General features: G+C 67.4%; 56 protein-coding genes, 1 tRNA gene and 1 riboswitch. Of the genes, 48 read left to right on the forward strand and 9 right to left on the reverse strand.

The window, feature by feature from the left end; genetic code table 11:
* Positions 1–200 precede the first annotated feature (200 nt).
* Positions 201–1541 carry a chromosomal replication initiator protein DnaA gene (dnaA, locus tag QN152_06015; protein MDR7539075.1) on the reverse strand — a complete coding sequence of 447 codons (1341 nt, stop codon included), beginning with the start codon at positions 1539–1541 and terminating at the stop codon, positions 201–203.
* A gap of 80 nt (positions 1542–1621) precedes the next feature.
* Entirely contained in the window at positions 1622–2407 is a 786-nt protein-coding gene (locus QN152_06020; GenBank protein ID MDR7539076.1) for an ATP-binding protein, read from the reverse strand.
* A gap of 518 nt (positions 2408–2925) precedes the next feature.
* On the opposite strand from QN152_06020, the gene rpmH reads away from it, so the two are divergent.
* From rpmH to trxA, 17 genes are all read left to right on the forward strand, one after another.
* Positions 2926–3060 carry a 50S ribosomal protein L34 gene (rpmH, locus tag QN152_06025; protein ID MDR7539077.1) on the forward strand — a complete coding sequence of 45 codons (135 nt, stop codon included), beginning with the start codon at positions 2926–2928 and terminating at the stop codon, positions 3058–3060.
* Between the two features lie 401 nt (positions 3061–3461).
* The gene (gene yidD / locus QN152_06030) at positions 3462–3689 is read left to right on the forward strand and encodes a membrane protein insertion efficiency factor YidD (GenBank protein ID MDR7539078.1); all 228 of its coding nucleotides are present in this window, start codon (positions 3462–3464) and stop codon (positions 3687–3689) included.
* A 12-nt stretch (positions 3690–3701) separates the two neighbouring features.
* The gene (locus tag QN152_06035) at positions 3702–4409 is read left to right on the forward strand and encodes a YidC/Oxa1 family membrane protein insertase (GenBank protein MDR7539079.1); all 708 of its coding nucleotides are present in this window, start codon (positions 3702–3704) and stop codon (positions 4407–4409) included.
* A gap of 3 nt (positions 4410–4412) precedes the next feature.
* The gene (gene jag, locus QN152_06040) at positions 4413–5600 is read left to right on the forward strand and encodes an RNA-binding cell elongation regulator Jag/EloR (protein ID MDR7539080.1); all 1188 of its coding nucleotides are present in this window, start codon (positions 4413–4415) and stop codon (positions 5598–5600) included.
* A gap of 101 nt (positions 5601–5701) precedes the next feature.
* Positions 5702–6325, forward strand: coding sequence for a 16S rRNA (guanine(527)-N(7))-methyltransferase RsmG (gene rsmG, locus QN152_06045; protein MDR7539081.1), 624 nt, complete (start codon positions 5702–5704; stop codon positions 6323–6325).
* A gap of 295 nt (positions 6326–6620) precedes the next feature.
* Positions 6621–7415: a ParA family protein gene (locus QN152_06050; protein ID MDR7539082.1), complete on the forward strand. Its 795-nt coding sequence runs from the start codon at positions 6621–6623 to the stop codon at positions 7413–7415.
* Entirely contained in the window at positions 7375–8298 is a 924-nt protein-coding gene (locus QN152_06055; protein ID MDR7539083.1) for a ParB/RepB/Spo0J family partition protein, read from the forward strand. The genes QN152_06050 and QN152_06055 overlap by 41 nt, the downstream gene beginning before the upstream one ends.
* A gap of 9 nt (positions 8299–8307) precedes the next feature.
* Positions 8308–8886: an HDIG domain-containing protein gene (locus tag QN152_06060; protein ID MDR7539084.1), complete on the forward strand. Its 579-nt coding sequence runs from the start codon at positions 8308–8310 to the stop codon at positions 8884–8886.
* Between the two features lie 108 nt (positions 8887–8994).
* Positions 8995–9477, forward strand: a complete 483-nt coding sequence (locus QN152_06065; protein ID MDR7539085.1) for a DUF4446 family protein — start codon at positions 8995–8997, stop codon at positions 9475–9477.
* 31 nt (positions 9478–9508) lie between these two features.
* Entirely contained in the window at positions 9509–10192 is a 684-nt protein-coding gene (locus tag QN152_06070; GenBank protein ID MDR7539086.1) for a phosphoribosyltransferase family protein, read from the forward strand.
* Between the two features lie 89 nt (positions 10193–10281).
* Positions 10282–11379, forward strand: a complete 1098-nt coding sequence (gcvT, locus tag QN152_06075; protein ID MDR7539087.1) for a glycine cleavage system aminomethyltransferase GcvT — start codon at positions 10282–10284, stop codon at positions 11377–11379.
* A gap of 56 nt (positions 11380–11435) precedes the next feature.
* A complete protein-coding gene (gcvH, locus tag QN152_06080) occupies positions 11436–11825 on the forward strand; it encodes a glycine cleavage system protein GcvH (protein MDR7539088.1) in 390 nt (129 codons plus the stop codon).
* 56 nt (positions 11826–11881) lie between these two features.
* The gene (gene gcvPA, locus QN152_06085) at positions 11882–13231 is read left to right on the forward strand and encodes an aminomethyl-transferring glycine dehydrogenase subunit GcvPA (protein MDR7539089.1); all 1350 of its coding nucleotides are present in this window, start codon (positions 11882–11884) and stop codon (positions 13229–13231) included.
* The gene (gene gcvPB, locus QN152_06090) at positions 13231–14709 is read left to right on the forward strand and encodes an aminomethyl-transferring glycine dehydrogenase subunit GcvPB (GenBank protein MDR7539090.1); all 1479 of its coding nucleotides are present in this window, start codon (positions 13231–13233) and stop codon (positions 14707–14709) included. The genes gcvPA and gcvPB overlap by 1 nt, the downstream gene beginning before the upstream one ends.
* 130 nt (positions 14710–14839) lie before the next feature.
* Complete coding sequence (gene lexA / locus QN152_06095) at positions 14840–15466, forward strand: transcriptional repressor LexA (protein ID MDR7539091.1); 627 nt, start codon at positions 14840–14842, stop codon at positions 15464–15466.
* 276 nt (positions 15467–15742) lie between these two features.
* Positions 15743–16345: a tetratricopeptide repeat protein gene (locus QN152_06100; protein MDR7539092.1), complete on the forward strand. Its 603-nt coding sequence runs from the start codon at positions 15743–15745 to the stop codon at positions 16343–16345.
* Positions 16346–16481: 136 nt separating this feature from the next.
* Positions 16482–16820: a thioredoxin gene (gene trxA, locus QN152_06105; GenBank protein MDR7539093.1), complete on the forward strand. Its 339-nt coding sequence runs from the start codon at positions 16482–16484 to the stop codon at positions 16818–16820.
* On the opposite strand, the gene trxB is transcribed toward trxA, so the two are convergent.
* Entirely contained in the window at positions 16817–17854 is a 1038-nt protein-coding gene (gene trxB / locus QN152_06110) for a thioredoxin-disulfide reductase (GenBank protein ID MDR7539094.1), read from the reverse strand. The two genes, trxA and trxB, sit on opposite strands and share 4 nt — an antisense overlap.
* A gap of 190 nt (positions 17855–18044) precedes the next feature.
* Between trxB and QN152_06115 the strand changes: the two genes are divergently transcribed.
* From QN152_06115 to ychF, 9 genes are all read left to right on the forward strand, one after another.
* Entirely contained in the window at positions 18045–18386 is a 342-nt protein-coding gene (locus QN152_06115; protein ID MDR7539095.1) for a MerR family transcriptional regulator, read from the forward strand.
* Positions 18387–18388: 2 nt separating this feature from the next.
* A complete protein-coding gene (locus QN152_06120; protein MDR7539096.1) occupies positions 18389–18832 on the forward strand; it encodes an Hsp20/alpha crystallin family protein in 444 nt (147 codons plus the stop codon).
* Between the two features lie 2 nt (positions 18833–18834).
* Positions 18835–20739 carry a molecular chaperone DnaK gene (gene dnaK / locus QN152_06125; protein ID MDR7539097.1) on the forward strand — a complete coding sequence of 635 codons (1905 nt, stop codon included), beginning with the start codon at positions 18835–18837 and terminating at the stop codon, positions 20737–20739.
* Positions 20740–20762: 23 nt separating this feature from the next.
* On the forward strand, positions 20763–21383 hold the full coding sequence (locus QN152_06130; GenBank protein MDR7539098.1) for a nucleotide exchange factor GrpE: 621 nt from the start codon (positions 20763–20765) through the stop codon (positions 21381–21383).
* A 24-nt stretch (positions 21384–21407) separates the two neighbouring features.
* Positions 21408–22388, forward strand: a complete 981-nt coding sequence (locus tag QN152_06135; protein MDR7539099.1) for a DnaJ C-terminal domain-containing protein — start codon at positions 21408–21410, stop codon at positions 22386–22388.
* 34 nt (positions 22389–22422) lie between these two features.
* On the forward strand, positions 22423–25044 hold the full coding sequence (clpB, locus tag QN152_06140; protein ID MDR7539100.1) for an ATP-dependent chaperone ClpB: 2622 nt from the start codon (positions 22423–22425) through the stop codon (positions 25042–25044).
* A gap of 71 nt (positions 25045–25115) precedes the next feature.
* Entirely contained in the window at positions 25116–26618 is a 1503-nt protein-coding gene (locus QN152_06145; GenBank protein MDR7539101.1) for a fused MFS/spermidine synthase, read from the forward strand.
* Between the two features lie 72 nt (positions 26619–26690).
* Complete coding sequence (locus QN152_06150; protein MDR7539102.1) at positions 26691–26930, forward strand: DUF951 domain-containing protein; 240 nt, start codon at positions 26691–26693, stop codon at positions 26928–26930.
* 4 nt (positions 26931–26934) lie between these two features.
* Positions 26935–28023 (forward strand): redox-regulated ATPase YchF, encoded by a 1089-nt coding sequence (ychF, locus tag QN152_06155; protein MDR7539103.1) that lies wholly within the window; start codon positions 26935–26937, stop codon positions 28021–28023.
* 27 nt (positions 28024–28050) lie between these two features.
* Here the strand turns inward: ychF and QN152_06160 are convergent, their stop codons facing one another.
* From QN152_06160 to cooS, 3 genes are read right to left on the reverse strand one after another with little or no spacing between them, the layout of a single operon-like run.
* Positions 28051–29310, reverse strand: a complete 1260-nt coding sequence (locus tag QN152_06160; protein MDR7539104.1) for an FAD-dependent oxidoreductase — start codon at positions 29308–29310, stop codon at positions 28051–28053.
* Between the two features lie 3 nt (positions 29311–29313).
* Positions 29314–29817, reverse strand: a complete 504-nt coding sequence (locus QN152_06165) for a 4Fe-4S dicluster domain-containing protein (protein ID MDR7539105.1) — start codon at positions 29815–29817, stop codon at positions 29314–29316.
* Positions 29818–29827: 10 nt separating this feature from the next.
* Complete coding sequence (gene cooS, locus QN152_06170; GenBank protein MDR7539106.1) at positions 29828–31723, reverse strand: anaerobic carbon-monoxide dehydrogenase catalytic subunit; 1896 nt, start codon at positions 31721–31723, stop codon at positions 29828–29830.
* 62 nt (positions 31724–31785) lie between these two features.
* Positions 31786–31894: riboswitch (molybdenum cofactor riboswitch) on the reverse strand.
* Positions 31895–32187: 293 nt separating this feature from the next.
* Between cooS and rpsF the strand changes: the two genes are divergently transcribed.
* The 11 genes from rpsF to QN152_06225 all read left to right on the forward strand — a co-directional run bounded on the left by rpsF (position 32188) and on the right by QN152_06225 (position 44502).
* Positions 32188–32583 (forward strand): 30S ribosomal protein S6, encoded by a 396-nt coding sequence (gene rpsF, locus QN152_06175; protein MDR7539107.1) that lies wholly within the window; start codon positions 32188–32190, stop codon positions 32581–32583.
* Between the two features lie 9 nt (positions 32584–32592).
* On the forward strand, positions 32593–32988 hold the full coding sequence (gene ssb / locus QN152_06180; GenBank protein ID MDR7539108.1) for a single-stranded DNA-binding protein: 396 nt from the start codon (positions 32593–32595) through the stop codon (positions 32986–32988).
* A gap of 42 nt (positions 32989–33030) precedes the next feature.
* Positions 33031–33288, forward strand: a complete 258-nt coding sequence (gene rpsR / locus QN152_06185) for a 30S ribosomal protein S18 (protein MDR7539109.1) — start codon at positions 33031–33033, stop codon at positions 33286–33288.
* A 176-nt stretch (positions 33289–33464) separates the two neighbouring features.
* Complete coding sequence (locus tag QN152_06190; protein ID MDR7539110.1) at positions 33465–34505, forward strand: DUF2232 domain-containing protein; 1041 nt, start codon at positions 33465–33467, stop codon at positions 34503–34505.
* Positions 34502–34948: a 50S ribosomal protein L9 gene (gene rplI / locus QN152_06195; GenBank protein ID MDR7539111.1), complete on the forward strand. Its 447-nt coding sequence runs from the start codon at positions 34502–34504 to the stop codon at positions 34946–34948. The genes QN152_06190 and rplI overlap by 4 nt, the downstream gene beginning before the upstream one ends.
* Before the next feature lie 9 nt (positions 34949–34957).
* Positions 34958–36640 (forward strand): Lon family ATP-dependent protease, encoded by a 1683-nt coding sequence (lonC, locus tag QN152_06200; GenBank protein MDR7539112.1) that lies wholly within the window; start codon positions 34958–34960, stop codon positions 36638–36640.
* Between the two features lie 214 nt (positions 36641–36854).
* Entirely contained in the window at positions 36855–39188 is a 2334-nt protein-coding gene (dnaB, locus tag QN152_06205) for a replicative DNA helicase (protein MDR7539113.1), read from the forward strand.
* A 108-nt stretch (positions 39189–39296) separates the two neighbouring features.
* Positions 39297–40637: a family 10 glycosylhydrolase gene (locus QN152_06210; protein MDR7539114.1), complete on the forward strand. Its 1341-nt coding sequence runs from the start codon at positions 39297–39299 to the stop codon at positions 40635–40637.
* A 29-nt stretch (positions 40638–40666) separates the two neighbouring features.
* The gene (locus tag QN152_06215; GenBank protein MDR7539115.1) at positions 40667–42211 is read left to right on the forward strand and encodes a carboxypeptidase M32; all 1545 of its coding nucleotides are present in this window, start codon (positions 40667–40669) and stop codon (positions 42209–42211) included.
* 194 nt (positions 42212–42405) lie between these two features.
* On the forward strand, positions 42406–43233 hold the full coding sequence (locus QN152_06220; GenBank protein ID MDR7539116.1) for a radical SAM protein: 828 nt from the start codon (positions 42406–42408) through the stop codon (positions 43231–43233).
* A 144-nt stretch (positions 43234–43377) separates the two neighbouring features.
* Positions 43378–44502, forward strand: coding sequence for a citrate synthase (locus QN152_06225; protein ID MDR7539117.1), 1125 nt, complete (start codon positions 43378–43380; stop codon positions 44500–44502).
* A gap of 20 nt (positions 44503–44522) precedes the next feature.
* Here the strand turns inward: QN152_06225 and QN152_06230 are convergent, their stop codons facing one another.
* Positions 44523–45311, reverse strand: coding sequence for an alpha/beta fold hydrolase (locus tag QN152_06230; protein MDR7539118.1), 789 nt, complete (start codon positions 45309–45311; stop codon positions 44523–44525).
* A gap of 45 nt (positions 45312–45356) precedes the next feature.
* On the opposite strand from QN152_06230, the gene QN152_06235 reads away from it, so the two are divergent.
* The 11 genes from QN152_06235 (at position 45357) to QN152_06285 (ending at position 54501) form a co-directional block, all read left to right on the forward strand.
* On the forward strand, positions 45357–45920 hold the full coding sequence (locus QN152_06235) for a metallophosphoesterase (protein ID MDR7539119.1): 564 nt from the start codon (positions 45357–45359) through the stop codon (positions 45918–45920).
* 201 nt (positions 45921–46121) lie between these two features.
* The gene (locus tag QN152_06240; GenBank protein MDR7539120.1) at positions 46122–46847 is read left to right on the forward strand and encodes a sigma-70 family RNA polymerase sigma factor; all 726 of its coding nucleotides are present in this window, start codon (positions 46122–46124) and stop codon (positions 46845–46847) included.
* A 43-nt stretch (positions 46848–46890) separates the two neighbouring features.
* Complete coding sequence (locus QN152_06245; GenBank protein MDR7539121.1) at positions 46891–47562, forward strand: histidine kinase; 672 nt, start codon at positions 46891–46893, stop codon at positions 47560–47562.
* On the forward strand, positions 47540–48238 hold the full coding sequence (locus QN152_06250) for a LytTR family DNA-binding domain-containing protein (GenBank protein MDR7539122.1): 699 nt from the start codon (positions 47540–47542) through the stop codon (positions 48236–48238). Before QN152_06245 ends, QN152_06250 begins: the two co-directional genes overlap by 23 nt.
* 3 nt (positions 48239–48241) lie before the next feature.
* Positions 48242–49033 (forward strand): SDR family oxidoreductase, encoded by a 792-nt coding sequence (locus tag QN152_06255; GenBank protein MDR7539123.1) that lies wholly within the window; start codon positions 48242–48244, stop codon positions 49031–49033.
* 64 nt (positions 49034–49097) lie between these two features.
* On the forward strand, positions 49098–49787 hold the full coding sequence (locus tag QN152_06260) for an alpha/beta hydrolase (GenBank protein MDR7539124.1): 690 nt from the start codon (positions 49098–49100) through the stop codon (positions 49785–49787).
* Between the two features lie 33 nt (positions 49788–49820).
* Positions 49821–49898: transfer RNA gene (locus tag QN152_06265), tRNA-Glu, on the forward strand.
* 131 nt (positions 49899–50029) lie between these two features.
* A complete protein-coding gene (locus QN152_06270) occupies positions 50030–51502 on the forward strand; it encodes an extracellular solute-binding protein (protein ID MDR7539125.1) in 1473 nt (490 codons plus the stop codon).
* Between the two features lie 84 nt (positions 51503–51586).
* The gene (locus QN152_06275) at positions 51587–52657 is read left to right on the forward strand and encodes an ABC transporter ATP-binding protein (protein MDR7539126.1); all 1071 of its coding nucleotides are present in this window, start codon (positions 51587–51589) and stop codon (positions 52655–52657) included.
* Positions 52658–52702: 45 nt separating this feature from the next.
* Positions 52703–53644 carry a sugar ABC transporter permease gene (locus tag QN152_06280; protein ID MDR7539127.1) on the forward strand — a complete coding sequence of 314 codons (942 nt, stop codon included), beginning with the start codon at positions 52703–52705 and terminating at the stop codon, positions 53642–53644.
* Complete coding sequence (locus QN152_06285; GenBank protein ID MDR7539128.1) at positions 53641–54501, forward strand: carbohydrate ABC transporter permease; 861 nt, start codon at positions 53641–53643, stop codon at positions 54499–54501. Before QN152_06280 ends, QN152_06285 begins: the two co-directional genes overlap by 4 nt.
* 77 nt (positions 54502–54578) lie before the next feature.
* Here the strand turns inward: QN152_06285 and QN152_06290 are convergent, their stop codons facing one another.
* Both QN152_06290 and QN152_06295 read right to left on the reverse strand, forming a co-directional pair.
* On the reverse strand, positions 54579–55328 hold the full coding sequence (locus QN152_06290; GenBank protein MDR7539129.1) for an OB-fold domain-containing protein: 750 nt from the start codon (positions 55326–55328) through the stop codon (positions 54579–54581).
* 240 nt (positions 55329–55568) lie between these two features.
* The coding region (locus tag QN152_06295) for a thiolase family protein (GenBank protein MDR7539130.1) at positions 55569–55983 on the reverse strand (415 nt) is incomplete at its 5' end.

The following is a 55983-nucleotide window of genomic DNA, read 5'->3' on the forward strand; positions in this document are numbered from 1 at the left end:
TGATGAACATTCCACCCTCTACTACGTTACTAGATATAAATTCATACTAATCATAGCTTGTGTGTACTTCTGTATAAAGTACCAAAAGCTACGTAGACCAAAGGGAGACAACGGCAAAGCAATGTGGATAATGTAGGGATAAGCTGAGAGGTTCTCAGTTGATTGCATATAGCGAGTCGTACCCCACCGAAAGAGTAGCCTTACGCACGCCGCAGCCGGTCGACAATCTCTTTAATCCTAACAGCTAGATGAGGGTCTTGTTGCAGGGCTTGGCGTACGCGGTCACAGGCGTGCATAACTGTGGTGTGATCACGCCCGCCAAACTCGCTTCCGATGTGGGGGAGAGAGGCATCGGTGAGCTCGCGTGCCAGATACATCGCTACTTGTCGCGGGAACGCTACGGCTTTGGTGCGACGCTTAGCGCGCATCTCCTCTATACGAATGTCGAAATGCTCGGCAACGATTTGCTGGATAGCGTGAATGGTGACGTACCTGCTTGCAGCCGGTGGAAGGAGTTCGCGGAGGACCTCTTCTGCCAGGGGCCTGGTGATGGCGGTGCGGGTAAGCGTGGCGTAGGCAACCACGCGGACCAGTGCCCCTTCGAGCTCGCGGATGTTAGTTTGGATCCGCTCCGCGATGAACTCAGCTACTTCGTCAGGAATATGGATCCCCTCGAGTTCGGCTTTCTTTCGCAGGATGGCGATGCGCGTTTCCAGGTCGGGGGGCTGGATGTCGGTGATGAGCCCCCAGCTGAAGCGCGAGCGGAGTCGCTCTTCCAGCGTAGGGATTTCCCTTGGGGGCTTGTCGCTGGTAATGATGATCTGCCGGCCAGACTCGTGGAGGGTGTTAAAGGTGTGGAAGAACTCCTCCTGCGTTCGCTCCTTCCCAGCCAGGAACTGGATATCGTCGATCAGCAGGACATCCACGGTGCGATACTTGTTTCGGAATTCTGGCATCCTGTCGTCCCGGATGGAGTTGATAAGCTCATTGGTGAACTTCTCGCCGCTCACGTAGACCACGTGGTACGGGGCCTCCAGCCCCAGCACGTGGTGCCCGATGGCCTGTAAGAGGTGAGTCTTGCCCAGGCCCACGCCGCCGTAGATGAAGAGCGGATTGTAGGCCCGGGCAGGCGCTTCGGCCACGGCGCGCGCGGCGGCGTGGGCGAAGCGGTTGCCGGTGCCTACGACGAACGTCTCGAAGCTGAACTTGGGGGAGAGGGTGAGGCCGTCTATGGTTCGCGGCGCGGTGGGCGGTCGCGAGATGGGCTGCTGGGCGTGGGGTGGGTCGGTAATAGAGAGGGCGATGGCCAGTTCGCGCCCCGCGATGGCCCGCAGTGCTCCGCGGATCAGATCCAGGTAGCGAGACTCCACCCACTCCTTGGCGAAGCGACTGGGCACAGCGAAGGTCAGGGTGTCGTCTCGCAGACTGACGGGCCGCATGACCTTGACGAAGGATTCCAGGCTGGGCTTGCTCAGCTGTCCCTCGATCCTCCGCACGGCTACCTGCCAGAGCTCGTGGGCTGAAGTGGTGTCGACCGACATGAGATCCTCCCGAGAGAAAGGTGCTGACCGTAGTTGCGCAGGAGTTTCCACTCCTTCCCGGGTGTGGGGTGGCATCTGCTTCAAGGGGCGAAAACCTCATCGAGATAGATGATGCCTTCCTCCGTCAGCGTGCGCTTGCCGCTTCCCTTGTCCTGCACCAGCTTCAGGTGTTCGAGGACCCGCAGGTCCCTATAGGCGGTGCTGTGGCTGATATCCAGCTCCTTGGCGATAGTTGTGGGCCCGGCTGCTCCCAGCTCTCCAATGAGGAGGAGGACCTTCTTCTGGCGAGGCGTGAGCTGCGGGCGCGGGTCGCGCCGGGGCGGAGAGTCTGCGCCTGGGGCAGGCGGGCGCGACAGGGAGAGGGTAATAACGGTCCCCCGGTCGAGATTGTCTTCGATGCCCAGTGTACCGCCGAGAAAGGCGAGCTGCTCTTTGGCCACCGGGAGGCCGGAGCCGACGCCGCGAATGTAGCGGCGCATTTCCCGCGTGGCGGTGGTGAAGCCCGGTTGCAGCGCGCGCTGCTTGTCGCGGATTCCCGGACCCTGATCGGAGATACGGATGGTGTTGCCGTCGTCGAGGATGGTGATCACGGCGTTGTGGAAGTAGGCGTGAATCAGGTTCTCCACGACTTCCCGAATGACGACGAAGGGGATGCGTCCTCCTCGCTCGTGGGAGTAGTTGTACGTCTGGGCGGCTAGCTCCCCGATCAGCGTCTCGAAGTCGTCTCCGCTGAGGGAGACGATGCGCGGAGCCGTGAGGGGAGAATCGTAAATGGCCAGACGGACCTCCGGCTCCTCAACAGCTGCGGGTGCGCCCTCCGCCTGGCGTTCCTCGATCAGCTTGCGGATGATCTCCCGGATCGGCATGGGGCTAGCCGCACAGTGTGCGTGATTTCATGCTCCGGCCAGAATTCCTACCCCACGGTGCCTGAGAGCCATCTTTCCATGACTGTCCCGCGCTGCGCAGGAGCCTTTCGCGTCTGTGGAAAAGGTGCGTTGAAGCATAGAAGGGGTTCTCCACTCACGTGAGGCGTTCCTGTTGCCCATCCATGCCAAATTTTCCGGCGAAGTCACCGGAATCGCTATCCACATCTGTGGATGGGGGTGTGGACAGCGGGGCCTGGAGCGACTTCCCGTGCCCTCCGGCATACGAATTGAGTTCTCTGGGAGTCGGTGTTTATGGCCTTCAGTGATAGAACCGGCCGGATCTGTGGAAATGTCCGCGGCTTATAAACACGTTGTCCACAGCGAGGAGCCTGGGCTCGCTTCGGCAGGGGACTGACCGGCGCGGGATTTCGGAGCGGTTGAATGCTTTTGGCGTCCTGTGCTATAGTCTAATGGCGCTTCGGGCCCGGTTTTTCTGGCAATGACTTGAGAGCGGTCCAATGAAGAGGACCTACCAGCCGAAAGTCCGACGTCGTCAGAGGACACACGGATTCCTGGCCCGGATGTGGTCCAGCGGGGGGCGCCGCGTGCTCAAGCGTCGAAGGGCGAAGGGGCGCCGGAGGGTGGCCGTCTAGCCGGATGGTACCGTGAGGGAATTCCGCCCCGGCGGAAGGCGAGCAGGCAGGAGTCTCACCAGAGGCGAGGAGTTCCGGACCGTTTACGCCGCCGGGAGGCGTCTGGCTTTCTCCGTGGCTACTATTTACGTCCTGCCCAGGCCGTCATCTGAGGCTCGTCTGGGCGTCTCTGTGGGGCGGAAGATCGGGGGAGCCGTGCAGCGGAATCGCCTTCGCCGGAGAATCCGGGAGGCTTTTGGTCGCGTAAGACCTCGTCTCTGGCAGGGGGTTGATATCGTTATTGTACCTCGGCCCTCGGCCGCCGACGTCCCCTTTAGCCGGCTGGTGTCCTCCATTTCGGCGGCGCTGGAAACGGCGGGGGTCTTGAGGGATCCGGTCGCAGGTGTCGATATCGTCTGCAGATGACTGGCGCCAGGGTTGCAAGGGCCATCCTACTTGCTGTGATCAGGGTCTACCAGGTGGCTGTATCGCCGTTCTTGGGACCAAGGTGCAGGTTCTACCCATCCTGCTCCGCATATGCCTTTGAGGCGATTCAGCGGTACGGGGCGGGCCGCGGAGCCGTCCTGGCGGTCCGCCGCATTCTTCGCTGTCATCCGTTGAACCCAGGCGGCTACGATCCCGTTCCCTAGGGAGAGCTCTCAATGCTCGGTCCGCTAAAGAACGTCCTTGGTGCCGTTTTGTTGATCCTGACTTCTTGGACCGGCAACATCGGTATCGGTGTGGTTCTCCTCACCGTGCTCATTCGGGTTGTCCTTCACCCCCTTACTCGGTGGAGTCTCAAGTCGATGAAGCGTATGCAGGCGCTGGCACCGCAGATCGAGGTTCTCCGGCGGAAGCACAAGGACAATCCTCAGCAGGCCAACATTGAGATTATGAACCTATACCGGAGCAGCGGGGTCAATCCATTTGGAGGGTGTCTTCCCACCATCGTCCAAATTCCTGTGCTAATTGCACTTTTCCAGGTGCTGAATGAGAAGGACAGATTTGCCGGGCAGGCCCTGTTCGGCCTTCCGCTGGATGCCAGGCCGAACAGCTTTGCGATCATCTCTCAGAATCCGCTTCTCATCCTGATCCCTGTTCTGGTGGGCGTGACGACCTACCTCCAGCAGAGGATGAGCGTGAGTGACCCCCAGCAGGCCAAGCTGTTTATATTCATGCCATTTCTCATCGCCTGGTTCAGCCTGAACTTTCCCGTAGGGCTTTCAGTGTACTGGATTGTGTCGACCGTCGTGTACCTTGTCGAGTACCTCCTTGTCGTGGGTCGCCCCGTTCGGCCATCCGCGGCGCCGGCAGGGTTGGAGGCATCGCGGAGAGCGAGAGTGCAGAGGTCGAGGAGGAGGAGTTCGTAGGCCATGAATGCCGGGTTGCGCGGCAGTGGCGCGGATCCAGCGCGCCTCAAGGTGAGCGTGGAGAAGGCCGGGAGGACTGTCGAAGAGGCTGTGGCGGCGGCGCTGGTCGAGATGGGTCTTCCACGCCAAGAGGTCGAAGTGGAGGTCCTGGACGAGGGGAGCCGAGGGATCTTGGGCATGGGGGCCCGTGAGGCCAGGGTTCGGGTTCGACGGCGCGGGGCAGGAGACGGCCCGGGCCCGGCAGTTCGCGAAGTCGCAGTGGAGATTATCCGCCTGATGGGGTTCGAGGCCGTCGTGACTACTTCGGCCGAGTCAGGAGTCGTGCGGGTAGCAGTCGACGGCGACGAACTTGCCGGCCTGATCGGCAAGCACGGGCAGACCCTGGCAGCCGTGGAGATCCTGGTCGCTGCAGTGGCGGCTCGCCGGCTTGGGATGCCGGTCCGGATTGAGATGGACGTCCTGGGCTACCGAGAACGTCGGATAGCCTCGCTTGAAGCCCTGGCGCGCAGGACGGCCGAGCGCGTGGCACGGATGCGCCGGGAGGTGTCGCTCAGCCCGATGAATTCCAGGGACAGGCGCGTCATTCACCTCGCCCTGCAGGACCATCCAGCTGTAATCACTGCCAGCCGCGGGGAAGGCGGGCTCCGGAGAGTCGTGGTGATGCCGCGAGGATCCGGGGATTCCCTGCAGGGCGGAAATGCCCGTGAAGAAGGTCGGCAGGCCGACGGGGCCGCCCGTCGGGGCAGAGAAGAGAGCTCGAGTCAGCGCCCCCAGGGGGTAGGCCCTGTGCCGGGCCGCGGGAATGAGCTGGCCTCGCGAGGGAACAATTTGAGAGTAAAGGGCTACTTCCGGCGCCGAACCCCAGGTGCCCGTCGGGGAAGGTCCCAGCTGGCCGAAGGCAACTCGATGAAGGTGTGGAGGTCCCCAGGAAAGAAGCCGTTCGGCCAGAGATCGGGTGGGACCCCTGCTCGGCCGGAGGGGCTCCCGGTGGACGAAGAACTTGAGGCTGAGATCCAAGCACACCTGGAGAGGATCGAACGGAGTCGGTCGGCTCACAGAGATTCCAGGACCGCGCCCTTGGATCGAGATGCCGATCTCGGAGAGCGACCGGACTCGACCACTCTCGAGGGGTCGGCAACCCCGGCCGATCCCAGGGAGCCCGGGGACTCCAGGCGACCGGCGGCCGAGTAGACACTGACGGTAAGACGGGGACTCACGCGCTTCCTCCCGCACTCCGATCCCTTCTTGCCGATGGCGCGGCCTCCATCGGGATCGAGCTCACCCCAGCCCAGATTGATGCCTTCGAGGCATATACCTCTGCGATTCGTCTTTGGGGTCGGCGCCTTGGCTTGACCCGGATCTTGTCGCCCGAGGATATTGTCAGGCTACACTTCCTGGATTCACTGTCCTGCCTGACGGTCATTCCCGACACCCCGGGGCTGGGAGTTGTTGACGTAGGCTCCGGTGCAGGGTTTCCAGGAGTGCCGATCGCCATTGCCAGGCCAGACATTCGTCTGACCCTCATCGAGGCTTCAGAAAAGCGGGTGGCATTTCTCGAGCTTCTGACCATGGAGCTGGGCCTGGACGCGGATGTTCTGCACGGACGGGCAGAGGAGATTTGCCGGCAGGCCGGTCACTATGAAGCCTACGATGTAGTCACCTCCAGGGCTGCCGCACCAATGAAGCGCCTGGCGGGGCTGTGCCTCCCCTTTCTCAGGGTCGGGGGTACTGCAGTCTTGCCGAAAGGTGCCAGGGGGGAGGGCGAGCTCCGGGAAGCTGTAGGCGCGATTTCTGCCTTCGGTGGGGAGGTTGCCGGCATTGAGCACGTGAGAATCCGGGGTTTGGAGGGCACAAGGAGAGTCATCGTAGTTCTCAGGAAAGTGCGATCTGCCCCTCTTTCTTACCCTCATAGGTAGGATGTGGCGGGCAACGAGGTGTGGCCGGTTCGGCCAGCTTGGCTGGGCTGGTGTCGCTGGGTGGCCCAGCCTGCCAATATTTCACGTGGAATAGGGCGGAGCGTTTCCTGCACAGCCGGCTGCCTAAGGGCATGGGCTCTCCGGTCCCAGATGTCCTCCTCGGGCTCGGCTGTCTGTGCTCTCGCCCCACAAAAGTCGCCCTCCGATGCCGAAAATGTGAAGGAGAGAGGGCATTGCCGACGAAGTCAGCAAGGAAAGCCCGGCTACCAGCCCGGTTCGTCGGCAGTATCGCGCCGTGCATCGGACCATCGCTATTGTCAATCAGAAGGGCGGCGTCGGGAAGTCAACCACAGCCGTCAACCTGGGGGCTAGCCTTGCTGTCCTCGGGACCTCTGTCCTCGTTTGCGACCTGGATCCCCAGGCTAACGCTACGAGTGGACTTGGCACTCCCAAGCCTTCAGCTGCGACATCCACATACGGCGTGATCATCGAGGGGAGGCCCCTCCAGGCCTGCGTGGTGTCAACTGCGATTCCCGGGCTCTCGCTTTTGCCCTCCAGCTCGCATCTCTCTGGGGCTGAGGTGGAATTGGTCTCAATGGTGTCCAGGGAGTCGAGGCTCCGGCAGGCCCTCCAGGATGGTGCGGCAAGCTACGAGGTCGTGCTGCTGGATTGCCCGCCGTCTCTGGGGCTTCTGACCGTAAATGCCCTGACGGCGGCAACTGAGGTGCTTATTCCGATACAATGTGAGTACTACGCTCTCGAGGGATTGAGCCAGCTTCTCGAGTCGATAACGCTCGTGCAGCGGTATCTCAACCCTGCGCTCGAGGTCGGCGGCGTCCTGCTGACCATGTTCGATGCCCGTACCCGTCTCTCTGAGCAAGTTGCCGCCGAGGTCCGGCGTTTCTTCAAGGACAAGGTGTACAAAACTGTCATTCCGCGGAGCATCCGACTGGCGGAAGCGCCAAGTTACGGAATGCCCATGATCCTATTCGATCCGTCCTCGCGCGGAGCGGACGCGTACGTGAACCTTGCGAAGGAGGTCGTGACGCGTGGAAGAGACGCGGCCACACTGGCCGGCCATGTCGGCTGATGCCCGCAGGCGCGGGCTGGGGCGTGGTCTGGGAGCCTTGCTTGGCCGAGAGGCTTTCGACGAGGGTCTTGTACGGGACCTTTCAGTCCACGAGATTCGCCCCAGCCGGCTGCAGCCCCGTAGTCAGGTGTCTCCCGAGGATGTTGAGGAACTGGCGGCATCCATCGTGGATCGCGGCGTACTGCAGCCGATCGTCGTCCGCCCTGCCGATGACGGCTACGAACTGGTGGCTGGCGAGCGCAGGTGGCGCGCGGCGATGGCGGCGGGCCTCCAGGTTGTGCCTGCAATCGTCAGGAACCTATCCGATCAGGATGCGCTCGAGGTAGCCCTTCTCGAGAACATTCAACGGGAAGACCTGCGTCCCATGGAGAAAGCGAGGGCCTACCGTCGGCTTCAGCAGGAATTCGGCATGACCCAGGACCAGATCGCCGCTCGTCTGCGGAAGAGCCAGGCCGCGATCGCGAATACCTTGCGACTCCTGCAGCTCCCTGAAGAGGTGCAGAAAAGTCTCGACGAAGGGCGGATCACGGAGGGGCACGCACGGGCGCTGCTGGCCTTGGCGGCTCCCCAGGCGGTGAAGGACGTGTGCCTAGAGGTCGAGCGGCGGAAACTCTCTGTCCGGCAGACCGAGCAACTCGTGCGCCGTTGGAATATTTCACGTGGAATCCGGCGACACCCCCGCGTGGTGGATCCCAATGTTGCCGCGGTCGAAGCCGAACTCTCCGCAGGTCTCCAGACAAAAGTGGCCATCCGACAGGGGAGGCGTCGCGGCCACGTCCTCATCGAGTTCTATTCCCCGGCCGATCTCGACAGGATCGTCTCGATACTGCTGGCTGTCACCAGAGGCGCGGATGTGCGGGAGCGAACGCCCGAAGACAGTTGACTAGTACTCATGGACCGAGCTCAGGCGTGGAACCTGGTGTGTGAGTGGATTAGCAACCCTAACCTCCGCAAGCACCTCTTGTCTGTGGAGGCGGCGATGCGGGCCTACGCACAGCGGTTCGGGGAGGACCCGGAGTTGTGGGGAGTCGTCGCCCTCTTGCACGACTTGGACTACGAGCGGTTTCCCTCCGCCGAGGCTGGCCATCCATTCCGTGGGGTGGAGGCTCTTGAAGCAATGGGGGTTTCCCCGGTGATTACGCGGGCCATCCTCTCCCATGCTGACTACTCAGGCGTAGCCAGGAGTTCGAGATTGGAGAAGGCGCTCTTTGCCTGCGACGAGCTTACGGGCTTCATCATAGCGGTGGCGCTGGTAAAGCCCGGACGCTCGCTCGCGGAGGTCGATGTCCGGTCCGTGCAGCGGAAGATGAAGGACAAGGCTTTCGCGAGGGCGGTCAGCCGCGACGACATTATCCGGGGCGCGGAGGAGCTGGGCGTACCGTTGGCGGAGCACATCGAGACTGTCCTGAGGGCGATGCAGCGGATCGCGGGCGACCTTGGCCTTGGCGGGGAGCTGCGACCTGGACACTGATAGCGTGGGGGAAACACGCGCAAGCCGCAGGGAGTTGTCGCGGCGCAGGATGTCGGTCCCTGGTTGTGGAAGACGGTAGTGAGTACCGCAGTGGTTCACAGAGGGTAGATGCCGGCCTTCAGCAGCGTCGACACGCTGGGCGTGCTTGTGGTGGCCGGGTATCTAATACTGTCGGCCGGTGTGGTCATCCTGGGCGTCTGCGTCGCACGTCTGTCGCGGGTGGTCCGCTCGGTTGGCGCCTCGCAGAGCGCAGCGGAGGGCGCGGCACTCCGCGGTAGTGTGCGCGCGATCTCCGGCCAGGTCAAGCGCCTTGAGTCCCAACTGTCGGAAGTCCAGAAGCTCCTCCAGTCCTGCGTCCGCCATGTAGGTGTCGTCCGGTACGATGCCTTCCGGGACATGGGCGGGCACATGAGCTTCAGCCTGGCATTACTTGACGACGATCGGAATGGGATTGTTCTCACTGTTCTTAACGGGCGGGACGGGAGCCGCGGGTACGCCAAGGCCGTCCAGCGCGGGAAGTCGAGTTCCCCGCTGTCGGAGGAGGAGCAGGAGGCCATGGCGCAGGCCCTCAATCTTGCATGCGCCGGGTAGTGGTACCGGAGCGACCCCGCAGAGGGGGCCGATGATCTTTCGAAACCGGGTGGAGGCAGGGCGGCAGCTCGGCAATGCCTTGCTGCCGTTCCGGGGAGAGCGTACCTACGTGCTCGCTATCCCCAGGGGTGGCGTGGTTGTTGGGGCTATTGTAGCGAAGATGCTGGACGCCCCTCTGGACGTTATCGTGCCACGCAAGCTGCGGTCTCCATACAATCCGGAGCTGGCGATCGGCGCCGTCGCGCATGACGGGACAGTCTATCTGGACGTAGGCCTGGGCGAGAGCCTTGGCGTCGATGATGCTTACCTGCAGGAAGAGGTGCAGTACCAGCGCCAAGAGATAGCCCGGAGGCTGACGATATACCGCGGGGGCGACGAATACCCTCCAATGCAGCAGTGGACAGCACTGGTCGTGGACGATGGAATCGCCACTGGGTCGACGATGATCGCTGCTCTGCGTGCTGTACGGCGGATGGCATACCGGCAGGTGGTCGCCGCCATTCCAGTGGCGCCGGCGGAGGGGCTGCAGCGGCTGCGCGCAGAGGCGGATCACGTGGTCTGCCTCCATGCGCCAGCGATCTTCTACGCGGTGGGCCAGTTCTACGAGGACTTCTCGCAGACCACTGACGAGGAGGTTGTAGCGCTACTTCGGGAAGCCCGGGAGCGGATGCGGCGGGCATCCGCGCCAGGACCCTCCGAAAGTGCATCGCGTTAAGGCATGCGGGCCCGGGTGGGTGCGGTTCCGGGCCCCGGGATCCTGTGACAGCAGCATTGGCACCCGCGGAGAGCCATAGCGTGACGAGAATCCATCCTGAGGGTCTCAAGCGTACACCACTGTATCCGGCCCACCTTCGGCTCGGAGCGCGGATGGTCCCATTTGCAGGATGGGAGATGCCTGTGCAGTACTCCGGGATAATTCAGGAGCACCGGGCAGTGCGTTCCCGCGTTGGGCTCTTTGACGTCTCCCACATGGGGGAGATCCTTGTGGAGGGTCCGGGCGCACTGCCGTTGCTGCAGCGGTTGGTCACCAACGATGTCGCGCAGCTTGCGGTAGGCCGCGGCCTTTACACGCCCATGTGCTATCCCCACGGGGGCATCGTGGATGACCTGACCGTTTTCCGGGTGGCCCCGATCCGTTACCTGCTGGTGGTGAACGCGGCGACAACGGCGAAGGATCTGGCGTGGCTTGAAGAACACCGGGGGGAGGTAACGGTGCGTGATATTTCGCGGGAAATGGCGCTGTTGGCGCTGCAGGGGCCGGCAGCGGCGCGGGTGCTGGGTGCGCTGACAACCGCACCGGTCGCAGAGATGCACCCGTTTGATGTCCTTCCTCAAGCCGAAGTAGCGGGGCGACGGGTCTTTCTCTCTCGCACAGGGTACACCGGCGAGGACGGCTTCGAGATCGGCCCTGCCTGGGATGATGCGTCCCACGTTTGGCACGCGTTGCTCGATGCAGGCGGCGTCGCCGGCTTGGTGCCTGTTGGCTTGGGTGCGCGCGATACCTTGCGGCTTGAAGCCGGATACATGCTGTATGGCAGCGACATCGACGAGACCACCTCGCCGCTGGAGGCCCCGCTGGGGTGGACGGTGAAGTGGGATAAGGGGGACTTCATTGGTCGGGAGGCGCTCATCTCCCAGCGGGAGAGAGGACCCGAGCGCAGGCTGGTGGGCCTGACGGTCGAGGGCCGGGCGGTGGCGCGGCCGGGGTGTGTGATCCTTCACGATGGGCAGCCGGTGGGCAGGGTGACGAGCGGGACATTCAGTCCGACGCTGCGGGTGAGCATTGCTCTGGGATACATCCTACGGCCCCTGGCGGCTCGGGGAACGGTAGTGTCGGTGGAGATCCGCGGGCGCAGGGTGCCGGCGCGCGTGACGCGGCTACCGTTCTACCGGGCTGGATAGGGGTGCAGTGGGGCAAGGGATATTCCGGCTGCGGCCTGCGAGGTAGGGGGAGGCGGATGTACCCTGAACAGCTGCGCTATACACGTGAGCACGAATGGGCGAAAATTGAGGACGGGAAGGTCCGCGTGGGTATCACCCAGTTTGCTGCGGAGAGGTTGAGCGACGTGGTCTTCGTTGAGCTGCCGAAGCCAGGTACGGTGCTCAGGCAGTTCCAGCCCTTTGGCGTGATCGAATCGGTGAAGGCCGTGTCCGATCTGTACGCGCCGGTTTCCGGTACCGTTGTCGAGGTGAACGCGGCCCTGGCAGACCGGCCGGAGCTGGTGAATCAGGACCCGTACGGGGAGGGCTGGATGTTGATCGTAGAGCCGGCCGACCTCACTGAGCTAGATCGGCTGTTGACCGCGCACGACTACCGGCAACTGATCGGCGACGGCCGGGATAGCTAGCGGAAGTACAGGATTACAGGAGTCCTTTAGTGGAGCGACCAGCGCCGAGGGAGTGGATTCCTCACCGGTACATTCCTCTCACCCCCGGGGATCGTGCGCACATGCTGCAGGCTATCGGCGTTGAGGGTGTGGATGACCTCTTCCGCGATATCCCACAGAGCGTCCGGCTCCTCCGTGACCTGAACCTGCCGCCGGCTCCCAGCGACGCCGAGTTGCTGCGGGAGCTGCGTACCATGAGCCAGGGCAATGCCGACGCCGACCGGTACCCTTGCTTTCTGGGTGCCGGAGCCTACGATCACTTCATTCCCAGCGTGGTCTGGCACCTGGCGGGGCGGGCGGAATTCTACACCGCCTATACGCCTTATCAGGCGGAGATGATGCAGGGGGAGCTTCAGGCGACCTACGAGTACCAGAGCATGCTCTGCGCGCTGACTGGCATGGAGGTGGCCAACGCCTCCATGTATGACGGGGCGAGCGCCACGGCCGAGGCGACGGTTATGGCCCGGGACCTGACGCGGCGGGACCAAGTCCTGGTCTCCGCGGCCGTACACCCGGAGTATCGTCAGGTCATCCGGACTTACACACGGCATCTCGGCATGCGGGTTGTGGACCTCCCTTACCGGCATGGGATAACTCCCCTGGATGCCGTGAGCGATGCGCTCTCAGGCCAGACGGCGGCGCTGGTCGTCCAGCATCCCAACTTCTTCGGTGCGTTGGAGCACGTCCAGGACCTGGCCCAAGTGGCACACGGGGCGGGGGCTCTGCTCATCGTGTCGGTAGCTGACCCGGTTGCCTACGGGCTGCTCAAGCCCCCGGGTGCGCAGGGCGCTGATATTGTGGCCGGGGAGGGGCAACCGCTGGGTAACCCGCTGAATTTCGGCGGGCCGTACCTCGGGATGCTCGCTACGCGCCAGGCCTTTGTCCGGCGCATGCCCGGGCGGTTGGTTGGGCAGACTGTCGACACGCAGGGGCGGCGCGGATTCGTGCTTACGCTGCAGACCCGTGAACAGCACATCCGCCGCGAGCGGGCCACCAGCAACATCTGCACCAACGAGGCGCTCAACGCCCTGGCCGCGGCGATCTACATGGCGGCCCTCGGCAAGACGGGCATGCGTCAGGTGGCCGAGGTCTGCGTGCGCAAGGCTGACTACGCGCGCAGGTGCATCAGCCGGATCCCCGGATTCGACGTGGCCTTCCCTGTTCCCACCTTTCACGAGTTCGTCGTCCGTTGCCCGCTGCCGCCGGAGGAGATCAATCACCGGCTGCTGGCCAAGGGGATCCTCGGGGGGCTTCCCCTCCGCCGCTTCTACCCGGAGCTTGGCGACAGCTGGCTGGTCTGCGTGACCGAGAGCCGGACCCGTGAAGACATCGACCGTCTGGCGGCCGTCCTGGAGGAGATGGTCTAGTGGCTAAGGGTGATTTTCCCTTGCTCGTAGAGCGGGGAGCGCCGGGGCGGGTGGGCGCGGCAATTCCGCGGAGTGACGTCCCGGAGGTGCCGCTGGAAGAGGTCCTTCCCCCGGAGCAGCTGCGTGCTGCGGGCCCTCCTCTGCCTGAGGTGAGCGAGCCGGATCTGGTACGCCACTACACCCAACTCTCCCGGCGCAACTACGCCGTGGACGTCGGCTTCTACCCGCTGGGCTCCTGCACGATGAAGTACAACCCGAAAGTAAATGAGGACGCGGCCCGCCTTCCCGGATTTGCCCGGCTGCACCCCTATGTGCCAGATGAGCTCGCCCAGGGCGCGCTGCGGCTGCTCAGCGAGCTGGAGGAGATGCTGGTGGAAATCTGCGGCATGGATGCGGTGACGTTTCAGCCTGCCGCAGGTGCGCATGGGGAGCTCACCGCCTTGTTGATGGTCCGCGCCCACTTCGCCGACCGGGGCGAGTCGCGCACGCGGGTAATCGTGCCGGACTCCGCCCACGGGACCAACCCCGCCTCGGCCGCCATGTGCGGCTATGAGGTCGTGCAGGTGAGAAGTGATGCCCGCGGCAACATGGATGTGGAGGAGCTCCGGCAGGTGGCAGATGAGCGGGTCGCGGCTCTGATGCTGACCAACCCCAACACCCTGGGTCTGTTTGAGGAGCACATCACCGAGGTTGAGGAGATCATCCACGGCTGTGGAGCGCAGATGTATCTGGATGGGGCCAACTTCAATGCGGTCCTGGGTATCTCCCGCCCCGGCGACCAGGGTTTTGATGTCATGCACCTGAACCTGCACAAGACCTTCAGCACGCCGCACGGCGGTGGCGGCCCTGGGGCTGGACCGGTGGCGGTGAAGGCCCACCTGGCGCCCTACCTGCCGGTGCCAGTGGTAGTTCGGGAGGGAGACCGCTTCCGCCTGGATTACGACCGTCCCCGGTCCATCGGTAAGGTCCGCAGCTTCTACGGCAACTTCGGCGTGCTGGTCCGCGCATACACCTACATTCGCACCTTTGGACCCCTCTTGCGCCAGATCGCCGAGGCTGCCGTGCTCAATGCCAACTACCTGCTTTCACTGCTGCGGCCCGCCTTTGACATCCCCTACGACCGGCCCTGCATGCATGAATTCGTTCTGGCGGGGACCCGCCAGAGGCGGGAGTTTGGCGTGACCACCAGGGACATCGCCAAGCGGTTGATGGACTACGGCTACCACGCCCCCACCATCTACTTCCCCCTGATCGTGGACGAGGCAATGATGATCGAGCCCACCGAGACGGAGAGCCGGGAAACCATTGAAGCCTTTGCCCGCGCCCTGCTGGCGATCGCGGAGGAGTGCCGCACCGCCCCCGAGGTGGTTCGGTCGGCCCCGCACACCACGGTGGTCTCCCGGCTGGACGAAGTGAGGGCCGCTCGCAGGCCCGATCTGCACTGGCCTCTAGAGGGCGCAGAGGCTGCGCCTTTCTGAGAGAACCTGCGAAAGCACGAGATCACCCGCGTCCCGTCCCCTCCAGCCTCGGGTATCGTACATATGTTCGCCCATTCTGAGCTTGCAAGCCGAACTTATGTTCGCTATAAAGAGCGCGATGAAGGAACGCATGGCCCGGCCACTCACCCCCCGGCAACGGCAGATCCTGGAGTGCCTGGCGGTCGCCATCCGCCGCTTCGGGATCGTCCCCTCGGTGCGTGAGATCGGGCAGGCCGTTGGGCTGCGTTCGCCGTCTACGGTGCACCAGCATCTGGATGCGCTGGAGCGCAAGGGCTACATCAAGCGTCACGGCGAACGTATGCGCGTGCTGCAGATCACTGAGCGCAGCGTCCTGCCGGACGGCGAGGAGGTCGTGTCGCTCCCTCTGGTCGGCAGGGTTTCGGCCGGCCTGCCCATCCTCGCCGAGGAACACGTCGAGGACATGATCCCCGTGCCCCGGCGCATGGTGGGCTGGCAGGACGAGTGCTTCCTTCTCACGGTGCGCGGCGACAGCATGGTCGGTGCGGGCATCATGCACGGGGATCTGGTGGTGGTGCGTTGCCAGCCTGCAGCGGAGCCCGGCGACATTGTGGTCGCCCTCTACGGGGAGGAGGCCACAGTCAAGCGTCTGCGCCTGGATAACGGCAGACCCGTGCTGGCACCGGAGAACCCGGCCTTCCCGGTCCTCCGTGGCGAGTTCGAGGTCATCGGCAAGGTCGTGGGGCTCTTGCGCAGCTACAGGCAGGTGCATGGATGATCGCACCCTGGCCTTCTGCCCCGCACTTGATCCTGCCGCCTCCACGACGGGGAGTCGTCCGGCGGTCGTCGCGCCCGCGGTGCGCAGAGGAGTGGAGGAAAACGGCCTCTCTCGCCTGGGCGCTCTTTGTGGATGACCGTAGGGCTATCAGCCTCAAATGGGGCCTGTTGCTCCTCCTGCTGGTTGCCGGGGCGCTGGCAGAGATGCCGTTCTAAGCTCCCTGCCGGCGGTGTCCGGTCCCCCCTATGTCCCCAAGGGGCGCTGCGGGGCGGAGCTGTGCCCGTCTCTCTCCGCTGCCCGCATCGGGCCCCCCAGGAGGCCCGGGGGCGGCCGGCGAAACCTGCGGCCGTGGACGAGGCGCAGGCACGTCTCCACCTGGAGCGCGGCGAGGAGCTCCTGCAGCGAGGGGAGTGGAAGGCTGCAGAGCAGGCCCTCCGGGAGGCTGTCGCCCTGCACCCGGCATCCGCCCTCGCCTGGAGCAAGCTGGGCGTGGCGCTGGCCAGGCAGGGACGGTACGCGGAGGCAGAGGAGGTCCTGCTGCGCGCCGTCCAGCTCGATCCCCGCTGTGCTCCGGCCCACAACAACCTGGGTAACGTCTACCGCGAACAGGGACGGCGCGAGGATGCGCTGCGCGCCTACCGCCAGGCGATCGCAGCGGATCCAGACTACTGGGTGGCGCACCAGAATCTGGGTGCGCTGTACAAGGAGATGGGTCGGCTGGGTGAGGCCGTGGCTGAATTCCGCACAGCCACGCGCCTGTCCGTGCGCGGGCCCCGTGGCCAGCGGCGCGGCTGCCTGGGGCCCTTCATCCTGGGTGTAGGAGGCGTACTGGTCGTAGCGCTGCTGGGCGCGTCCTGGCTGGCGCGGCATATGCCCTGAGCCGGCTGCAGGAGCGCCTCGAGGGTGGGCGCGTCCGAACTCGAGGGTGGGCGCGCCCGAAATAGGGTGGCTGCTGCCGGCGTTAGGGAGTATAGTGTGGGGAGATTCCAGAGACGGCAAGGAGGATCGCGTTCGAATGTCTCAGCCTGTGCATGTGACGGAGCAGTCCTTCGAGCGAGAGGTCTTGCAGGCGGAGATTCCGGTGCTGGTGGATTTCTGGGCGGAGTGGTGCGCCCCATGTCGGATGATTGCGCCCATCGTTGAGGAGCTGGCCCGGGAGTACGAAGGGCGGCTGAAGGTGGCCAAGGTGGACGTCGACGACAATCAGACTCTGGCCATGAAGTTCAACATCATGAGCATTCCCACGCTGGGAATCTTCAAGCGGGGGCAGCTGGTGGAGAGAATCGTGGGCTATATGCCCAGGGCTGAGCTGAAGCGGCGCGTGGACGCTGCCCTGGGCGCCAGCGTGCGTTAGCAGCCGGCCTCAGGGGCGGGGGGAGTCTTCGCCTTTTCCCCCGTCCCTGTGCGGGCCTCGGCCCTCCCCCGGGTCTCCTCCCCCCGCAGCCAGCGCTCCGCTTCGATGGCGGCCATGCAGCCGAAGGCCGCAGCGGTGAGGGCCTGGCGGTAGGTGTGGTCGTGCACCTCGCCGGCGACGAAGACTCCCTCCACACTGGACATCATCCCGCGGGTGCGCAGCAGGTACCCCTGCTCATCCATGGCCAGCTGCCCTTTGAAGATCTCCGTGTTCGGCCTGTGCCCGATGGCAATGAAGACGCCGTCGGTGCGGCGCTCGCTGAGCTCCCCGGTGATGCGGTTGCGCAGGCGCACCGCCGTCACCCTGTCGTTGCCCAGGATATCGGCGACCTCAGTGTTCCAGATAAAGGCGATCTTGGGGTGATGGAAGGCCCGGTCCTGCATGATCTTGCTGGCCCGCAGCTGGTCCCGCCGGTGGACCACCGTCACCGAGCGGGCCAGGTTGGCCAGGTAGAGCGCCTCCTCCATGGCACTGTCGCCGCCGCCCACCACCATGACGTCCTGCTTGCGGAAGAAGAACCCGTCGCAGGTGGCGCACGTGGAGACCCCCCGGCCGAGGAAGCGCTCCTCCGCCGGGAGGCCCAGCATTTTCGGCCGGGCCCCGGTGGCCACGATGAGCGCGCGGGCGCGCACTTCCTGGCCGCTCTGAGTGCGGATGCGGAAGGGACGGCGGGAGAGGTCCACCTCCACGGCGTCTTCACTGATGAACTCTGCGCCCACGCGGTGCGCCTGTGCACGCATGGCCTGCATCAGGTCGGGGCCCATGATCCCTTCGGGGAAGCCGGGGAAGTTCTCCACCAGGGTGGTCAACATAAGCTGCCCCCCTGCCTCCGCGCCCTCGATGACCAGCGGCGCCAGGTTCGCCCGGGCGGCGTAGATGGCCGCGGTCAAACCGGCGCAGGCCCCGCCCAGGATGACCAGATGGCGCTCTCCGGAGGCCTCCGCGGGCCCAAGCTGTTCGCGTGCACGGCTCATGGATCTCTTCATCCCCTCCTGCTCAATCCAACTGCCTAGCGTACCCCACTCTCCACCCTGAGGCAACGGAGGGCAAGGCCCTCGCAGCTATATTACAATATCGTTGTCAGCTCTCTTGACAATAATGATGTCAGGTACTTATACTTCCAGGGCGGAGGCGTCGCCAAGGGACGCCCCCGGGGATTGTGGCGTGAGGGACCGGGGGGATCGACCGCTCTACGTCATCAGCATCGCAGCGGACCTGGCGGGGGTGCACCCCCGGACGCTGCGCATCTACGAGGAGAAGGGGCTGCTCTCCCCGGTGCGGCGGAACCGCATCCGCCTCTATGCCGACCGGGACATCGAGCGGGTGCGGCTGATCCGCTACCTGACCCAGGAGCTGGGGGTGAACCTGGCGGGGGTCAAGCTGCTGCTGGAAGTCTATGAGCAGCGCGAGGAAGGTCGCAGCGGCGACGCGCGCTGGAGCATCATGCGAAGATCGGTCCGGCTGCGGCATGGCGATGAGGACCTGGAACGGAAAGGAGGCAGGTAGCGATGAGCATCAGGCGGTGGGATCCATTTGACGAACTGGCGTCTCTGCGCGAGTCCATGGAACGGCTCTTCGACGAGTTCTTCACCCGGCGACCAGGTCGGGCCCTGGCGCCTACCGTGTGGGAGCCGGCGGTGGAGCTCTTTGAGACCGAGGACGACGTAGTTTTCCGGGCAGAAATGCCGGGCATCGACCCCAAGAGCGTGGACGTCACGGTTTCGGAGGACACGCTGGCGGTGAAGGGCGAGGCCCGCGCGGAGCATGAGCAGAAGGGGCGCAGTTACTACCGGAGGGAGCTGCGCTACGGCGCCTTCGAGCGCACCGTGACCCTGCCCGTCTCGGTGCAGTCGGACCAGGCCAAAGCCACCTTCAAGAACGGCATCCTGGAGATCCGCATGCCCAAGGCGGAGCGGGCAAAGGCCAAGACCATCAAGGTGGAGGTTGAGTAGTCGTGGGACGGGTCGTGGGTATTGACCTGGGAACCACCAACTCCGTCATCGCCACCATGGTGGGCGGTGAGGTGCAGGTGATCCCCAACGCGGAGGGCAGCCGTCTCACGCCCTCCGTGGTCGGCTTCACCAAGACGGGGGAGCGGCTGGTCGGGCAGATGGCCAAGCGCCAGGCCGTGCTCAACCCGGAGAACACCATCTACTCCATCAAACGCTTCATGGGCCGGCGCTTCAGCGAGGTGGAGACCGAGCGGCGCATGGTGCCCTACAAGGTGGAGGAGGGTAGCAACGGGATGGCCGTGGCCCGAATCCCCGCGGCCGGCAAGACCTTTACCCCCGAGGAGATCTCCGCCATGATCCTGCAGAAGCTGAAGACGGACGCGGAGGCCTACCTGGGGGAGAAGATCACCGAGGCGGTGATCACGGTTCCGGCCTATTTCAACGACGCGCAGCGCACCGCCACCAAGAACGCCGGGGAGATCGCCGGCCTCAAGGTGCTGCGCATCATCAACGAGCCCACCGCCTCGGCCCTGGCCTATGGCCTGGATAAGAAGGGCGCAGAGACCGTGCTGGTCTTTGACCTGGGCGGGGGCACTTTCGACGTGACCATCCTGGAGATCGGCGAGGGCGTCTTCGAGGTGAAGGCCACCAGCGGCGACACGCACCTGGGCGGCGACGACTGGGACGAGCGCATCGTCAACTGGCTGGCCGATGAGTTCCGCAAGGAGCAGGGGATCGACCTGCGCAAGGACCGCCAGGCGCTGCAGCGGCTGCGCGAGGCGGCGGAGCGGGCCAAGGTGGAGCTCTCCACCGTGGTGCAGACCACCATCAACCTGCCCTTTATCACCGCCGACGCCACCGGCCCCAAGCACCTGGACTACGTGCTCACCCGGGCCAAGCTCGAGGAGCTGACCGCCGACCTGGTGGAGCGGTGCATCGGGCCGCTGAAGCAGGCCCTCAGCGACGCCAAGATGACCGAGCGAGACCTGGACGAGGTCATCCTGGTGGGCGGCGCCACCCGTATGCCCATGATCCAGGAACTGGTACGGCGGCTCACCGGGAAGGAGCCCAACAAGGAGGTCCACCCCGACGAGGTGGTGGCCGTGGGGGCGGCGATCCAGGCGGGCGTGCTGGCCGGGCAGGTGCGCGATGTGGTCCTGCTGGACGTCACCCCGCTGTCGCTGGGCGTGGAGACCCTGGGCGGCGTGATGACCGTCCTGGTGCCGCGCAACACCACCATCCCCACCCGCAAGAGCGAGGTCTTCACCACGGCGCAGGACGGTCAGACGCAGGTGGAGGTGCACGTCCTGCAGGGGGAGCGGCCCATGGCCCGTGACAACCGAACCCTGGGGCGCTTCATCCTGGACGGCATCCCCCCGGCGCCCCGCGGCGTGCCGCAGATCGAGGTGACCTTCGACATCGACGCCAACGGCATCCTCAACGTGGCGGCGCGGGACCGCGCCACCGGTCGGGAGCAGTCCATCAAGATCACCGGGACCTCCACCCTGGCCAAGGACGAGGTGGAGAGGATGGTCAAGGAGGCGGAGCGCTTTGCCGAGGAGGACCGACGCAAGCGCGAGGCCGCCGAGATCCGGAACCGCGGCGACAGCGTGGCCTACCAGACGGAGCGGATGCTCAAGGAGGTGGGGCAGAAGGTCTCCGCCGACGAGCGGCAGCGCGTGGAGGCGGCGCTGAAGGAGCTGCGGGAGGCTCTGGGCACTGAGGACACTGAGCGCATCCGCCGGGCGACCGACGCGCTGCAGCAGGCCTCCTACAAGCTGGCCGAGGAGATGTACAAGGCCACAGCCGGCACTCCGGCCGGCTCGGGGAGCTCTCCCGGCGCCGGCGGCGAGACCAAGCCCGGCGACGACGTCATCGACGCCGAGTACCGGCGGACGGATAGCTAGCCGCCGGCCGTTGAGGTAAAGAGATGACCGAGCGCAAAGCCAGGCCCGTCAACGGCGAGGCGGAGGAGCCGCTGGCCGTGGGTACGCCTGAGGTCCCCCAGGCGCCGGCCGGGGAAGCAGGCCAGGCGGCGCCAGCCGGCGGGGAGGAAGTGGCAGGGACCGCCGTCCCCACCGTGGAGGAGCTGACGGCGGAGCTGGCGCGGTATAAGGCGGAGGCGGAGCAGCACTGGCAGCAGTTTCTTCACGCCGCCGCCGACCTGGAGAACTACAAGAAGCAGGCGGCCCGGGCGCGGGAGGAAGCGGTGGAGCGGACCCGCCGCGCCATGCTGGCCGTGATCCTCTCGGTGGTGGACAACATCGAGCGGGCGCTGGAGTACAGCGGGCAGAGCGACGCTGCGGCTTCCATCGTTGAGGGGATCCGGATGACGCACCGCCAGGTGCTCGAGCTGCTGGCGAACATGGGGGTGCGGCCGTTCGAGACGGTGGGGAAGCCGTTCGACGCCCGCTACCACGACGCGGTGGAAGTGGTGTCCGCCTCCGCCGAGCACCCCAGCGGGACGGTGGTGGCGGAGGTGCAGCGCGGCTACCTCATCGGCGACGAGGTCTTGCGGCCCGCTCGCGTGCGGGTGGCGCGGGAGGGGTAACCGGAGCCGCCGGGGCTGGTGGGGATGGAGTTCAAGGACTACTACCGGATCCTGGGCGTGGAGCCCACGGCGGACGCCAAGACTATCAGCCGGGCCTACAAGCGCCTCGCCCGCCAGTACCACCCCGACGTGAACAAGGCAGCCGGAGCGGAGGAGCGGTTTAAGGAGATCAACGAGGCCTACCAGGTGCTGGGCGACGCGCAGAAGCGAGCGCGTTACGACCAGATCTACGAGGCCTACCGCCGCGGCGGAGTGCACTGGCAGGAGCTCTTTCGTGGCGTCCCCGGCGGGTGGGCGCAGGCGCCCGGGGGATTCACCGTCACCATCGAGGAAGGAAACCTGGAGGATTTGCTCGGGTTCAGCGACTTCTTCCGCCAGTTCTTCGGTGGAGGCGCGGTCTCCGCCGCGCGAGGGCGGGGCAGCCGGGGCGGTCCAGTCGGCGTGGAGGAGTTGCTGCGGCAGGCGGCCGGCAGCTCCAGGACCGAGCCGGCGGCTGAAGCGTCGCTGGAGATCTCCCTGGAAGAGGCCTTCCGCGGCGCGCAGAAATCGGTAACGCTGCGGCTGGACGGGAGGTCCCGGCGGCTTGACGTCACCATTCCCAGAGGCATCCGCAGCGGGCAGAAGATCCGCCTGCCGGGCGCCCTGGACGGCAGCGACGTCTACCTCACGGTGACCGTGCGCCCGCACGCGCTATTTGTGCGGCAGGGAGATGACGTGCAGGTGGAGGTGCCGGTGGCGCTGACCGAGGCGCTGCTCGGTGCGGAGATAGAGGTGCCCACGCTGGAAGGGAAGGTCTCCATGAAGATCCCAGCGGAGACGCAGAACGGGCAAACCTTCCGCCTGCGCGGCCTGGGCATGCCCCGGCCGGGGGGAGGTCGGGGCGACCAATTGGTCCGGGTGAAAGTGGTCCTGCCCGTTCGCCTGAGCGAGCAGGAGCGGCGGGTCTTCGAGGAGATGCGACAGCGCCGCCGGGAGAATCCCCGGGAGTCCCTGGGGCTGAAGTAGCCTGGCGGGGCGAAGGAGCTGGACGGCCATGGCCATGCGTTTTGACCGGTTGACGGAGAAGGCGCAGGAGGCGCTGCTGGCGGCGCAGGAGCAGGCGCGGGCCCGGGGGCACCAGCAGGTGGATGTGGAGCACGTGCTCCTGGCGCTGCTGGACCAGCCCGAGGGCGTCGTCCCTCGCGTGATCGCCCGCCTGGGGACGGATCCTCGCATCCTGCGCACCCGGCTGGACGCGGAGCTGGAGCGGCGGCCCCGGGTCGTCGGCGCACCGGCCGGGGAAGGGCTGTTCATCACCCCTCGGCTGCAGCGGGTCCTGCACGGCGCGCAGGAGGAGGCCCAGAGGCTCAGCGATGAGTACGTGAGCACCGAGCATCTCCTCCTAGCGGCGGTGCGGGAGGAGGGCGACGCTGCGGCCCGCACCCTGCGCGAGGCGGGGGTTACCTCTGAGGGGATCTACCGCGTGCTGCAGGAGGTGCGGGGGCACCAGCGGGTCACCGACCCCAACCCCGAGTCCAAGTACCAGGTGCTGGAGCGGTACGGGCGGGAGCTGACCGCGCTGGCGGCCCAGGGCAAGCTGGACCCGGTGATCGGGCGGGACGACGAGATCCGCCGCGTCATCCAGGTGCTCTCCCGGCGGACGAAGAACAACCCTGTCCTCATCGGCGACCCCGGGGTGGGCAAGACAGCCATCGTCGAGGGGCTGGCGCAGCGCATCGTGCGCAAGGACGTCCCCGAGGGGCTGAAGGACAAACGCATCTTCCAGCTGGACATGGGCGCGCTGCTGGCGGGGACCAAGTACCGGGGGGAGTTCGAGGATCGGCTGAAGGCGGTGCTCAAGGAGATCGCCGAGTCCCAGGGGGGCATCATCCTCTTCATTGACGAGCTGCACACCGTGGTGGGGGCCGGCGCCGCCGAGGGGGCCATCGACGCGGCCAACATGCTCAAACCCATGCTGGCCCGGGGGGAGCTGCACACCATCGGGGCCACCACCCTGGACGAGTACCGCAAGCACGTGGAGAAGGACGCCGCTCTGGAACGGCGTTTCCAGCCCGTGTTCGTGGACGAGCCCTCGGTGGAGGACACCATCTCCATCCTCCGCGGCCTGAAGGAGCGCTACGAAGTGCACCACGGGGTGCGCATCACCGACGCGGCGGTCATCGCCGCAGCCACCCTCTCGCACCGCTACATCACCGAGCGCTTCCTACCCGACAAGGCCATCGACCTCATTGACGAGGCGGCGGCACGCCTACGCACGGAGATCGACAGCAAGCCGGCGGAGCTGGACGAGGTAGACCGGCGGATCATGCAGCTGGAGATCGAGCGCGAGGCCTTGCGCCGCGAGTCCGATGCCAGCAGCCGGGAGCGTCTGGAGCGCCTGGAGGAGGAGCTGGCGGAGCTGCGCCGCCAGTCCGAGGAGCTGCGCGCGCAGTGGGAGGAGGAGAAGCGGGCGATTCAGGCCATCCGGGAGACCAAGCAGCGGATCGAGGAGGCCCGCCGGCAGATCGAGGATGCCGAGCGCAAGGCCGATCTGGAAGCGGCGGCGCGGCTGCGCTACGGGACCGTGCCCGACCTGCAGAAGCAGCTGGCCGCTCAGGAGGCCAAGCTGCGGGAGATCCAGCAGGGACGGCGGCTTCTCAAAGAGGAGGTGGAGCCGGAGGACATCGCCGAGGTCGTCTCCCGCTGGACGGGGATCCCGGTGACCCGGCTGATGGAAGGTGAGATGGCCAAGCTGCTCCACCTGGAGGAGCGGCTGCACCAGCGCATCATCGGCCAGGATGAGGCGGTGCAGGCGGTTGCCGACGCCATCCGCCGGGCCCGCGCCGGCCTCAAGGACCCGCGCCGGCCCATCGGCTCCTTCCTCTTCCTGGGCCCCACCGGGGTGGGCAAGACGGAGCTGGCGCGTGCGCTGGCCGCCCTGCTCTTCGACGACGAGGAGGCCATGGTCCGCTTGGACATGTCGGAGTACCAGGAGCGGCACACCGTCAGCCGGCTGATCGGCGCTCCCCCGGGCTACGTGGGCTACGAGGAGGGCGGACAGCTCACCGAGGCGGTGCGCCGCCGCCCCTACCGCGTGGTCCTCTTCGACGAGGTGGAAAAGGCGCATACCGACGTTTTCAACGTCCTCCTGCAAATTATGGAGGACGGACGCCTGACCGACGGCCACGGCCGCACCGTGGACTTTAAGAACACCGTGGTCATCATGACCAGCAACATCGGCGGCCGCTACCTGCAGCGGCTGGAGCCCGGGCAGGAGGCGCAGTTCCAGATGGCTCGCATCCAGGTGCTGGACGACGTGCGCAAGGCCTTCCGCCCGGAGTTCCTCAACCGCATCGACGAGATCATCGTCTTCCGCCCCCTGGGCCTGGAGGAGCTGCGGCAGATCGTGGACCTGCAGCTGGGCGACCTGCGGCGGCGGCTGGCCGCGGAGAAGATCGGCCTGGAGGTGACCGCCGCGGCCCGGGACTACCTGGCGCGCGAGGGCTACAACCCCGACTTCGGCGCCCGCCCGCTGCGCCGGCTGATCCAGCGGGCGGTGGAGAATGCCCTGGCCAGGCGCATCCTGGCCGGCGAGCTGCGCGAAGGGGACCTGGCCGTGGTAGACTTCCAGCGAGGCGAGCTGATCATCGAACGGCGCACGCCGGTGGGCGCCGAGGCGTAACGCAGGCTAGGATCCCCGAGGCCTCCTGCCGAGTTCCTGACGCGCACCCCCGCGGGTGGAGGAGGCGCATTGTGCTGGAAGTGATCGTCTTCACAAGCGGCGGTGTGCTCCTGGCGCTGGAGATCGTGGCCAGCCGGGTCCTGGCTCCGTTCTTCGGGAACTCCGTGTACGTCTGGGGCAGCCTGATCGGTGTCTTCCTGGCGGGGCTCAGCCTGGGCTACCTGGTGGGCGGCCGGGTGGCCGACTACCGGCCGTCGCCCGCCCTTTTCAGCGCCCTGGTCTTCCTGGCCGGCGCGCTGACCTTTCCTATTCCCCTTCTCTCCCGCCAGGTGATGCAGGCGCTGGTGCTGGCGGATGCGGGTCCGCGGGCCGGCCCGCTGGCAGCGGCGACCATCCTCTTCTTCCTGCCCACCGTGGTAATGGGGATGGTCTCCCCCTTCGCCGTCCGCCTGCGGGCGCGCACTGTGAGTACGGTGGGCAACGTGGCTGGTGTGCTGTACGCCCTCTCCACACTGGGTTCCATCAGCGGCGCGCTGGTCGCCGCCTTCGTCCTCCTCAATGCCTTCGGCGTGCGCAGCATCATCCACGGTCTGGGGGTGGCTATGATGGTCCTGGCCGCCGCCGGGCTCCTGGTGGCGCGGCGCCGTCCGGCGGCGGCCGCGGCCGGGCTGGCGGTGGTGCTGGCCACGGCGGGCGCGGCGGCCGCGTGGGCCGACCCGGGGGCACCGGTGGTTTTCGAGCGCGACACCGTCTACCACAGAATCAGCGTCTCCGACGAAGGGGGCGTCCGTTACCTGCGGCTGGACAACTACTGGCAGAGTGCCCTCGACCTGGAGAATCCGGAGCGGGAGGTCTTCCAGTACAGCACCTACATGCACCTGCCCGTGGCCCTCATGCCGCGGGCCCTGGAGCATGGCCGGGTGCGCGTGGCCATGATCGGGCTGGGCGGCGGAACGGTTCCGCGCCGCTACCTGCGCGAGTACCCCTGGGTGGAGGTGGACGTGGCGGAGCTGGATCCCGCTGTGGTGGAGACAGCGCGACGCTGGTTTGGGCTGCCGGCCAGCCGCCGGCTGCGGGTGGTGGCGGAGGACGGCCGGATCTTCCTGCTGCGCTCCCCGCAGCGCTTCCACATCATCCTGCTGGATGCCTACCTGATCGACACCATCCCCTTCCACCTGGCGACGCGCGAGTTCTTCGAGCTGGCCGCGACGCGGCTGGCGCCCGGCGGTGTCGTAGCCAGCAACGTGATCGGGGCGCTGGAGGGCGGGAGCAGTCGGCTCTTCCGGGCGATCTACAAGACCTTTCGCGCTGTCTTCCCCACCGTGTACGTCTTTCCGGTGGGGTACGGCGGCCTTGGCAGCCCGGAGCTCCTGCGCAACATCATTATCGTCGGGACCGCGGAACCGCCGCTGTCCCCGCAGCAGGTCCTGGGGCGGGCCAGGGTGGTGTCTGCGCACGTGGAAGGACTGGCGGAGGCGGCGGCGGCCCTCTACACGGCTCCGATCCGCACCGACGACGTGCCGCTGCTCACCGACGACTTCGCGCCGGTGGACGCTCTGGTCTCGGGGCGGTAGCCTGGCGCACCCGTCGGCCTCCAGATGCTGGGGGTTATGGAGCATCGGCCCTGTGGCAGCCGGGGATGGACGGTGGCAATCGTCAAGTTGAACGTCGGGGATGTGGTGCGCACGCGCAAGGCGCACCCCTGCGGCAGCGATCAGTGGGAGATCGTCCGCCTGGGGGCGGATGTGCGCATCCGCTGCATGGGCTGCGGTCGCAGTGTCCTCATGCCCCGGGTGAAGCTGGAACGGCGCATCCGCCAGTTCGTGCGCCGCGCCGCCTCCATAGACTCCTCATCCGGTCCCCGGGGTGATCTCACCGGCCCCTGAATCTGTGGCGCTGCGGGTCGGGATCGTCGGTTTGCCCAACGCCGGCAAGTCCACGCTGCTGAACGCGCTGGCCAGAGCGGGCGCGCCTGTGGCCGCCTATCCTTTCACCACTATCGACCCCAACCGGGGGATGGTAGCGGTGCCCGACGAGCGCCTGGGTGCCATCGCCAGCGTCACCCACCCCCAGCGCGTCGTCCCGGCCGCGGTGGAGTTCGTGGACATCGCCGGGCTGGTTCGCGGCGCCCACCGGGGCGAGGGCCTGGGCAACCAGTTCCTGGCGCACATCCGCGAGGTGGACGCCCTGGTGCACGTGGTCCGTGTCTTCGAAGCGGCGGATGTGCCGCACGTGGAGGGCGCGCTGGATCCCCTGCGCGATGCCGAGATCGTGGAGACCGAACTGGCCCTGGCCGACCTGTCCACGGTGGAACGGGTCCGGGAAAAGGTTGCCCCACGGGCCCGCAGTGGGGCAAGGGGGGCGCAGCAGGAGCTGGCCCTGACCGACCGTCTGCGGGAGGCACTGCAGCGGGGCATCCCCGTGCGGCGGCTGCACCTGCACCCCGTGGAGGCGGAGCAGGTGAGTCGGTGGCACCTGCTCACCTGTCGCCCGGTCATCTATGTGGCCAACATCTCCGAGGGGGTCGCGCCGCAGGACCCGCGGGTCCAGGGCCTGGTGCGGCACGCCGAGGCCCAGGACGCGGCCATCGTGGTGGTGGACGCGCGACTGGAGTCCGAGCTTGCCGACCTGTTGCCGGAGGAGGCTGCGGAGTTCCGGGCGGTGACGGGAGAGGAGGCCGCACTGCCCCGCTTAGTGCGGGCGGCATACACCCTGCTGGGCTACGTGACCTTCTTCAGCGTGGTCTCGGCGGAGGTGCGTGCCTGGCCGGTGGTGCGGGGGACGACGGCCGTAGAGGCGGCGGGGAGGATTCACACGGACATGGCCCAGGGCTTCATCCGCGCGGAGGTCATCCCCTGGCAGGCCCTGGTGGCGGTTGGCGGGCTGCATCAGGCCCGCGAGCGCGGGCTGCTCAGGCTGGAGGGGCGTTCCTACCAGGTGCAGGACGGCGACGTGATCACCTTCCGCTTTGCGGTTTGAGCGGAGGTGCCTGTCTTAGGTTAAACTCTAGGCCGCGTAGGCCTCAGGGAATGTGCGTAGTGCACGCACGAAAGGTGCGCAGGTGCCTTTCTGAATGAGCACCTCCTTCCACGGGCTAACGTCCACGCGCTCCCGGATCAGGGCCGTGTAGACCCCGGCACCCTCTACCTCGCCCACCAGGATGAAGCCCACAAGCGTCCCGCCGCGAAAGACGAGCTTGCGGTACACCCGGTCGCGACGGTGTGCGTGCACGTCGTAGCCTTCCTGGGGAGGATGGATCAATCCAGCGGAGATGACCGGGATGCCGGCCAGCTCCACCGCGTTGAGCAGCCCCCAGGCGCCGGGGTACTCCCGCGATCCGCCAGCCATGTTCTCTCCAGCAACCTGGCCCATGAACACTGCGTTGGTCCACGTGCCGCTGACAACGGGCTCCCCGGTCACCACATCGGCCGTTTCCACCACATCTCCCGCGGCGTAAATCTGGGGATAGCTGGTCTGCAGGAAGCGATTGACGAGGATGCCGTGCCGCGTGGCCAGCCCGGCCGTACGGGCGATATCCGCGTTTGCCCGGACGCCCGTGGCTATCACCACAAGGCCGGCAGCGAGCTCTGTTCCGTCGTCGAGGACGACGCCGCGCAGGCGACCCTCCTGCCGGCAGAGGGCACGGACGGTACGGCCAAAGATCATCTCAATGCCCTGGGCTTGTAGCGCCGCCTGGACTATCTCGGCCGCAGGGGCGTCAAGCTGCTGAGGAACGATCCAGGGCAACATCTCCACAATGGTCACCGACAGCCCCAGGTGGCGCAGGCCAAGAGCAACCTTCGTCCCGATGCGCCCGCCGCCGACAATGACGGCGGGAGAGGAAGGGCCGATGGCCCGCACAGCGGCCTTGAGGACAGTGGCGTCATCCAGCGTGCGCAGCACGAAGCTGCCGGGGCCGGGCACGCCATCAATGGGCGGAAGTGCGGGGGACGCGCCCGTGGCGATGAGCAGTCTATCGTAGGCAAGGGTACGGCCGTCGTCCAGGATGACGCGTGCTTCCGCGGGGACCACAGCCCTTACCCGCGCGCCCAGATGCACCATCACATCCCTGGGGAGGTGGAGAGGATCGCGATGGAGATGCTGTGCCTCGGGCGCATCGTGGAGGAGGTAGGGCAGCAGCGGGCGGTAGTAGGCTGCATGGAGCTCGTCGGAGACGATGGTGATCTCGCTGGAAGGGTCGCGCCGGCGAATGGCCTGGGCTGCGGCATTGCCCGCTGCGCCGTTGCCGATAATCAGGTGCCGCATACCTTAGCCCTCCTGTCCGGCCAGCATGGTAGCTGCGGTCCGCCGAGCGATAGCGGCCCACTCTTCGGGCTCAGCGTAAACCAGCGCTTTGGTCGGACAGGCTTCCACGCAGGCCGGAATGGCCCGATCCGGGCAGCGGTCACACTTGGCCGCCACCCACCGTCCCCCGTCCAGCCGGCGGCCGATAACGCCGTAGGGGCAGACCATGATGCAGGTCCAGCAGCCGATGCACTTGTCGGTGCGCTGGGTCACGACGCCCTGGCGGTCCCAGTCGCGGTAGATCGCCCCGCTCAGGCAGGCCGCCAGGCAGGGGGCATCGTCGCAGTGGCGGCACAGTATGGGAATGTTGCGCCCGTCGGACGACTCAACGTACAGGCGCTTCTTGGGGGGCGGTGTCTCGAAGATGGCGGTGAAGAGTTCCTTCGAGGCGGAATGCTCCACCGCGCAGGCGAGCTCGCACTCGCGACATCCCGTGCAACGGTCCAAGCGGACGAAGATGTGCTTCATGGCAGGCCCCTCAAACCCCCAGCGTAGCTCGCCGCTCGCGGATCGCCTGGAGCAGCTTCCGGGCTGCGGCCACCGGATCGGGCTCGACGATGAAGTAGCCGCCGAAGAGTTCCTTAACCCCTTCGGTGAGGAGCCGGGTCACGGCAGGACCTCCCAGTACCGGTGGGACCACGCCCACGTGCACCGGAAGGCCAGCGGCCACAGCCCAGGTGCCGATGGCGATGGCTTTCTCGGTAGTTGCCTCAGGGGCGCTGGCCACCACCGGAAGCTTGTCCAGGTCAACGCCGAGCTTGTTGGCCACGGCTACGGCCACGTCGGCGGCGCGGGTGTTGTCCACGCAGGAGCCCATATGGAGCACCAGAGGCAGGGAAGAGTCGAGGCCCACCGCCTGGCCCACCGCGCCCAGGACCGCGCCGAGCCCGGGTCCTGCATACTCTCGGGCTGCATCGGAGGTGAGGAGGCCGTGTCGGGCATAGGCGCCAGCGCCGCAGCCCGTAGCCAGGAGGAGCACGTTCTCCTTGGCCAGCTCCTTGGCCAGGGAGACAAAGCCAGAGTCCTGGGTGACCCGGACATTATTACACCCGGCGAAGAGACAGATGCCCAGGATGTTGCCGCTGACGATGTTGTCGATCAGAGGTTTCAAGGGGTCATCTTTGTTCACCGCCGCCAGGGCGCCTAGGATGGCCTCGCTGGAGAAGCCAGCGACAGCGGCGCTGGCGTGCGTAGGGATGTTGACCTTGGCCGGGTCGCGCCTGCGGTAGGCGTCGATGGCCAGGCGTATGATCTCACGGGCAGAGGCGCGGGCGTGGCCTTCGTGAAATTCAACGTGGCGTGCCCCCGGGATCTTGCTGATGGGCATGGTGGTGACGAGCTGGGTGTGGTAGCACTCAGCGACATTGGCCAGACTGGGCATGATGCACTGGTAGTCCACAACCATGGCGTCCAGGGCCCCGGTGAGGATGGCCAGTTCCTGGGATACAGAGTGTGTGGCTGGCGGGATGCCGTGGCGCATGAGCACTTCATTCCCGGTACAGCAGATCCCGACCAGGTTGAGGCCGTCAGCGGCTCCAGCGGCACGAGCCTCATCCTGCATCTCGGAAGCGACCTGCACGATAACGTCTGAGAGCACAGGGTTGTGGCCGTGGAGGGCGATGTTGACGGCATCCGCCTTAAGCACCCCTAGATTGGCCCGAGAGACCACGGGTCTGGGGACGCCAAACAGGATGTCGGCCAGGTCGGTGGCTATGTGCATTCCGGCGTAGTCGGCCAGCGCGCACTTGATCCCGCCAAGCAGGATGTTTGCCGGGTCGGCGTCAGTACCGTACGTGGTACGGTGCATGACCTCAGCCACGGCCCCATCGATGCTGGTGGGCACCACGCCATACTTGAGAAAGGTCTGGACGCGGCCCGGCGTTACGGTGGTCGCGGCCCACGTCAGCGGTGCCTCCTTTTCGGAGAACTCGGCCAGGGCCGCGGCGGCCACCTCGCCCATAAGTGCCTGGGTATCCTTCCCGTCTAACGGGATCCCCACCCGGGTGGCCACCTCCCGGAGCTTAGCCTCGTCCTTGACCGGATAGTCCGAGGCCTCCCCACGGCCGGCCCTGAGCATAGTGTGCGCCAGGTGCTTGGCGTGCCCGGAGTGGGAGGCGGTGCCCGCGGCGATCATCCGGGCCAGATTTCGCGCCACGATGGTATCCGCGCTGGCCCCGCAGGTGCCGGTCCGGGGGCCTTCGCCGAACGGGTCGATGCGGCACGGCCCCTGGAGGCACATCCGGCAGCACAGCCCCGTCAGCCCAAAGCCGCACTGGGGCTGCTGGGCTTGAAAGCGATCCCATACCGTAGCGATCCCACGGCGCTGGGCGACCTCTAGCATCGCCTGGGACGCGATGTCGAGCGACCGCTCCATGGGCACCCCCCTCCTTTCCCTGGACCCTTGCAAACCCCCCCAACCAAAACATAAAGAGGCGGGCCCTGTTCGGGTCGCCTCCTTTGCAGCCGGCAGGCGAAGGGATTGCTCCCCTCACCCTATCGCCCGTATGTTCCAGGCGGAACACACGGATCGGAGACGCTGCCTATTTGACCACGCTGCATACGGTCATGCCCGCCAACCTGCTCTCCGGGGCATTACCTTGGCCTTACAGTCCACTACTTTCAGTATACTCGGAAGCGTCCCCGAGTTCCTGCGAGGTGGGAACGGCTGTGCATGCCCCGCGCCCTGAAAGCTCCTCGCCCTGAGAGCCCCGCACCCCTGCAAATTGCCCTGCCCCCGGCCGATGCTATAATTGGGTGTCTTGCAAAGCTCCTGCCCTGCCCGCCGCCAGGCGTCGGCAGGGCCCCCGGCGGCTGTCGGGAGTCCAGGGGAGGGAAGGGATGCCTCAGTACGAGATGGTCTATATCGTCCGGCCGGATCTGGAGCCGGACGCCGTGCGGGCTGCGGTCGACCGCATCGGTCAGCGCGTGACCGAGCAGGGCGGCAGCGTGGACCATGTGGAGGTGTGGGGCAAGCGCCGGCTGGCCTATCCGCTGCGGAAGTTCCGTGAGGGGATCTACGTGCTGACCCGCTTCACCATTGACAGCGCCCACATCCCGGAGTTCAAGCGGTTGACCCGCATCATGGACGAGGTGATGCGGCTGCTGATCGTCAAGGCCGAGGGCCCGCTGCCGGCGGTCAAGGCCGTCCCCGCGCCGTCCGCCGAGCCGCGCGCGGCCCACGAGCCTGTGGCAGTGGAGCCGTCCGCCGACCGCGGCGGCCCCGAGGGAACCTAGGAGGGTGCCGTGCTGAACCGGGTGATCCTGATTGGTCGCCTCACCCGCGACCCAGAACTGCGGTACGTGCCCAGCGGTCAGCCCGTGGCCTCGTTCACCCTGGCGGTGGACCGCCCGTTCACCAACCAGGCGGGCGAGCGGGAGACCGACTTCATCGACATCGTGGCCTGGCGCAAGCTGGCCGACCAGGTCTCGCAGCACCTGAGCAAGGGGCGGCTGGTGGCTGTGGAGGGACGGCTGCAGATCCGTTCCTATGAGACCCAGGACGGGCAAAAGCGCAAGGTGGCCGAAGTGGTGGCCGACGCCGTGCGGTTCCTCGACCGCAAGGGCGCCCAGGCAGCGACGGCGGCACCGGAGCCGGCCGCCGCGGATTTCGAACCTGAGGAGGAGGACGTGCCGTTCTAGACCGGACCGGGTCCGGTCCGGGGCGGAACTGGGGAGGGTCCCATGGCCGACCGCGAGAAGGAGAAGAGTGACCGCAAGCAGTGGCGCCGGCGTCCCAAGCGCAAAGTCTGCGCTTTTTGCGCCGAAAAAGCCACTTTTATCGACTATAAGGATGCCGGCAAGCTGCGCCGCTATGTCACGGAGCGGGGAAAGATCCTGCCGCGGCGGATCTCCGGGACCTGTGCCAGGCACCAGCGGTCACTGGCGGTGGCGATCAAACGGGCCAGAGAGCTGGCCATGCTACCCTATACCAGCGAATAGGGCATCCTGCGACGTTGTGGCCCATTAGAGGGCCAATTTGGCCCCTCTTGACGCAGTTGTCCAGCGCGTAGCGCTGTTCGGTATAGCCAGGCGCCAGAGGACGACAGTACGATAGAGGCGGGGATCATCCCCGCCTCTTCGCATTACCCTGGCGCACCGGAGACCCCGGAAGGACAATGAGGCGTACCCGTCTCAGCACACGAGGCCTGACCGAGGGCGCGATTCAGGCTGCCCTGGTGGCAGTACTGGCTCTCCTTACGCGGTACGTCCCGCTGGCCGTACTGGCCACGACCTTCCTGATGCCCCTCCCCTTGATGGTACTCACGATCCGCCACGGCGTGCGGCCGGCGGTGCTGGCAGCAGTGGTTTCCGGCCTGGTGGCCGGTGTGCTCTCCGGAGACCTGCTGACCGGCGTGGGGATCCTCGTGGCAGTGGCTCCATTCGGCATCATGGTGGGCTTGGGGGCGCGGCGGGGGTGGAGTGGGCCGGCCATTGTGGGGGTAGCGGTCCTGGTTTCAGGAGTGTCGCTGGTGGCCAACGGGCTGCTGCTGCTGGCCTTCCTGGGGATCAATCCGGTGCAGCAGTACAGCGAGATGGTGTTGACCATGCGCCAGCAGATGGAGGGTGCGGCCTCCCTCTACGGGCGGCTGGGTCTCGGCCAGGAGGCGGCGGAGTCCTATCGCCGCACCATGCTGGCGGTGCTGGACCTGATGCCGCGGCTGGTGCTCTTCGGCTTCGTGACCACGGCGGTGACCACCGGCTGGCTGAACTACGAGGTCGCCCGGCCGATCCTGCGCCGGGTCGGCCACCCCCTGCCGGCGCTGCCCCCGGCGTCGACCTGGCGATTGCCTGGCTTGGCCCTGTGGCTGTTGCCCCTGGCCTGGCTGATCTCAGCCCTGGGGTGGCAGCCGGTGACGTCCCTGTCCGATCGGCTGCGCAGCACTCTGCCCCCTGCCCTCCTGCCCGTCCCCTCGGACCTTGGCCTCAACCTCCTGGCATTGCTCTCGGTGGCCCTGCTGGTCCAGGGACTGATCGTGGGGTGGGTCTTCCTGGGGCGGTACCGCCTGCACCGGGCCCTCCGCGTCCTGCTGCTGCTGTGGCTGGCGTTCAACCCCCTCTTCAGCAACCTGCTGCTGATCGTGGGCCTGGTCGACTCCGTTTTTCCCCTGCGGGAGCGGCTGGCGCGGCGGGCAGCCCCGGCGGAGGCGAAGCCGTGAAGGTCATCCTATTGCAGGACGTTCCGGCGCTGGGGCGGGCCGGCACGCTGGTCGAGGTTAAGGAAGGCTACGCCCGCAACTACCTCCTCCCCCGGGGGTTGGCCCGCGAGGCGACCGCGGGGGCGATCCGGGCCCGCGAGGTGCTGCGGCAGGCAGAGGAGCAGCGTCGTGCCCGGATGCAACGGGAGACCGAGCAGCTGGCGCAGGCCCTCTCCGCTCTGACCCTGGAGATTCCGGCGCGCGCCGGCGCGGAGGGGCGCCTCTTCGGTGCTGTCACGGCGCAGCAGGTCGCTGATGCGCTGCGCCAGCGCGGCTTCCCGGTGGACAAGAAGCAGGTAGAGCTGGAGCACCCCATCCGCGTCGAGGGGTTCCACCGCGTGGCGGTGCGCCTGCCCACCGGCCGGCTGGTTCGGGTCGCCGTCAACGTGGTCGGGCGGAGGTGAGGGTGTTTCATGGCTGTCCGCTTCCCCCTGCACCGATCGCCGCGCCGGCTCCGGGGAGGAGCGCGCGTCCGCCGCGAAGTGGAGGCCCTCGCCCGCAAGACTGTGAGCGCTGAGGTGGAACGCCGGGTACAGGAGCTGCTGCTGCGACGCCAACGAGCGTTCCTGCAGGAGCTGCGTCTGCAGGTGCTGCAGGAGTTGGGCGGCGGGGAAACGCCGGAAAGCGCGCGCCGGCTGGAGGCGCTGGATCGTCTGGAGCGGGTCCACGTGGCCCGCCCGGTGCTGGAGCGGCTGCGGCCGCGCACGCTGCGGCAGGTGGTGGGGCAGGAGCGGGCGGTGCGGGCGCTGCTCAGCAAGATTGCCGTCCCCTTCCCCCAGCACGTCATCCTGTACGGACCTCCCGGCGTGGGCAAGACGACTGTGGCCCGGCTTGTCCTGGAGGAAGCCAAACGGCTGCCCTTCGCCCCGTTTGCGCCTGATGCGCCATTTGTGGAGGTGAACGGAGCCGCCCTGCGCTGGGACCTGCGCGAGACAGCCGACCCCCTCCTGGGCTCCGTCTGCGACCCCATCCACCTGGGCGGGCATCATGGCCCAACAGACAGCGGCCCGCCCGAGCTCAGACTGGGCCTGGTCACCAGAGCGCACGGAGGCGTGCTGTTCATCGACGAGGTGGGGGAGCTGGACGCGGCGGCGCAGGCCCGCCTGCTCAAGGTGCTGGAGGACCGGCGGGTATACTTCGCCTCCCCCTCCTACGACCCGGACGACCCGGCGCTGCCGGCATACGTGCGGCGCCTCTTCGAGCACGGGGCCCCCGCCGACTTCGTTCTCATCGGGGCCACCACCAAGGATCCCGAGGAGATCAGCCCGATGATCCGCTCCCGGTGCGCGGAGGTGTATTTCGACCCCCTGTCCCCAGAGCACATCCGACGCATCGTCCGGGCCGCGGCCCGTCGGCTTGGCGTCGAACTGGCACGCGAGGTCCCCGGGCTGGTCGGTGAGTACACGGCCGAGGGGCGCAAGGCGGTGAGCCTGCTGGCCGACGCCTACGGTGTGGCCCTGCACCGTCGCCGCGGCCGGCGGGGGCGCGTGCGCATCGGACGGGCGGACCTCCTGGAGGTCATCCGCGCCAGCCGCCTCTCGCCCTCGGTCCCGCCCCGCAGTGGGGAGAAGCAGGAGATCGGTCGCGCCTTCGCCCTGGGTGTGGCCAACTTCGTCGGGTCGCTCGTCGAGGTAGAGGCGGCGGCCTTTCCCGCCGCCCGTCCCGGTCAGGGGACCATCCGCTTCAACGAGACCGCCGGCAGCATGGCCCGGGACTCGGTCTTCAACGCGGCGGCGGTGCTGCGCGCTGTGGCCGGGATTGACCTCTCTGACTTCGACCTGCACGTCAATATCATCGGGGGAGGGTTAATCGACGGGCCCAGCGCCGGCCTGGCCATGGTCGTGGCCATGATGAGCGCGGTGCAGCGTCGCCCGATCCGCCAGGACGTGGCCATGACCGGAGAGGTCTCCATCCAGGGGAAGGTGCGGCAGGTTGGTGGCATCCCCGAGAAGCTGGTCGGCGCCCGGCAGGCCGGGATGCGCAAGGTGCTCCTCCCCGCAGAAAACCTGGCCGACGTAGGGGAGGCGCCCCGGGGCCTGGAAGTGGTCCCGGTGGCCACCGTACAGGAGGCCCTCCCTCACCTATTCCAGGCCTGAGCGCTCCGGCTGTCCCCGTCATCCCCAGGTTATCCACCGGAAATACCCGGAACCTGGCGCCAAATCAGGGTTTCTCCACAAGGGAACTCACAATGGGCCGTTCCAATTCGAAGGGGGATGTTGGATGGCTCGGAAGGACCGAGCAGTCAGGCCCTTGAAAGAATCAAACATTTGTTCGATAGTAGAGGTGGCCAGAGGTCTTGGGAGGAAATCCATGCGGGTCGTGCCGTTGGAGCGGGTTCCCCCGCAGAGCATCGAGGCCGAGCAGGGCGTCCTGGGCTCGATGCTGCTGGAGCGGGACGCCATCGCTCGGGTTGTGGAGATGCTCCGGGGCGAGGACTTCTACCGGGAAGCGCACCGCCGCATCTACGACGCTATGGTGGACCTGTTCGAGCGGGGAGAACCGGTGGATCTGATCACCGTGACCGACCGGTTGAAGGCGCGGGGCCAGCTGGAGGATATCGGCGGCGCGGCGTACGTCACCTCCCTGCTGGACGCCGTCCCCACGGCGGCCAATGTCGAGTACTACGCACGGCTGGTCCTCCAGAAGTCGCTTCTCAGGCAGTTGATAGCCGCGGGGACCGAGATCGTGGGCATGGGGTTCCGCGAAGAGCAGGATGTGGAAGTGCTCCTCGACCAGGCGGAGAAGCTGGTCTTTGGCATTGCCAGCCGGCGAATGACCCAGGATTTCCTGCCCATCCGGGAGGTGCTCCAGGAGTCCTTTGACCGCATCGACCGCCGCTACCAGGACAAGGGCACCGTCACCGGGGTGCCCACCGGGTTCGTCGATCTGGACCGCCTGACCGCCGGGCTGCAGCCCGCCGACCTGATCATCGTGGCCGCCCGGCCGGCTATGGGCAAGTGCCTCAAGTACGACACCGAGATCGTTGACGCCCAGACGGGTGCCGTCCGCACGATCCAGGAGGTCGTGGGGGCGCGCCAGGCCTCCCTTTTCACCCTCGACGACTCCATGAGACTGTCTCCCACCGCCCCCAGCCACTTCGTGGACGACGGGATCAGGCCGGTCTTCCGCGTGCGGCTGGCCAGCGGGCGGGAGGTGGAAACCACGCTCTCCCACCCCTTTTTGACCCCGCACGGTTGGTGCGCCCTCCACGACCTCTCCCCCGGCGCCCTGGTGGCCGTGCCCCGGCGCCTTCCCGTGTTCGGCGCGCTGGACCTGCCGGCGCACGAGGTGCGGCTGCTCGCCTACCTCACCAGCGGCCGCCTGCCCGCCTCCCCTCTCCTGGCCGCGGATTTCGCCGACGCCGTGGCTGTGGCGGACGCCATCCGCCTGGGCCGGCAGGCGGAGCGTGCCCGGCCAGCCGGCACGGTCATCTCCGGGGGCTCCCCGGTGGCGGAGGCGGTGGACGTCCTGCGGGCGCGCTACCGAGGGCTGGACGGGCCGTCCGCCACACGCTTCATCCCCGCAGAGGTGGCCACCCTGCGGCGGGAGAAGCTCGCCCTCTTCCTGAACCGCTTGCTTGCGGCCTGCGGCCAGATCGGCGGAGAGGGTGAGCACCTGACGCTGGAAGCCGAGATGCCCTCCCCCCGTGTGGCCCGCCAGGTGCAGCACCTGCTGCTGCGCTTCGGAGTGCCCTCCGTGATCGCGGGAACTTCCCTGCGCGTCGGACCGGCGGGAATGGTCCCGCTGATCCGGGAGGTGGGCGTCTTGGGGTGGGAGCGGCTGCGCCGCTGGGCGCGGAACCAGCAGCGCTCCCTCCTGCAGGAGGTGGACGTGATGTGGGATACCGTGGTCGCCGTGGAGGAGGCCGGCGCCTTCCAGGTGTATGACCTCACCGTGCCGCGGACGCACAACTTCATCGCCAACGACGTCTGCGTGCACAACACCACGTTCTGCCTGAACATCGCGCAGCACGCCGCGCTGCAGCAGAAGACGCCGGTGGCCATCTTCAGCCTGGAGACCAGCAGCGAGCAGGTGGTGCAGCGGATGCTGGCCGCGGAGGCAGAGGTGGACGGGTCGAGGCTGCGCACCGGGTTCCTCTCCGACAGCGACTGGCCCAGGCTGGCCCACGCCATGGCCCGCCTCTCCGAGGCGCCCATCTTCATTGACGACAGCGCCGCCATCAACGTCATCGAGATGCGGGCCAAGGCCCGCAAGCTGAAGGCGGAGCAGGGGCTGGGGCTGATCATCATCGACTATCTGCAGATGATCCAGTCTTACAAGCGGACGGAGAACCGCACCCAGGAGATCTCGGAGATCGCCCGGGCGACCAAGTCTCTGGCCAAGGAGCTGGACGTCCCGGTGATCGCCATCTCGCAGCTCTCCAGGGCGGTGGAGGCGTTGGGGAACCGGAGGCCGCAGTTGTCTCACCTCAGAGAGAGTGGCGAGCTGGAGCAGGTGGCCGACCTGGTGCTTTTTATCTACCGGGAAGACTACTACAACGAGAACACCGAGAAGAAGAACATTGCCGAGATCATCCTTTCCAAGCACCGAAACGGTCCCACCGGGACGGTGGAGCTGTACTTCGACAAGGAGCACAGCCGGTTCGTCGGGCTGGACCGGCGCCGCGGCGGGGCGGGGCGCTAGCTCACCCCAGCAATGCGCACGGCGCATTGTTGGAGACCCCGAGCCGTACCGTGGAGAATTCCCCGGACGTGCTCCCTGGGCCTCCCTGCCCCCGCTTAACGCGTCGTGATGCCCGGGTACGGAGCCGCGCTGCGGGTGCTGCTGGCCGCGGCCGTGCTGCTGGCGTGGCCGGCGGGACCTGCCTGGCATGCGGCCGCCGCCGCGGTCGATCCCGCCCCCACGGCCGCCCCCGACCGTCCCTCCTGGCTGCCCCGCCGTGCGCTCTGGATCGAGGTATCGGCGAACCTCCCGCTGCTGAGCAGCCGGGCGGCCATCCGAGGTCTGGTAGCCCGGGTTCGGGCGGCCGGCATAGATACCCTTATCCCCGAGGCGAAGAACGCCTGGGGGTTTGTCACCTACGAGTCCGGCTTCGCCCCGCATATCCGGACCTCCCCGGTGGCGCGATCCTTTTCCCCGTCCTACCCTCCGCCGCGGGAATGGTACCCGGAGGCGTTCGACCCGCTGGCCACGGTGATCGAGGAGGCACACGCAGCGGGGCTGCAGGTACACGTCGCAGTCAACGTCTTCGGTGCGGGGCTGGACCGCGAGGGGGTGGGCCTGGCCTTTGAGCGACCCGCGTGGCGGGAGGTGCACGCGACCGGGACGCCGGGGGAGGCAGGCGTCACGCTGGCCTCCGGAGCGGGGACGCCTGGGGCCATCGTCTTTACCAACCCTGCGCACCCCGAGGTGCAGCTCTACGAGCTGGCCGTCCTGTGGGAGATCGTCTCGCGCTACCCCATCGACGGGATAGTCCTGGACCGGGCGCGCTATTCCGCCTTGTCGGCCGACTTCTCCGAGCTGACCCGGGCCCGATTCGAGGCGGCGCTGGACCGTCCGCTCGTCCGCTGGCCGGACGAGGTCCTCCGGCCCTCCGGGGAGAGCCTGCGCCGAGGGCCCCTCTTTGGCGCCTGGGTGGCGTGGCGCGCCCGTGTGATCCGGGAATTTGTGCGGGCAGCCGGACAGTTAGTACGCCGAATTCGCCCGGGGATCCCGCTGGCCATGTACGTGGGGGCGTGGTATCCCACGGCGTATGAGGTCGGACAGAACTGGGGTCGTCCCGACGCACCCCCGCTGTTTTCGGCCTGGACCCCGGCGTGGGGCGAGGCCTCCCTGCTCCCCCACCTGGACTACCTGATTGCTGGCCTGTACTACCCCTCGCTCTCACCGCGAGAGGCCCTCTTCCAGAGGAGGCCGCCCTGGCGCAGCGTCGCCGGCGGAGCGGCCCTCGCCCGGGAGGTGACGCGCGGCACCCCGGTGCTGGGAGGGATCTGGCTCCAGCTGTACGCCGCGGACCGGGCGCGCGGCAGGCGAGCGATCCGCACGGCCGCCCGCCAGACCGACGGCGTCATGGTGTTTGATCTCTCAGATGTGATTCAGGGAGACTGGTGGGAGGCGATAGCCCATCCCTGACGATAGCCAGTCCCTGAGAGGAGGCAGAGATGCCGCAAATCCCTGAAGCCATAGAGCAGCTCAGGGCGCACCTGGCGCCCATCGTCGACCTGCGCCACGCCGCCGGGGTTCTGGGCTGGGACCAGCAGACCCACATGCCTCCCGGCGGTGGGAGGGCGCGGGCGGAGCAGCTGGCCACCCTCAGCCGGCTCATCCACGAGATGTTCACCTCCCGGCGCACGGGGGAGCTGCTGGAGGCGGCGGAGCGGGCAGCGGAGCAGCTCGATCCCGACTCCGACGAGGCGGCACTGGTACGCGTGACGCGGCGCGACTATGACCGGGCGACGAAGCTCCCCTCCGAGTTTGTCGCCGCCCGCAGCCGCGCCTCCAGCCTGAGCATTGAGGCGTGGCGGCAGGCCCGTCCGGCCAACGACTTCGCCGCCTTCTGTCCGCACCTGCAGCAGATGGTGGACTACGCCCGCCGCACTGCCGACTACCTGGGATATGCCCAGCACCCCTATGACGCGCTGCTGGACCTCTACGAGCCGTTGATGACCTCGCGGGAGGTGACCGAGCTGTTCGCCAGACTGCGGGAGGGGATCGTACCGCTCGTGCGCGCCATCGCTGCGGCGCCGCAGGTGGATGACAGCGTTCTGCACCAGGAATACGACGAGGCGAAGCAACAGAGCTTCGCTCTGGAGGTGGTCCAGGCCTTCGGCTACGACATCTCCCGCGGCCGCCTCGACCGGGCGCCGCACCCCTTTGCCGCCAGCTTCAGCCGTGACGATGCCCGCATCACCACCCGGTTCGACCGTCGCTTTTTCAACCCGGCGGTCTTCGCCATCTTCCACGAGGCGGGCCACGCTATGTACCACCAGGGGATGGCTCCCTCCCTGGAGCGGACCCCGCTTGCCGGTGGCGCCAGCCTGGGCGTCCACGAGTCCCAGTCGCGGATGTGGGAGAACCTGGTCGGGCGCAGCCGGCCGTTTTGGCAGCACTACTTCCCCCGACTGCGAGAGCTCTTCCCGGAGCAGCTCACGGGGGTAGACGCGGAGGGATTCTACCGGGCGGTAAACAAGGTGCAGCCGAGTTTGATTCGGGTAGAGGCCGACGAGGTTACCTACAACCTGCACATCATCCTGCGCTTCGAGCTGGAGAAGGCCCTGGTGGAGGGGTCGCTCAGGGTGGAGGACGCCCCGGGGGCCTGGAACGCCAGGATGGCCGAATACCTGGGGGTGACGCCCCCCAGCGACGCCGACGGCCTGATGCAGGACATCCACTGGGCCAGCGGCTCCATCGGCTACTTCCCCACCTACACGCTGGGGAACGTGATGGCAGCCCAGCTCTTCGCTGCGGCCCTGCGGGAGCATCCCGCGCTCCCAGAGGATTTCGCCCGGGGGGAGTTCCGGGTGCTGCTTGAGTGGCTGCGGAAGCACGTCCACCGGCACGGGCGGAAGTTTTTCCCACAGGACCTCCTGCAGCGCGCCACAGGCAGCCGCCTCACCCCTGAGCCGTACCTGCGATACCTGTGGGTCAAATTTGGCGAGATCTACGGGATCAGCGCACCGGAAACGGCTGGTCTAAGTTTCCCTTGACGCGAACGTATGTTCGATACTAGGATCGACCCGGGATGGTAGTTTCAGCTCAGTCATCAGGGATGCTGACCCGGGGGGCTCCCGATCAGGGACACCTGGTTCCCTGGTCATTTTGGACGACAGGCATGCGCTCCACGGCACGGGTCCAGTGGGTGGAGGTCCAGGTCAAGTCGGTCCTTAATCGGGTCCGTGGGATGCCCTTCCGGTGGTCGATTAACCCGTATAGGGGATGCGCTCACGCCTGCGTGTACTGCTACGCCCGGCTCACGCACTGGTTCCTGGACCAGGACGGGATCCGCGACTGGTCCTCCCGAATCTTCGTCAAGGTAAACGCGCCGGAGGTGCTGCGCCGGGAGCTCACCCGACCCACCTGGCGCCGGGAGCAGGTGCACATCGGCACGGCCACTGACCCCTACCAGCCAGCGGAGGGTACCTACCGCATCACCCGCCGGGTCCTGGAGGTGTTGAGTAACGCCGACACGCCGGTCGCCCTGGTCACCAAATCTACCATGGTCGTCCGTGACCGGGACGTCCTGGGGAAGCTGGCCCGGGGACCCGGGGCCCTGGTCATGTTCAGCCTGACCACGGTGGACCCGGCCCTCGCCCGGGAGATTGAGCCCGACGTCCCCCCGCCGCAGCGACGTCTAGAGGCCATGTGCATGCTGGCAGAGGCAGGGGTGGCCACGGGCGTCTTCCTGGCTCCTGTGCTCCCGGGGATCACCGACGGGGAGGAGCAGCTGGCTGCGGTGGTGGAGGCGGCCAGGGCCTACGGGGCCTCCGCCCTCTTCACAAATACCCTCCACCTGGGCCAGGTCACACGGGAGGCGTTCTTTTCCTACCTGGAGCACAAGCGACCCGCCCTCGTGCCGGAGTACGAGCGTCTCTACCGGGGCAAGTATGCGCCCCGGGCCACGCAGCAGCGGATCCAGCAGGTTGTTGCCGCCCTCAAGGCGCGCGCGGGCTTTGCGGGCCCGCCGGTGAGACCAGCTCCTGTCCCTTCCGCCCAGCTCCGGTTGCTTTAGCTGCTTCGGAACGAGGGTTGCTGCGGAATGCCCGATGGCCCGGCTGGCCCGGGCGCGGCTGCCCGTTACCCGGCCGGTCCCCTCGTTGACAGACGCGGGTGTCCTCTCTAGGCTAGGCCCGTAGGTACCATGCGGGGAGGAGAAGTGCAGTCTCAGGTTCAGCCCGGGCTGGAGGGCGTGGTTGCCGCCGCTTCAGCCATCTGCTTTGTCGACGGGCACGAGGGGCGGCTTCTCTACCAGGGCTACGACATCCACGACCTCGCGGAGCAATGCACCTTCGAAGAGGTCGTCTACCTCCTCTGGCACGGCGAGCTGCCGGCGCGGCCGCAACTGGAGGCGCTGCGTCGTGAGCTGGGCGCGGCGCGGGCGTTGCCGGCCGCGGTCCAGGGGCTGCTGAGCGGTCTGCCGCGGACGGCCGACCCCATGGACGTCCTGCGCACAGTCGTCTCCGCTCTGGCCCTCTACGACGCCGACCTCGAGGATCGCAGCCGCGAAGGCAACCTGCGCAAGGCGGCGCGCCTGGTGGCGCAGTTTCCCACCATCGTCGCCGCCTACCACCGCCTGCGCCAGGGGCAGGCGCCGGTGGCGCCGCAGCCGGAGGCGGGGCACGCTGCCGACTTCCTGCGCATGCTCTTCGGCCGCGAGCCTGACCCCGAGCATGCCCGGGCCATGGACGTGGCGCTCATCCTCCATGCGGACCACGAGCTCAACGCCAGTACCTTTGCCGCGCGGGTGACGGCGGCCACCCTTTCCGACATCTACGCGGCAGTCACCTCCGCCATCGGCACGCTCAAGGGTCCGCTGCATGGCGGGGCCAACGCGGCGGTGATGGAGCTGCTGCAGGAGGCGGGCACGCTGGAGCGGGTGGAGCCCGTGGTGCTGGAGAAGCTGGCGCGGAAGGAGAGGATCCCCGGCTTTGGCCACCGGGTCTACCGCACCGAGGATCCCCGAGTACGGCACCTGCGGCGGCTGTCCCAGCGGCTGGGGGAAAGGGCGGGCGATCTGCGCTGGTTCCAGATGACGCGGAGGATGGAAGAGGTGGTCATGCGGGAGCGTCAGCTCTACCCCAACGTCGACCTCTACTCCGCGTCGGTCTACGCGGCCTTGGGCATCACGCCCGATCTCTTCCCGCCCATCTTCGCCGTCAGCCGCATCAGCGGGTGGACGGGGCACATCCTGGAGCAATACGCCGACAACCGTCTCATCCGTCCGCGTGCCGATTACATCGGACCGCGGCAACGGGAGTTTGTCCCCCTCGACCGCCGCTGAGGCGTCGGATACTCCCCGCCCTACCCCACCTCGCGCACAAACGCCACCAGCTCGCGGTTGAACGCCTCGGGGGCCTCCAGGTTGGAGAGGTGCCCCGCCCGGGGCAGGAGGACCAGGCGGGCGCCACGGATGCCCTCGGCGATGACGCGGGCACTGTTGGGCGTGGTCAGCCCATCTTCCTCTCCCACCAGGACCAGTGTGGGGGCGGTGATGGCTGGCAGCTGAGGGCGGCTGTCCGGCCGTCCGGCCAGGGCGCGCAGCGCGCCGGCCAGTGCCTCCGCGGGGGGGTCGCCAATAATCTGCCGCAGGCGCGCCGCCACCTCCGGACGGGAGGCGCGGGTGGTCGGTCCGACGAGGCCCTGCAGCAACTGCTCCAGGGCCGCCAGGCCCTCCCGCTGCGCCCGCTCGGCCAGGGCCAGCCGGCCAGCACGCCCCTCCGGCGTGTCCGCCTCGGCCCGGGTGTCCGCCAGCACCAGCGCCCGCACGAATTCCGGCGCCCGCGCGACTAGGCGGAAGGCCACGTACCCACCCATGGAGAGCCCTACCACCACCGCACTGTTGACCCCCAGGCTGCGCGCCAGCCCCAGCACGTCCCCGGCCAGGTCCTCCAGGGTGTAGGGCCCCGGGGAGAGATCGGACTCGCCGAAGCCGCGGAAGTCCACAGCCAGCATGCGCGCCTGCCCGCGCAGCGCGTCCTGCTGTGGCGCCCACATCCGGCGGTTCAGAGGGAAGGCGTGGAGGAAGAGCACCGCCGGTCCCGTCCCTCCCAGATCGCACCCCAGCCTCATCCCGTCGATCACCCGGCGCATGCCGCCACCTCCTGTAGCGCTCCTGTTATCATAGCGGGGGACGCCATGGTCCGCATCCTTGCCTGCGCTGACCTGCACGGCCATGCCGAGCGCGTGGCCCGGGTGCGCGCCCTGGTGCTGGAGCAGCAGCCGGCTGTGCTGCTCCTGCCCGGCGACCTTACGCACCTCGGGCGTGGCGAGGAGGCGCTGGTCCTGCTGCACTCCCTGCCGCTGACCGTACTCACGATTCCCGGCAACATGGACACGCCCGGTGTCAAGTCTGCCATGCGGAGGCAAGGCGCCCTGCTGGAGGGCCCGCCGCGGGCCGTCGCCGGGGTGACGTTCGGCGGCCCGGACGTGGACCACCCCTGCGATGTGCTCGTGGTGCACGAGCCGCCCCACGGCGTTCTGGACCGGGTGGCCAGCGGCCGGCACATCGGTTCGCCCGCAGTGCGGGAAAAGGTGCTGCGGCTGCGGCCACGAGTGGTGGCCTGCGGGCACGTGCACGAGTCGCCGGGGATAGAGCGCCTCGGCGACACCCTGGTGGTCAACTGCACCATGGGCGACGGCAGGAGTGGCGGGGCGCTGATCGAGATCACCGCCGCAGAGGTCACCGCCCGCATTCTTTAGGACGCCCCAGGCATCGCGGGGGATTCTTGGACCCCGCCCAAGCGCGATCCACACTTCTGGGAGAGCCACCTTGCCGCTGCGCGCCCGGCACCGGGATTTTCGCAGCCTGCACGCCCCTTCCGGCCTGTCGCGTGTCAAGGTGAGCCTGGGGAGACCTGCCCGTGCGATCATGAGCGCCGTCATCCCGGTGAGGTCATGGGTGTGGGGCGATCCGCGGTGTACGAACCCGCCGCTGTCCCGGTGTCGCCGCGCAACGGAGCAACACCGCCACAGGCGAACCGCGCCCCTGTCCCACTTCCTTCCGTCGATGCCCTGCTGCCGCTGGTGTACTCCATCGCCCGGACCATGAGCTACGCCCTGCCGGCGGTCGTGGAGCTGGACGACTTGGTGCACGACGGGGTGGTTGGCCTGCTGGAATGCGCCCGCCGCTTCGACCCTTCGCGCGGCGTTGACTTCCGTACCTACGCCAGCCACCGCATCCGCGGTGCCATCCTGGACGGCCTGCGGGCGAGGGACCCGCTGCCGCGCAGCCTGCGCCGCGCGGCGAAGGCGGCGGGACGCGCCGCCGGGGAGGGGAGAGATGGAACGCGGCCGGGCCCGCTGCGGGTGGCGACCCAGTTTCTCAGTCTCGACGATGTCGGGCCCGTGTCGGAAGAGGCGCCGGAGCCGGAGGCCGAACTGCTGGCCAAGGAGCTGCGCACCGCGCTCGTTCAGGCCATGGCGGCCTTGCCGCCGCGCGACCGGGAGATCCTCAGGCTGCGGTTCGGCCGGGGGATGCGCCTGCGTCAGGTGGCGGCGCACTGCCGCATCTCCGTCAGCCGCGTGGCCGAGCTGCAGGAGCGGGCGGTCCGCCGGCTGCGGGCGGTCCTGGAGGTGCCGCGGGCGGCGGAGCTCTCACCAAACGGCCGACGTCGCCGCGGGCCGTAAATGGGCACATGCCGTCTCGCCTGATCAGGCGGGGGGAAGACCGGTGTGGACGCCTGCAGCACCCCACTTCCTGTGCAACGCGCTGACGGCCATTCAGGCGTGCGTGCGCTCTCGCCCCGCCCTGGCCGAGGAGATGATCGCCGTCCTGGCCCGGTTTGTGCGGGCGACCCTAGGCCGAAGCGAAGGGTTGGTCTCCGTGGCCGAGGAGCTGGCGCTGGTGGGAATGTACCTGGGTCTGGAGCGGCTCCGCCTGGGGTCCCGCCTGCGCACCATCATAGATGTGGACCCGGGGGTGCTGGGGGCACCCATCCCCGCGCTGGTGGCGCAGCCGCTGGTGGAGAACGCGGTGGTGCACGCTGCCGCCAGCCGCGCAGCAGGGGCCACGCTGCGGCTGACCGTGCGTGGACGGCCGGGGCGCCGGGAGGTGCTCATTGTGGTGGCCGACGACGGGCCGGGGATGGTCCGGGTGCCCGTGCGCGGAAGCCTCGAGCAGACCCTGACCATCGCCGGGGCGGGCCGCCTGGGCCTGGGCACGCTGCGCCGCCGTCTGGACGCACGGTACGGCAGTGACGCCAGGCTGCGGGTGCTGCGCCGTCCTGGCGGAGGGACCGTCGCGGTGGTGACGCTGCCGCTGGAGCCGGCGGTCGGGGTGCACCCGGGAGTCCGGGGTGCCGCAGCGGCGCAGGAGAACGGTGCGCGCGCTGATCGTGGATGACGAGCCGCCGGCGTGCCGCCGCCTGGCCGGGCTGTTGGAAGAGCTGGGGGCCACCGTGGCCGGCACGGCGGGGACAGCCGCGGAGGCGCTGCGGCTGCTGGACAGAGTGCCGGTAGACGCGGCCTTCCTGGACGTGCGCCTCCCGGAGGTGGACGGACTGGCGCTGGGGGACCGGCTGCAGCGCCAGGGCGTGCCGGTAGTCTTCGTCACCGGCTTTCCGGACTTCGCCCTGCCCGCCTTCGACCTGGGGGCGGTGGACTACCTGCTGAAGCCGGTGAGCCGCGACCGCCTGGGAAGGGCCCTGGCACGGCTGGCGGGGCGGTCGGCAACCTCCGGCGGCGTGGACCGCCTCTGCGTGCGTGAGGGCCAGGACCGCCGCCTCCTGCCGCTGTCTCACGTCCTCTACCTGCGGCGAGACGGCGAGATCACCACCGTGGCCCTGGACGGTGAGGCGTTACGGGTGCGGGAGGCACTGCGGCGGCTGGAGGCTGTGCTGGCCCCGCACGGGTTCTTCCGCTGCCACCGCGCCTACCTGGTCAACCTGCGTCGGGTGCGTCGCATCGTGCCGTGGTCCCGCGACGCGCAGAGCCTGTTGCTGGACGATCCGAAGGAAACCCTCATCCCCCTGGCCAAATCCCGCATACAGGAGTTGCGCCAGTTGGTGCTCTGGCCATAGCCGATGGATCTGGGACTGCGGGGGCGTACAGCCCTGGTGACGGGCGCCAGCCGTGGACTGGGGAAGGCAGTGGCGGTGGCGCTGGCGGCCGAGGGAGCGCGGGTAGCCATCTGCGCGCGGGACGCCCCAACACTGGCGGCGGCGGCGGAGGAGATCGCCCGGGGTGGCGGGACGGTGCTACCGGTGGCCGGGGACGTCACGCGGGGCGACGACGTGGCCCGGGTGGTGAGTGCCGCGGTGCAACAGTTTGGGGCCATCGACATCCTGGTAAGCAACATGGCAGGACCACCCGCCGGCACGTTCCTGGAGATGGACGAGGCGGCCTGGCGTGAGGCGGTGGATCTGATCTTGCTTGGCGCGGTGCGGCTGTGCCGGGCGGTGCTGCCCGCCATGCGGCAGCGCCGCTGGGGGCGGATCATCGCCATCACCTCCTACGTACTGAAGCAACCGCTGGCGGCGCTGACGATATCCAGCTCGCTGCGCGCTGCCGTCGCCGGGCTGACCAAGACCCTGGCCAATGAGTATGGTCGAGACAACATCCTGGTAAACGCCGTCTGCCCCGGACCCATCGCCACTGACCGGCTGGACCAGCTGACCCGGGGCTACGCGGAGCGGGAAGGCATCTCCGTGGAGGAGGCAGAGCGGCGCCTCTGGACCGGGGACATGCCGCTGGGGCGTGTGGGCCGCCCGGAGGAGCTGGCAGCGGTGGTGGCCTTCCTGGCTTCGGAGCGGGCCAGCTTCGTCACCGGCACCGTGATCCAGGTCGATGGGGGGAAAGTCAAGTCTCTGCTCTAGGCGGAGTTCTCGACCGGCGCTGTTCCTCCCGAGGCGCCGGGCACCGTTCGCCCTGAAGGGCCGGGTGCTCATCGTTCCGGGCGCAGGCCTTGCCGCCGTGCTGGTCCTGCTGGTAGCTGTGGGCGCGCCGCCGGCGCGGGCCCACACCCCCATCCGCTTTCCTACCGACGACGGGATGGCCATCGCCGGCTATGAGATCGGCCGCGGCCGCACGGCGGTCATCCTCTCGCCCATGTACGCCACCGACCAGCGCATCTGGTTCCCCCTGGCCGAGGAGCTGGCCCGCCGCGGCTATACCGCCATCACCTACGACTACCGGGGCATCGGTCGCTCCGGCGGAAGATTTGTAATCGCGCAGACGTACCGTGATGCGCTGGCCGCCGTCGCCTACGCCACCCGCAGAGGCCCACGGCCGGTAGTCCTCATCGGCGCCAGCATGGGAGGGACCGTCTCCCTGAAGGCGGCGGCGCTGCGGCCGGTGGCTGGCGTGGTGGTCATCGCCAGCGGCATGCGCTTCCGGGGCCTGGACGTCCGTCCCCACCTGCCGACGCTGCGCACTCCCAAGCTCTTCATCGCGGGGACGGGCGACCAGCCCTTCGCCGACAGCGTACGCACCATGCACATGCGCACCCCCCCGCCGAAGGCCCTGCGCCTCTACCCCACAGGGGCCCACGGTGTCCACCTTTTCGCCACTCCCCAAGGCCCGGCGATTCGGGCGGAGATCCTGACCTTCGTCCGCACCTACGCGGACTGAGGCGGGAGGCGGTGGTATACTTGTCCCGGCCTCGCCCCCATCGTCTAGCCAGGCCTAGGACACCGGTCTTTCAAGCCGGCAACGCGGGTTCGAATCCCGCTGGGGGCACCATCAATCCCGCTACCGCAGCTTGATCGCAATTGCAATCCACGCCGGAAGCCCTCTATACTTTCTGCCAATAGACCCACAAAGCCCGGTTGGCCACGGCAAATGCCAGAGATTGCTGAGGGGGTGGAGAGTGCGTGAGTGACCAGAGGACCGACAGGTGGGTGCGGGTTGCGGAAAACCGGTGGCGACGTCTCTCTCGTCGGGAGTTTCTCAAACTGACGGCCGCTGGGGCAGCGGGGGTGGGTGTCGCCGCCAGCGGGCTGCGCTCTATCTTCGGGCCCATCCATGTGGTGCGGGCGCAGCCGAGGACCCTGCGCATCATGACCTGGAGCCACTTCGTTCCGGCCTACGACACCTGGTTCGACCCCTTCGCCAAGCAGTGGGGGGCGAGTCGGGGGATCGAGGTGACCGTGGACCACATCTCCTTTGCCGACGTCGTCCCTCGGGCCACCGCGGAGGTGGCAGCACAGCAGGGGCACGACCTCTACTTCTTCCTGGCACCTCCCTCGGCATTTGAGCAGCAGGTGCTGGACCTGACCGACATCAACCAAGAGGCCGAGCGGCGCTACGGTCCCATGATCCCCCTGGTGCGGCAGAGCACCTACAACCGCAACACCCGCAAGTTCTTCGGCTTCTCGGACAACTGGGTGCCCGACCCGGGCGACTACCTGAAAAGCGTGTGGGCCGGGGTGGGCTTCGCCCAGGGCCCGAAGACCTGGGACGACCTGCTGGTGGCCGGACGGGAGATCAAGCAAAAGTTTCCCCGGATCCAGATCCCCATTGGCATCGGGCTTTCCCAGGACATCGACTCCAACATGGCCACCCGGGCCATCATGTGGTCCTTCGGCGCTTCCATCCAGGACAAGGACGAGAACATCGTCCTCAACTCCGAAGAGACCATCCGCGCCGTGGAGTTCGGTGCCAGGCTCTTCCGCGAGGTGAGCACCCCGGCCGTCCTGAGCTGGAATGCCGCCTCCAACAACCAGGCGCTGGAGGCAGGGCAGACTGCCTACATCCTCAACTCCATCTCCGCCTACCGCTCGGCACAGGACCGTCGCCTGCCCACGGCCGCGGACATCTTCTTTGTCCCGGCGTTGCGCGGCCCCAGGGCCCGCTGGGCCAGCGAGCACGTGATGGGGGTCTGGGTGATCTGGCGGTTCGCCCAGGCACCGGATCGGGCCAAGGAATTCCTCCTCCACCTGGTGGACAACTACCGGGATGCGGTGATGGCCAGCAAGCTCTACAACTTCCCCTCCTTCTTCGGCAGCGTGGCGGAGAAGACTGTGCCCCTGGCCCAGAAGCCGGCGGAGGGGCGGAAGTGGATCCGCTCCGTGGTGTTTAAGGATCCCTTCGCCTCGGTGCCGCCGGACAAGCTGAAGGTGCTGGCCGACGCCGAGCAGTGGTCCACCAACATCGGCTACCCTGGCCCGGCCAACCCGGCCGAAGGCGAGATCTTCGACACCTTCGTCATCCCGGACATGTTCGCCAAGGCGGCCACGGGGCAGCTCACTGCGCGGCAGGCGGTGCTAGAGGCGGACCGGCGGGTGAAGGAGATCTTCGCCAAGTGGCGCCGTGCCGGGCTGGTGGGCGGCGGCAAAGACAGGTAACATCAACCAGATGTGAAGGCCAGGCGGGGTGCGTCCGGTCTGCGGGCGCACCTCGCCCTGTCCCCTGGGGTGAGGCGAAAAGGTATGGAGCGGGGCTACGTCGAGACGCGGGACCTGCACAAGTTCTTCGGAGAGGTGCACGCTGTGGATGGCGTCAACCTCTCCGTGAGGCAAGGGGAGCTGCTGGTCCTCCTGGGGCCTTCAGGCTGCGGGAAGACCACGTTGATGCGCATGATCGCTGGCCTGGAGACGCCCACCGCCGGTGAGATCTTCATCGCCGGCGAGCGCATGGACGCCGACGTGCCGCCCCGCGCCCGCGGCATCGCCATGGTCTTCCAGAGCTACGCCCTCTACCCGCACAAGACCGCCTTCCGCAACATCTCCTTCCCCCTGGAGGCGATGCGACAGCCGCCGCGCCTGGTGCGGGAGCGGGTGCACGGCGGGGCGCGCATGTTCGGCATCGAGCGCCTGCTGGACCGCTTCCCCCGTCAGCTTTCCGGCGGGGAGCGGCAGCGTGTGGCGCTGGCCCGGGCGGTGGTGCGCGACCCCAAGGTCTTCCTCTTCGACGAACCGCTCTCCAACCTGGACGCGCAGTTGCGGGCCATCGCCCGCTACGAGCTCAAGGAGTTCCAGCGGCAGATCGGGACCACCACCATCTACGTCACCCACGACCAGGTGGAGGCCATGGGGCTGGGCGACCGCATCGCGGTCATGGAGAAGGGGAGGGTGCGCCAGGTGGGCAGCCCGCAGGAGGTCTACGACTACCCCGCGGACACCTTTGTAGCCACCTTCCTCGGTTCCCCGCCGATGAACCTGGTCGAGCACGACGAGGAGACGCTCATCGGCTTTCGCCCCGAACACTTCCTGCCGCGGGAGGTCTTTGATCCGCGGGACCAAGTGGTGGTCTACCACCTGCGGGTGCGGCAGGTGGAGCACCTGGGCGCGGACCGGCTGGTTTACGGCTTGCTGGAGGAGAAGCGCCGCTCGGACCAGCCGGTCATCGCCGGACTGCCGGTGAACGTGACCATGCCGGTGGCGGAGGGGCAGGTCTACGAGTTTGCCGTGCCCCGCCGGGCGATCCGCTCCTTCGATCGCCGCACCGGCCTGGCGCGGGATCGCGGTCCCGGAGATGGCTCGGCGGGAGCGGCACGGTGACCGGGAGCCCGGCATGGAGCCCGGTGGCCAGGCGGTGGTGACGCGGTGGCCCTGAAGGAGGCGCAGTCAGTGGTGGCGGCAGCCCCGGCGGTCTTCCGCCGCAGGACGCTGGCCGACCGGGACGATGCGCTGGGCCGGCTGCTTCTGGCTCCCGCTCTCCTCTACGTCGTCCTCCTGGTGGGTGTGCCCTTTGGCATGGCCGTTCTGCTCAGTCTCAGCGCAGCGCGTTCGGGGACCCTGACCTTCCCCTGGGTGGGGCTGCGCAACTTCTGGACCATTGCCGCCGACGCGCAGTTCCGCCTGGCCCTGCGCAACACCACCCTCTTCACCGTCGTCTCCCAGGTTCTGGTGATGGTCATGGCCACAGCCGCGGCCAGTGTCCTGGAGGCGGCCTTCTTCGGGCGGCGGGGTGTGCGCATGCTCCTGCTGCTGCCCTGGGCCGTTCCCGTTTCCCTGGCGGCCATGGCCTGGACGTGGATCTTTGACTCCACCTTCAGCGTGGTCAACTGGACCTTCCGGGCGGTAGGGCTGCTGAAGGGCTGGCTCTACTGGTTCGGTGACCCTACGCTGGCCATGATCGCCATCATCACCGTGCACGTGTGGCGCATGTTCCCCTTCGCCACGGTCATCGTCCTGGCCGGCATGTCCGCCATCCCCGCGGAGATCCGGGAGGCGGCCGTGGTGGACGGCGCCTCCTTCTGGCGGCGGCTCTTCCAGGTGCACCTGCCGCTGCTGCTGCCCGTGGTCACGGTGGCCGTCCTCTTCGGCGTGGTCTTCACCTCCACCGACCTCAGCGTCGTCTACCTGCTCACCCGCGGCGGTCCGTACAACAGCACCCACGTCCTGGCCAGCCTGGCTTTCCAGCGGGGCATCCTGGGCGCCGACCTGGGACAGGGGGCGGCCATCGCCCTCTTCCTCCTCCCCGTGCTGGTGGTGGTGGCCATCCTGATGCTGAGGGTGGCCCGGCGGGCGGAGGTGGGAGGATGAAGCGGCGCCTGGCGCGTGCAGCCAAGCGCGTGGGGCTCTACGGAGCCGCGCTGGCCTTCACCGTCTTCGCCGTCTTCCCCTTCTACTGGATGTTCCTCACGGCGTTCAAGCAGGACCGTGACCTATACGTAGGGGGGACGGTGGCCACCCACATCCCCTGGATCTTCAACGATCCGCCCACCCTGGAGCACGTGCAGTTGCTCTTCCGTCAGACGCTTTACCTGACCTGGGTGCGCAACACAGTGTGGATCGGGGGGCTGGTGGTGCTGATTACCCTTCTCTTCGCGCTGCCGGCAGGCTACGCCCTGGCCCGTCTGGCCGGGCGCTGGGGCGAGCGGTTGGGCATCGGCATCTTCCTTACCTACCTCATCCCGCCCACCCTGCTGTTCATCCCCTTCTCCCGCGTCATCGCCGTCCTCGGCCTGCAGAACTCCCCCTGGGCGCTGGTGCTGGTCTACCCTACCTTCACCATCCCCTTCTGTACCTGGCTGCTAATGGGTTTCTTCCGATCCATCCCCCGGGACATCGAGGAGCAGGCCATGATCGACGGCTACAGCCGGCTGTCGGCCATGCGCAAGGTGGTCCTCCCCCTGGCCATCTCCGGGATCCTCACCGCTGCCATCTTCGCCTTCACCCTGGTGATGCAGGACTTCGTTTACGCCCTGACCTTCATCAGCTCCGTGGGCAAGATGACCGTCAGCCTGGGCATCCCGGTGGCTCTGGTGCGGGGCGACGTCTTCTACTGGGGGTCGCTGATGGCGGCAGCCCTGATCACCAGCGTGCCCATCGCCATCGTGTACAACCTGTTCATCGATCGCTTCATCGCCGGCCTGACCGCGGGCGCGGTGAAGGGGTAGCCTGCCGGAGAACGGCCCCGGTGCAGTTCAGTTCCTACCAGGCACCGGTGCCGGTGCAGTTCAGCTCCCACGCAGCCTCAATCGTTATCACCGTGGCCTGATATCGCCTGCGGTCTGAAATAGGCTATGTCCAGGATGTGTCCTTTGCGCTCCGGAGCGAAGACGGCCTCGACCCTCATGCCCGCGTGCCAGCTACTCACCTCCGCTCCCCCCAGCCGGTGCACCAGGTCCGTGTCTGCTCCGTCCAGCCGAATGAGACCAAACTTTTGCCCGCCTCGTTCAGTAAACGCTGTAAGGATCCCGCCAGGCCCCACTTCTACCCATGCTTCCGTATCCAGCCCGCAGCGGGGGCACAGGCTGCGGGCTGGCACCAGTACTCGCTGGCACCTGGGGCAGCGGCTGCCGTATATGCGCTTCTCATCTCGTAGTCCCGCCAGGAACCGGGTGGCAGTCTTGCCCGCTGCGTAGATAAACGTCAGATACACACCTTGCTCAACTACAGCGGTCTCGTAGGCGAGGGGATGATCGGGCTGGTAGGAATCTGCGGGCATCGGCGTATGGACTGGTGGCTGCTCGTCCGTAATTTCGAAATGCCGGATATCGGTCATGCTTCCCTGTCGTTTATCCCGCCACACCGCCCGTACCCGCAGGCCGATGCGCAACTTCGATAGGTCCGTTTCGGCCAGGTAGTGGTTGAGCGTCGTGTCTGCGCCATCCAGCTGAATGAGGGCCATGCCGTAGGGCACCGGTCGAGGCTCGCCCGTGGCCGGATCCACGATCGGCAGGTGTACCACGGTGAACGCGCGCACGGTTCCTCTGTCAGCCACCGGGACCCACTCCTGGAGTGGGGCATGGCAGTTGCCACAGACGGGACGGGGAGGCAAGTAGACTCGCCGGCAGACGGGACAGCGCAGACCCAGCAGTCTACCCTCTTCCTTCAGCGTGCGAAAGAAATGCCCAAAGTACCACCCTGTGCCATAGCGCCAGGTTAGGTTCATGGAGATTGGCACATGTACGAATTCGCTCATCGTGCTGCTATCCCCCGCTTGCTGATCTGCCGCCTGAAGCTAAAACGCCTGGCTGGATAAAATCATGACGTCACTCCAGGCGTACACCCCGTAGCCAGTGGCCAACGCCGTCTGCACCCCAGGCACCTGGTGCTCCCCGGCGCGCCCCATGACTTGCATGGCCGCTTCGGCCACTCTGATAACCCCCGAGGCTCCCACCGGGTTGGTCGACAGTACCCCGCCCGAGGGATTCACCGGCAGCTCCCCATCTATCAGGGTAGTGCCCTCGTCGATCAGACGACCTGCCTCCCCATCCCCACAGAATCCCAGGGCCTCATACCACGCCAGCTCGGAGTAACTCACAGGCTCGTAGAGTTCAGCCGCGTCCAGCTGGCGCAGCGGATCAACGATACCGGCCTGGCGATAAGCCTCATGGGCGGCATCTCGCAACGTGCGCATGGTCACCAGCCTGCGG

This window comes from Armatimonadota bacterium (assembly GCA_031459715.1).
Lineage (GTDB): Bacteria > Sysuimicrobiota > Sysuimicrobiia > Sysuimicrobiales > Humicultoraceae > Humicultor > Humicultor tengchongensis.

Coding starts and splice junctions, on each gene's coding strand:
- jag (MDR7539080.1), top strand. CDS start 4,413: ATGAATGCCGGGTTGCGCGGCAGTGGCGCGGATCCAGCGCGCCTCAAG.
- QN152_06275 (MDR7539126.1), top strand. CDS start 51,587: ATGGAGCGGGGCTACGTCGAGACGCGGGACCTGCACAAGTTCTTCGGA.
- QN152_06190 (MDR7539110.1), top strand. CDS start 33,465: ATGAGGCGTACCCGTCTCAGCACACGAGGCCTGACCGAGGGCGCGATT.
- dnaB (MDR7539113.1), top strand. CDS start 36,855: ATGCGGGTCGTGCCGTTGGAGCGGGTTCCCCCGCAGAGCATCGAGGCC.
- gcvH (MDR7539088.1), top strand. CDS start 11,436: ATGTACCCTGAACAGCTGCGCTATACACGTGAGCACGAATGGGCGAAA.
- QN152_06210 (MDR7539114.1), top strand. CDS start 39,297: ATGCCCGGGTACGGAGCCGCGCTGCGGGTGCTGCTGGCCGCGGCCGTG.
- rpsR (MDR7539109.1), top strand. CDS start 33,031: ATGGCCGACCGCGAGAAGGAGAAGAGTGACCGCAAGCAGTGGCGCCGG.
- QN152_06285 (MDR7539128.1), top strand. CDS start 53,641: ATGAAGCGGCGCCTGGCGCGTGCAGCCAAGCGCGTGGGGCTCTACGGA.
- cooS (MDR7539106.1), bottom strand. CDS start 31,723: ATGGAGCGGTCGCTCGACATCGCGTCCCAGGCGATGCTAGAGGTCGCC.
- QN152_06215 (MDR7539115.1), top strand. CDS start 40,667: ATGCCGCAAATCCCTGAAGCCATAGAGCAGCTCAGGGCGCACCTGGCG.
- trxA (MDR7539093.1), top strand. CDS start 16,482: ATGTCTCAGCCTGTGCATGTGACGGAGCAGTCCTTCGAGCGAGAGGTC.
- QN152_06130 (MDR7539098.1), top strand. CDS start 20,763: ATGACCGAGCGCAAAGCCAGGCCCGTCAACGGCGAGGCGGAGGAGCCG.
- QN152_06060 (MDR7539084.1), top strand. CDS start 8,308: ATGGACCGAGCTCAGGCGTGGAACCTGGTGTGTGAGTGGATTAGCAAC.
- QN152_06255 (MDR7539123.1), top strand. CDS start 48,242: ATGGATCTGGGACTGCGGGGGCGTACAGCCCTGGTGACGGGCGCCAGC.
- trxB (MDR7539094.1), bottom strand. CDS start 17,854: ATGAGCCGTGCACGCGAACAGCTTGGGCCCGCGGAGGCCTCCGGAGAG.
- yidD (MDR7539078.1), top strand. CDS start 3,462: ATGACTGGCGCCAGGGTTGCAAGGGCCATCCTACTTGCTGTGATCAGG.
- QN152_06070 (MDR7539086.1), top strand. CDS start 9,509: ATGATCTTTCGAAACCGGGTGGAGGCAGGGCGGCAGCTCGGCAATGCC.
- lonC (MDR7539112.1), top strand. CDS start 34,958: ATGGCTGTCCGCTTCCCCCTGCACCGATCGCCGCGCCGGCTCCGGGGA.
- QN152_06135 (MDR7539099.1), top strand. CDS start 21,408: ATGGAGTTCAAGGACTACTACCGGATCCTGGGCGTGGAGCCCACGGCG.
- QN152_06160 (MDR7539104.1), bottom strand. CDS start 29,310: ATGCGGCACCTGATTATCGGCAACGGCGCAGCGGGCAATGCCGCAGCC.
- QN152_06220 (MDR7539116.1), top strand. CDS start 42,406: ATGCCCTTCCGGTGGTCGATTAACCCGTATAGGGGATGCGCTCACGCC.
- QN152_06020 (MDR7539076.1), bottom strand. CDS start 2,407: ATGCCGATCCGGGAGATCATCCGCAAGCTGATCGAGGAACGCCAGGCG.
- QN152_06165 (MDR7539105.1), bottom strand. CDS start 29,817: ATGAAGCACATCTTCGTCCGCTTGGACCGTTGCACGGGATGTCGCGAG.
- dnaA (MDR7539075.1), bottom strand. CDS start 1,541: ATGTCGGTCGACACCACTTCAGCCCACGAGCTCTGGCAGGTAGCCGTG.
- clpB (MDR7539100.1), top strand. CDS start 22,423: ATGCGTTTTGACCGGTTGACGGAGAAGGCGCAGGAGGCGCTGCTGGCG.
- QN152_06035 (MDR7539079.1), top strand. CDS start 3,702: ATGCTCGGTCCGCTAAAGAACGTCCTTGGTGCCGTTTTGTTGATCCTG.
- rpmH (MDR7539077.1), top strand. CDS start 2,926: ATGAAGAGGACCTACCAGCCGAAAGTCCGACGTCGTCAGAGGACACAC.
- QN152_06230 (MDR7539118.1), bottom strand. CDS start 45,311: ATGCGCCGGGTGATCGACGGGATGAGGCTGGGGTGCGATCTGGGAGGG.
- rpsF (MDR7539107.1), top strand. CDS start 32,188: ATGCCTCAGTACGAGATGGTCTATATCGTCCGGCCGGATCTGGAGCCG.
- QN152_06235 (MDR7539119.1), top strand. CDS start 45,357: ATGGTCCGCATCCTTGCCTGCGCTGACCTGCACGGCCATGCCGAGCGC.
- lexA (MDR7539091.1), top strand. CDS start 14,840: ATGGCCCGGCCACTCACCCCCCGGCAACGGCAGATCCTGGAGTGCCTG.
- QN152_06120 (MDR7539096.1), top strand. CDS start 18,389: ATGAGCATCAGGCGGTGGGATCCATTTGACGAACTGGCGTCTCTGCGC.
- QN152_06065 (MDR7539085.1), top strand. CDS start 8,995: ATGCCGGCCTTCAGCAGCGTCGACACGCTGGGCGTGCTTGTGGTGGCC.